This window comes from Kocuria sp. CPCC 205235 (assembly GCF_040980905.1).
In the GTDB taxonomy this organism is placed as follows: Bacteria; Actinomycetota; Actinomycetes; order Actinomycetales; family Micrococcaceae; genus Kocuria; species Kocuria carniphila.
The window spans coordinates 168,869-216,634 of sequence record NZ_JAVKPR010000004.1; the positions used below are offsets into that span (position 1 = coordinate 168,869).

The 47,766-nt window shown below is 65.1% G+C and carries 36 protein-coding genes and 1 tRNA gene (1 of these 37 running past the window's edge); 26 read left to right on the forward strand and 11 right to left on the reverse strand.

Annotated features, from left to right (window positions below; translation table 11 throughout):
• On the forward strand, nucleotides 1-1,121 hold the 3' portion of the coding sequence (locus RF638_RS04895; RefSeq protein ID WP_095797427.1) for an ATP-dependent helicase. The gene continues 676 nt to the left of window position 1, outside the view; 1,121 of the gene's 1,797 nt are visible here — the last part of the coding sequence; its start codon lies beyond the left edge, outside the window; it ends in the stop codon at nucleotides 1,119-1,121.
• Between the two features lie 9 nt (nucleotides 1,122-1,130).
• On the opposite strand, the gene RF638_RS04900 is transcribed toward RF638_RS04895, so the two are convergent.
• Nucleotides 1,131-1,940: a hypothetical protein gene (locus RF638_RS04900; protein ID WP_129699941.1), complete on the reverse strand. Its 810-nt coding sequence runs from the start codon at nucleotides 1,938-1,940 to the stop codon at nucleotides 1,131-1,133.
• A 304-nt stretch (nucleotides 1,941-2,244) separates the two neighbouring features.
• Between RF638_RS04900 and RF638_RS04905 the strand changes: the two genes are divergently transcribed.
• Nucleotides 2,245-2,784 carry a M48 family metallopeptidase gene (locus RF638_RS04905; RefSeq protein ID WP_259915998.1) on the forward strand — a complete coding sequence of 180 codons (540 nt, stop codon included), beginning with the start codon at nucleotides 2,245-2,247 and terminating at the stop codon, nucleotides 2,782-2,784.
• Here RF638_RS04905 and RF638_RS04910 read toward each other — a convergent pair.
• Complete coding sequence (locus RF638_RS04910; protein ID WP_129699938.1) at nucleotides 2,781-4,289, reverse strand: zinc-dependent metalloprotease; 1,509 nt, start codon at nucleotides 4,287-4,289, stop codon at nucleotides 2,781-2,783. The genes RF638_RS04905 and RF638_RS04910 overlap by 4 nt on opposite strands.
• 267 nt (nucleotides 4,290-4,556) lie before the next feature.
• Here RF638_RS04910 and RF638_RS04915 point away from each other — a divergent pair, with 267 nt between their 5' ends.
• The 3 genes from RF638_RS04915 to RF638_RS04925 all read left to right on the forward strand — a co-directional run bounded on the left by RF638_RS04915 (nucleotide 4,557) and on the right by RF638_RS04925 (nucleotide 9,041).
• Nucleotides 4,557-5,642 carry a PDZ domain-containing protein gene (locus RF638_RS04915; RefSeq protein WP_368841538.1) on the forward strand — a complete coding sequence of 362 codons (1,086 nt, stop codon included), beginning with the start codon at nucleotides 4,557-4,559 and terminating at the stop codon, nucleotides 5,640-5,642.
• 109 nt (nucleotides 5,643-5,751) lie between these two features.
• Entirely contained in the window at nucleotides 5,752-8,751 is a 3,000-nt protein-coding gene (locus tag RF638_RS04920) for a UPF0182 family protein (RefSeq protein WP_129699936.1), read from the forward strand.
• A 216-nt stretch (nucleotides 8,752-8,967) separates the two neighbouring features.
• A tRNA-Met gene (locus tag RF638_RS04925) sits at nucleotides 8,968-9,041 on the forward strand.
• 374 nt (nucleotides 9,042-9,415) lie between these two features.
• Here RF638_RS04925 and RF638_RS04930 read toward each other — a convergent pair.
• The 3 genes from RF638_RS04930 to RF638_RS04940 form a co-directional block, all read right to left on the reverse strand.
• The gene (locus RF638_RS04930) at nucleotides 9,416-11,041 is read right to left on the reverse strand and encodes a helicase HerA-like domain-containing protein (protein ID WP_368841539.1); all 1,626 of its coding nucleotides are present in this window, start codon (nucleotides 11,039-11,041) and stop codon (nucleotides 9,416-9,418) included.
• A complete protein-coding gene (locus tag RF638_RS04935; protein ID WP_095797420.1) occupies nucleotides 11,042-11,797 on the reverse strand; it encodes a PspA/IM30 family protein in 756 nt (251 codons plus the stop codon).
• A 120-nt stretch (nucleotides 11,798-11,917) separates the two neighbouring features.
• A complete protein-coding gene (locus RF638_RS04940; RefSeq protein WP_095797419.1) occupies nucleotides 11,918-13,936 on the reverse strand; it encodes a TPM domain-containing protein in 2,019 nt (672 codons plus the stop codon).
• A gap of 243 nt (nucleotides 13,937-14,179) precedes the next feature.
• Between RF638_RS04940 and RF638_RS04945 the strand changes: the two genes are divergently transcribed.
• Nucleotides 14,180-15,664 (forward strand): S1C family serine protease, encoded by a 1,485-nt coding sequence (locus tag RF638_RS04945; RefSeq protein ID WP_095797418.1) that lies wholly within the window; start codon nucleotides 14,180-14,182, stop codon nucleotides 15,662-15,664.
• Here RF638_RS04945 and RF638_RS04950 read toward each other — a convergent pair whose 3' ends face one another.
• A complete protein-coding gene (locus RF638_RS04950) occupies nucleotides 15,665-16,129 on the reverse strand; it encodes a tRNA (cytidine(34)-2'-O)-methyltransferase (protein ID WP_368841540.1) in 465 nt (154 codons plus the stop codon).
• Nucleotides 16,130-16,246: 117 nt separating this feature from the next.
• Between RF638_RS04950 and RF638_RS04955 the strand changes: the two genes are divergently transcribed.
• From RF638_RS04955 to secA, 10 genes are all read left to right on the forward strand, one after another.
• A complete protein-coding gene (locus RF638_RS04955) occupies nucleotides 16,247-17,476 on the forward strand; it encodes a cysteine desulfurase family protein (protein WP_095797567.1) in 1,230 nt (409 codons plus the stop codon).
• 149 nt (nucleotides 17,477-17,625) lie between these two features.
• The gene (gene mnmA, locus RF638_RS04960; protein WP_095797416.1) at nucleotides 17,626-18,783 is read left to right on the forward strand and encodes a tRNA 2-thiouridine(34) synthase MnmA; all 1,158 of its coding nucleotides are present in this window, start codon (nucleotides 17,626-17,628) and stop codon (nucleotides 18,781-18,783) included.
• Nucleotides 18,784-18,792: 9 nt separating this feature from the next.
• Complete coding sequence (locus tag RF638_RS04965; RefSeq protein ID WP_259916012.1) at nucleotides 18,793-19,188, forward strand: chorismate mutase; 396 nt, start codon at nucleotides 18,793-18,795, stop codon at nucleotides 19,186-19,188.
• Nucleotides 19,185-20,237, forward strand: coding sequence for a hypothetical protein (locus tag RF638_RS04970; protein ID WP_259916014.1), 1,053 nt, complete (start codon nucleotides 19,185-19,187; stop codon nucleotides 20,235-20,237). Before RF638_RS04965 ends, RF638_RS04970 begins: the two co-directional genes overlap by 4 nt.
• 88 nt (nucleotides 20,238-20,325) lie before the next feature.
• Nucleotides 20,326-21,012, forward strand: coding sequence for an MtrAB system response regulator MtrA (gene mtrA, locus RF638_RS04975; RefSeq protein ID WP_095797414.1), 687 nt, complete (start codon nucleotides 20,326-20,328; stop codon nucleotides 21,010-21,012).
• Nucleotides 21,009-22,853: an MtrAB system histidine kinase MtrB gene (gene mtrB, locus RF638_RS04980; protein ID WP_368841541.1), complete on the forward strand. Its 1,845-nt coding sequence runs from the start codon at nucleotides 21,009-21,011 to the stop codon at nucleotides 22,851-22,853. The genes mtrA and mtrB overlap by 4 nt, the downstream gene beginning before the upstream one ends.
• A gap of 8 nt (nucleotides 22,854-22,861) precedes the next feature.
• A complete protein-coding gene (locus tag RF638_RS04985) occupies nucleotides 22,862-24,565 on the forward strand; it encodes an LpqB family beta-propeller domain-containing protein (RefSeq protein ID WP_238663046.1) in 1,704 nt (567 codons plus the stop codon).
• Between the two features lie 244 nt (nucleotides 24,566-24,809).
• On the forward strand, nucleotides 24,810-25,601 hold the full coding sequence (locus tag RF638_RS04990) for a ComF family protein (RefSeq protein ID WP_095797412.1): 792 nt from the start codon (nucleotides 24,810-24,812) through the stop codon (nucleotides 25,599-25,601).
• Between the two features lie 82 nt (nucleotides 25,602-25,683).
• Entirely contained in the window at nucleotides 25,684-26,376 is a 693-nt protein-coding gene (raiA, locus tag RF638_RS04995; RefSeq protein WP_129699918.1) for a ribosome-associated translation inhibitor RaiA, read from the forward strand.
• A gap of 163 nt (nucleotides 26,377-26,539) precedes the next feature.
• Nucleotides 26,540-29,299 carry a preprotein translocase subunit SecA gene (gene secA / locus RF638_RS05000; protein ID WP_095797410.1) on the forward strand — a complete coding sequence of 920 codons (2,760 nt, stop codon included), beginning with the start codon at nucleotides 26,540-26,542 and terminating at the stop codon, nucleotides 29,297-29,299.
• 103 nt (nucleotides 29,300-29,402) lie between these two features.
• Here secA and RF638_RS05005 read toward each other — a convergent pair whose 3' ends face one another.
• Together RF638_RS05005 and RF638_RS05010 are read right to left on the reverse strand one after the other, a co-directional pair.
• Nucleotides 29,403-29,852: an Rv3235 family protein gene (locus RF638_RS05005; RefSeq protein WP_095797409.1), complete on the reverse strand. Its 450-nt coding sequence runs from the start codon at nucleotides 29,850-29,852 to the stop codon at nucleotides 29,403-29,405.
• On the reverse strand, nucleotides 29,849-30,733 hold the full coding sequence (locus RF638_RS05010; protein ID WP_368841542.1) for a LysM peptidoglycan-binding domain-containing protein: 885 nt from the start codon (nucleotides 30,731-30,733) through the stop codon (nucleotides 29,849-29,851). Before RF638_RS05010 ends, RF638_RS05005 begins: the two co-directional genes overlap by 4 nt.
• Nucleotides 30,734-30,872: 139 nt before the next feature.
• Between RF638_RS05010 and RF638_RS05015 the strand changes: the two genes are divergently transcribed.
• On the forward strand, nucleotides 30,873-31,541 hold the full coding sequence (locus tag RF638_RS05015) for a hypothetical protein (protein WP_368841543.1): 669 nt from the start codon (nucleotides 30,873-30,875) through the stop codon (nucleotides 31,539-31,541).
• A gap of 1 nt (nucleotide 31,542) precedes the next feature.
• On the opposite strand, the gene RF638_RS05020 is transcribed toward RF638_RS05015, so the two are convergent.
• On the reverse strand, nucleotides 31,543-31,758 hold the full coding sequence (locus tag RF638_RS05020) for a helix-turn-helix domain-containing protein (protein WP_129699915.1): 216 nt from the start codon (nucleotides 31,756-31,758) through the stop codon (nucleotides 31,543-31,545).
• Nucleotides 31,759-31,983: 225 nt separating this feature from the next.
• Between RF638_RS05020 and RF638_RS05025 the strand changes: the two genes are divergently transcribed.
• Genes RF638_RS05025 through RF638_RS05035 form a run of 3 tightly spaced genes read left to right on the forward strand, consistent with a single transcriptional unit; the run spans nucleotide 31,984 to nucleotide 35,614 of the window.
• Nucleotides 31,984-32,640 carry an SAF domain-containing protein gene (locus RF638_RS05025; protein WP_315277110.1) on the forward strand — a complete coding sequence of 219 codons (657 nt, stop codon included), beginning with the start codon at nucleotides 31,984-31,986 and terminating at the stop codon, nucleotides 32,638-32,640.
• A complete protein-coding gene (locus RF638_RS05030) occupies nucleotides 32,637-34,022 on the forward strand; it encodes a hypothetical protein (protein ID WP_315277112.1) in 1,386 nt (461 codons plus the stop codon). Before RF638_RS05025 ends, RF638_RS05030 begins: the two co-directional genes overlap by 4 nt.
• A gap of 26 nt (nucleotides 34,023-34,048) precedes the next feature.
• Nucleotides 34,049-35,614, forward strand: coding sequence for a sensor histidine kinase (locus RF638_RS05035; protein WP_129699911.1), 1,566 nt, complete (start codon nucleotides 34,049-34,051; stop codon nucleotides 35,612-35,614).
• A gap of 114 nt (nucleotides 35,615-35,728) precedes the next feature.
• Here RF638_RS05035 and RF638_RS05040 read toward each other — a convergent pair whose 3' ends face one another.
• Entirely contained in the window at nucleotides 35,729-35,977 is a 249-nt protein-coding gene (locus RF638_RS05040) for a WhiB family transcriptional regulator (RefSeq protein WP_019309413.1), read from the reverse strand.
• Nucleotides 35,978-36,276: 299 nt separating this feature from the next.
• Between RF638_RS05040 and RF638_RS05045 the strand changes: the two genes are divergently transcribed.
• Nucleotides 36,277-36,696, forward strand: a complete 420-nt coding sequence (locus tag RF638_RS05045) for a hypothetical protein (RefSeq protein ID WP_095797403.1) — start codon at nucleotides 36,277-36,279, stop codon at nucleotides 36,694-36,696.
• Here RF638_RS05045 and RF638_RS05050 read toward each other — a convergent pair.
• Nucleotides 36,641-40,990, reverse strand: a complete 4,350-nt coding sequence (locus tag RF638_RS05050; RefSeq protein WP_368841544.1) for an FtsK/SpoIIIE domain-containing protein — start codon at nucleotides 40,988-40,990, stop codon at nucleotides 36,641-36,643. The genes RF638_RS05045 and RF638_RS05050 overlap by 56 nt on opposite strands.
• Before the next feature lie 194 nt (nucleotides 40,991-41,184).
• Between RF638_RS05050 and RF638_RS05055 the strand changes: the two genes are divergently transcribed.
• From RF638_RS05055 to RF638_RS05075, 5 genes are all read left to right on the forward strand, one after another.
• Nucleotides 41,185-42,372 (forward strand): glycosyltransferase family 4 protein, encoded by a 1,188-nt coding sequence (locus RF638_RS05055; protein ID WP_368841545.1) that lies wholly within the window; start codon nucleotides 41,185-41,187, stop codon nucleotides 42,370-42,372.
• Nucleotides 42,373-42,476: 104 nt separating this feature from the next.
• A complete protein-coding gene (gene glf, locus RF638_RS05060; RefSeq protein ID WP_368841546.1) occupies nucleotides 42,477-43,664 on the forward strand; it encodes a UDP-galactopyranose mutase in 1,188 nt (395 codons plus the stop codon).
• Nucleotides 43,661-45,694: a glycosyltransferase gene (locus tag RF638_RS05065; RefSeq protein WP_315277122.1), complete on the forward strand. Its 2,034-nt coding sequence runs from the start codon at nucleotides 43,661-43,663 to the stop codon at nucleotides 45,692-45,694. The genes glf and RF638_RS05065 overlap by 4 nt, the downstream gene beginning before the upstream one ends.
• 105 nt (nucleotides 45,695-45,799) lie before the next feature.
• Nucleotides 45,800-46,666, forward strand: coding sequence for an ABC transporter permease (locus RF638_RS05070; protein WP_129699903.1), 867 nt, complete (start codon nucleotides 45,800-45,802; stop codon nucleotides 46,664-46,666).
• Between the two features lie 6 nt (nucleotides 46,667-46,672).
• The gene (locus RF638_RS05075) at nucleotides 46,673-47,617 is read left to right on the forward strand and encodes an ABC transporter ATP-binding protein (protein WP_368841547.1); all 945 of its coding nucleotides are present in this window, start codon (nucleotides 46,673-46,675) and stop codon (nucleotides 47,615-47,617) included.
• Nucleotides 47,618-47,766 lie beyond the last annotated feature (149 nt).

The window sequence follows — 47,766 nt, forward strand, 5'->3', positions numbered from 1 at the left end:
TGGATGAGTACCAGGACGTTTCGCCCTTGCAACAGCGATTGCTCGACGCGTGGCTCGGACAGCGCGACGACGTGTGCGTGGTGGGGGACGCCTCCCAGACGATCTATTCGTTCACCGGCGCCACCTCCCGGCACTTGCTGGAGTTCCCGTCCCGTCATCCGAATGCTCGCGTGGTCGAACTGATCCGCGACTACCGATCGACTCCGCAGGTGGTCAACACCGCCAACCAGTTGCTCGCCGCTCGCCGCCCCGCTGCCGGTTCAACCCCCGGAACCTGGGCGACGCCGCTGCAGCTCATCTCCCAGCGCCCGGCCGGCCCAGAACCGTCCTGGAACGAATACCCGGACGACGAGGCCGAGGCCGCCGGAGTGGCCACGCGCATCCAGGACCTTATCGACGACGGCGTTCCCGCCCGAGAGATCGCCGTCCTGTTCCGCACCAACGGACAATCCCAAGCCTTCGAGGCCGCTCTCGCAGACGCCAACATCGGTTTCCAACTGCGCGGCACCGAGCGGTTCTTCAACCGCCCCGAGATCCGGCAGGCACTCGTGCAGATCCGTTCTGCGGCCAAGACCTTGGGGGATGAGCCCGTGCGGGTTCCGCAGCAGGTCAGGGACATGCTCAGTTCCCTGGGATACTCGGCGCGGGCGCCCCGTTCAGACAGTGCCACCCGTGCCCGGTGGGAGTCGCTGTCCGCGTTGGTGTCCCTGGCTGATTCCATGGCTCACCGGGCCGCCGAGGAGGACGAGGAATTCACCCTCCAGGAGTTCTCGGACGAACTGGAACGGCGGGCCAAGGCCCAGGAGGCACCCGTGATGGACGGCGTGACGCTGGCCTCGATGCACTCGGCCAAGGGCCTGGAATGGGACGCCGTGTTCCTGGCAGGACTGTCCGAGGGGCTCATGCCCATCTCCTTCGCAGACACCGCGGACGGTGTGGACGAAGAACGGCGGCTGCTCTACGTGGGCATTACCCGCGCCCGTGAGCATCTGGTGTTGTCCTGGTCACTGTCGCGCACTCCGGGAGGACGACCCACCCGGTCGCGCTCGCGATTCCTGGACGCGATCCTGCCGGCGGCGGCATCGAACGTGGCTCAGCGGCACGTTCGCACGCGCCGCTGAGGCGGAGTTTCAGCCATCCAACGCACACAGGCAGTCCGCTCGCGGTGTCAACGTCGACCGATGCAGACCGTAGCGAAGCGTGATCGTTCCCGGAGATTCGGCATCCCAAGTGTTCTGCACATTAGTGTTCTGCGGATTGAGTGACTGTCCCAGCAAGTCGACGGCGATCCCGGACGCGGTGATGACGCGAGTCAACGTGGTCAGTGCGAGGGAATGCGCGGTGGCCACGGCGTCAGGATCCAGCGGCGGTTGATCCCGCAACACCTTTCGAGCATCTCGCACGGCATTGACTATGCACTCCCTGCACGGGCGCCGGTACCAGGGCACCAGTGGCCAGGTCAGTGACACGGATCCGTCCGTGACCACCGTGATCGTGGGGAGATGAGCGTCCGGGGAAGCGGCCAAGTCCACAACGGTGAGGTCCTGGGGAAGCGGTCCCGTCACAGAGGCGCTGCGCAGCATCGCGGCCGAGGGAATGACCGAGGAGCAGAACAGCTCCGGTGCGCTCAACGGAACGCAACGTGGCCACCGGTTACGCAGTAGCTTGCGCAGCGCATACTCCCGCGGGGACCCTTCCAGGGCGGGTGGATACGGTCCCGTGGCAGTGTCCTGCGAGGTCACTGGGCCCGGATCCGTGACGTTGATCAAGCACACCCCCGCATCCGCCAGGAGCAGGGCGGCGGTCGCGGTCACTGGATCCAGACCCGCGATCAGCACGTGCACCTCATCCGGGTGCATCTGAGGGCTGGCAGACCATTGATCGTTCGATTCGGGGGCTTCCCCCGAATTAGTTGATGAAGTGGCGGGTGTAGGCGTCATGAACTGCTCCGAGGTCGGGAACCGGGTGGGTCTCTCAGGCTGTCAACTTACGGTCCGCTACGCAGCAGAAATCCCGTCATCCACAGTTCGAGTGGATACTGCACGGGGTACGCAGTCTTGGCTGGGGCACACGTCGCCCGGGCATCCTGCCGCCAGGCCTGGTCAAGTGGGGAACGGTGCACCGAAACTTGTGCCCGCGATTGGTCACCGACCGCCCCGGAGTGGTGAACTACAGACCATGTCCCCGTTCCGCTCGCCCCGCAACACGCAGCCGCGCCACACCGAGCCGCAGTTACCGTCCGAGATGCCTGAAGTAATCGTGCAGCGCAGCGCGCGCCGGAAGAAGACGGTGAGCGCCCACTTCAGTGGTGAGTCGGTGATCTTGGCCGTTCCCCAGTCGGCCACTCGCCGGGAGGTGGAGCAGTGGAAAACCACGTTGGTTCCCAAGATCGTTGCCAAGCGGGAGCGGGCTCAGCGGAACGCACGGCGGCGCAGCACGGACGACGGGCTCTGGCGCATGGCCCAGGAATTGTCGGCCACCTACCTGGACGGCAAGGCGCGACCCACCGAGGTGAAGTGGTCCTCCCGACAGAACACCCGCTGGGGCTCGGCGACACCCAGCACCGGTGTCATCAGGATCTCCACGCGATTGGCCACCGTGCCGGATTGGGTGTTGGAGACCGTTGTGCTTCACGAACTGGTGCACCTGTTGGAGGCCCACCACAACGATCGCTTCTGGTCGCTGGCGCGCAGGCACCCCAAAGCAAACGACGCCGCCCAGTTCCTGGACGGCGTCGCATGGGCGGATGCCAACCCCCGAGGGGGACCGGCAGCCACGGTTTAGGCCTTGGGCGAGTCCCCGGGTCCCTCCCGCGAGTCATCGCCGGAGTCCGTGGAGTCACCGGAGCCGGTCGAATCTCCCGACTCGTTTGCTTCACCCGAGCCGTCCGACGCGCCGGAATCCGAAGAAGTGGAACCCGAGTCCTTGGAACCAGCAGTGTCGCCGCCCTCAGGGCCCTCGTACCCACCAGACAGCAGCTTGGCCAGTGCGGCGTCCATCTCGTCGTCGCTTGCGGTCAGCAGACCCCGGCGCTGTTCGAAGCCTTCGGGATCGTCAAGGTCTTCATTGGTTGGCAGAAGCTCGGCGGACTCCCAGAGCCCGTCGCGCTCATCGATGCCGCGCTTGCTCTCCACATACTCCCAGAATGCCGCGGCCTCGCGCATGCGGCGCGGGCGCAGTTCAAGACCCACGAGCGAACCGAAGGTGCGCTCGGCGGGACCGCCCTCGGCGCGGCGTCGGGACATCATTTCGGTGAGTGCAGCGGCGGACGGGATATTGCCCGTGGACGCAACCGTCACCCGGGTGACCCAACCCTCGATGAGAGCCAGTACCGTCTCGAGCCGAGCCAGCGTGGCCTCTTGTTCGGGGGTCATCTGCGGGCTGAACACACCGGAAGCCAGGGCGTCCTGAATGCCCGAGGGATCCATGGGATCAAGATCCTGCGCAATGGTCTCGATGCGGTCCATATCGATGTGAATGCCCGCGGCAAAACTGGTGATCAGACCCAGCACGTGATCTCGCAGCCACGGAGCGCCGTGGAAGAGGCGGATGTGCGCGGCCTCGCGGATGGCCAGGTATAGCATCACGTCCGATGCGGGCAGCTCGAGCCCCTCGCTGAACTCGGCAACGTTGGACGGAACAAGGGCCGAGTGGTCCTTGGACAGGGGGAGACCAACGTCCGTGGAGGACACGACCTCGCACGACAAAGCACCCACGGCCTGTCCCAGCTGCATGCCGAACAGCATGGAACCCGCGCCGGAGAGCATTCCGGACAAGTCCGCGCCGCCCATGGCCTGGGACAGCTCCGGTGGCAACTGCTTGGTCATGGCCTCGCTCATCGCTTTGGTCACGGAGGCTGCCACAGGGGTGGTCATTTCCTTCCACGTCTCCGCGGTCGCCTCGATCCATTCGGCACGCGACCACGCCGCGGGCAGGGTATTGGGCTCGGCGAACGCGGTGTTGGGCGTGAGCCACAGCTCCGCAAGCTTCATGGCGTCGTCCACGGCGCCCTTCTGCTTGCTGGTCACCGAGGGATCGCCCTTCTGCGAGGCGACCTGCCGCGCGTGATTGCGCGCCAGCTCCCAGTTGACGGGCTCGTCGGTTCCGCCGGAGCTCATCATCGACTGGATCTGCTGGAACATCATGGACATCGCCTGCGGATTCACGGGCATCCCGCCGGGCATGTTCTCACCCGACATTCCCTGGGATCCGAGCAGGCGTTCGAACATCTCCTGGAACGGATCCTTCGGGTTGTCGCCGTTCTCGTCACGAGGAGGGTTCGAACTCATGGGTACCGCCAATCTGGTGGGGAAAAATGGATTCGGTTAAGCCTATCGGCAGGCCCCCGGGAGTACCACCGGCAGGGCCCTACAGTTCGCTGCCAGCTCATGGACCCGCCCCGGTCCCCAACGATTGCCGACAACATCCGTTGCCGACGCCGCCCACCCGGCCGAGCGGCGTCGGCACCCTGCGTGGTGGTCGCGTCGCGGCGGCGGCGGTTCCCAGGGGAGGCAAGTAGGCTGGGACGGTCCTGACAATGGGTGAGAGGAGCGCGCGTGCCCGCTAGTGGTGGCACCTCGCGGTGGTCGCGATGGCGCAAGAAGCAATCCTTGGAATCGGTCGGTCTGCTGGGCACCGCGGCCCTGCTGATCGCCGGTGTGGTGTTGCCCGCGCCGTTCGTCATTGAATCCTCCGGCCCCACCTTCAACACCGTGGGTCAGTTCGAGGACCACCAACTCGTCAGTATCGAGGGTGCCCAGACCTATCCCAGCGACGGAAAACTGGACCTGACCACGGTGTACGTCAAGGGTGGTCCGGCCGGCCAGGTGAATGCCGTCAACGTGCTCTTGGGGTGGTTCAACCCGACGGACACCGTGCTGCCGCAGGATGCCGTGTACGACCCCACCTTGACCGGTCAGGAAGTCGACGACTCCAACGCCGCTGCGATGCAGACCTCGCAAGAGGACTCGGTTGCGGCCGCCCTGGACTACTTGGACGAGCCGTACAAGACCACGCTCCAGGTGCACGCGAGCATTCCGGACACTCCCGCTGACGGGGTCCTGGAGCCGGGGGACACTCTGCTCGCCATGGACTCGGAGCCCATCTCCGAGCTGGACCAGTTGCGGGACGGCTTGGACGAGGCGGGGGACAAAGGTATCGACTTGACCCTTCAACGCGGTGACGAGACGGTGACCCGCCACTTGGACCTCACCCGCAGTGAGGACACGGGGCGGTGGCAACTGGGTGTGTACCTCACCCCCGAGTACGACTTCCCATTCACCGTTGATTTCGAACTCGAGCAGGTGGGCGGCCCGAGTGCCGGCATGATGTTCGCACTCGGTGTGATCGAAGAACTGACCCCGGGATCCATGGTCGGCTCCGAGCACGTGGCCGGCACCGGAACCATTACACCGCAGGGGGAGGTGGGGCCGATCGGGGGAATCCGCCAAAAACTGGAAGGCTCCGCGGATGCCGGCGCCCGATACTTCCTGGCACCCAGCGGCAACTGCAACGAGGTCAAGGGGTATGTCCCGGACGGTCTGGACGTGATCGAGGTGGAAACCCTCGGCGAGGCCGTCAACGCGGTGGAACAAGCGGCCGTGGGCAACATTTCGAACCTCCCGAGTTGCGGCACTCGATGACACCCCCGGGGAGTGTAATTGCACGTCCCGAGACCACCCCGCAGAATAGTCTTGACCTTTAACAATTGACAGATCACTTTCATCAGCGCAGGAAGCTCAGAGGTAATCAGTGACCGCCGGATCTGCTGCCCCACGTCCATCCAGAACCTCCTCGGGAGGCCGCCAAAAACGCGGAGCACTGATCCCCACGGTGATTGCGGTGGTCGTTCTGATCGCCGCCTTCGTGGGTTTCACGCAGGTCTACACCAACATCCTCTGGTACGACCAGCTGGGATACCTGCGCGTGTTCGTCACGCAGAACATCACCGTGATCAGCTTGTTCATCATCTCCGCGCTGATCGTGGCCGGTCTCATGTTCCTGAGCCTGTGGCTGGCCTACCGGTCACGGCCCAAGACAGGCGCCGCCCAGACCACGGACACCATGCGCAAGTACCAGCAGGCGCTGGATCCCGTGCGCAAGATCGTCATGATCGCGGTCCCGCTGATCTTCGGTCTCTTCGCCGCCTCCACGATCGCCACCCAGTGGCAGACCGTGGCACTGTTCTTCAACCAGGAACCGTTCGGCCAGACCGATCCCCAGTTCAACCTGGACCTGAGTTTCTACGTGTTCACCCTGCCTTTCCTGCGGTTGGCACTGGGCTTCCTGGTGACCGCTTTGCTGCTGGCCGGTGTGGCCGGTCTGCTCATGCACTACGTGTACGGCGGTATCCGTCTCCACGAACGCGGTATCGATTCCACCCGTGCCGCTCGTGTTCAGCTGGGGTCCATTGCTGCAGCCTTCCTGGCGCTGCAGGCCGTGAACTTCTGGCTGGACCGTTACTCGACCCTGACCTCCAATTCGGGTAAGTGGACCGGTGCGCTCTACACGGACGTGGAAGCAGTCATCCCCACCAAGGGCATCTTGGCCATCGCAGCGTTGCTGGTGGCCATTCTCTTTGTGGTGGCCGGTTTCATCGGTCGCTGGAAGCTCCCGCTGATCGGTGCGGCCATGCTGGTGGTCGTGGCCGTTGTGGCCGGTGGCTTGTACCCCTGGGCCATCCAGCGCTTCCAGGTGACCCCGACCGAGCAGGCACTGGAGAACGAATACATCCAGCGCAACATCAACATGACCCGGCAGGCCTACGGCCTGGACGACACCGAGGTCATGCCCTACGACGCCACCACCCAGACCGAGCAGGGTGCGTTGCGCGAGGACACCGAGACAACCTCGAACATCCGTCTGCTGGACCCCAACGTGGTGTCCTCCGCGTTCGCGCAGTTGCAGCAGTTCCGCCCGTACTACCAGTTCCCGGACATGCTCAACGTGGACCGCTACGAGATCGACGGCGAGATTCAGGACACCGTGATCTCCACCCGCGAGCTCAACCCGGATCAGATCGACGGTTGGTACAACCAGGCCGTGGTCTACACCCACGGTTACGGTGTGGTCGCCGCGTACGGTTCCCAGGTTCAGGCGGACGGTAAACCCGAGTTCATGCAGGCCGGCATCCCGTCCACGGGTGAGCTCTCGGACAGCTACGAACCGCGCATCTACTTCGGTGAGAACTCTCCCCAGTACTCGATCGTGGGTGGTTCCGAGGACGACGCGCCACTCGAGCTCGACCGTCCCCAGACCAACGACGACGACGCCGGCGACGCCAAGACCACCTTCGCCGGTAACGGCGGCCCCGGCGTGGGTAACTGGTTCAACCGTTTGTCCTACTCGATCAAGTTCCAGTCCACGGACATGCTGCTTTCGGATGCAGTGCGACCCGAGTCCCAGATCCTCTACGATCGCAACCCGCGTGAGCGCGTGGAGAAGGTAGCCCCGTACCTCACGGTGGATGGCAACCCGTATCCCGCAATCGTGGACGACAAGGTCGTGTGGATCGTGGATGCCTACACCACTGCTACCTCGTACCCCTACTCCACGCCGTCCGTGCTGCAGGATGCCACGCAGGACACCCAGACGGCCCAGGGTGCGGCAGCCACGTTGCCCCCGGAGCGCGTGAACTACATCCGCAACTCGGTCAAGGCCACCGTGAATGCGTACGACGGTTCCGTGGAGCTGTACGCGTGGGACGATCAGGACCCCGTCCTGAAGTCCTGGCAGAAGGTGTTCCCGGAAACCATCAAGCCGTACTCGGAGATGTCTGCGGACCTCATGGCCCACGTGCGTTACCCGGAGGACATGTTCAAGGTTCAGCGTGAGCTGCTCAACCGCTACCACGTGACCGAGGCGAACAGCTTCTACGCGTCCGACGACGTGTGGTCGGTCCCCAACGACCCGACCCAGCAGAACCGCGACGTCGCTCAGCCGCCGTACTACCTGTCCATGCGCATGCCGGGCGAGGACAAGGCCAACTTCTCGTTGACCACCTCGTTCATTCCGCAGCAGAACGAATCGGGTAACACTCGAAACGTGATGTACGGCTACCTCTCGGCCAACGCGGATGCGGGTACCGGTGAAGCCGGTGTGAAGTCCGAGGACTACGGCAAGCTGCGTCTGCTCGAGCTGCCGCGTTCCTCCGTGGTGCCCGGACCGGGCCAGGCGCAGAACGTGTTCAACTCTGACACCGACGTGTCCACGGAGCTGAACCTGCTGCGTCAGGGTGCCTCGGAGGTCATCAACGGCAACTTGCTGACGCTGCCCGCCGGTGGCGGCATGCTCTACGTGCAGCCGGTCTACGTGCAGTCCTCCGGCGACGCCGCTTACCCGACGCTGCGTCGTGTACTGGTCGGTTTCGGTGAGAACGTGGGCTTCGCACCCACCCTGGACGAAGCTCTCGATGAGGTCTTCGGCGGCGACTCCGGTGCCACGACCGCCAACGGTGCGGGCGTGAGCGAAGCCGAGGCCCGCGAGGCCCAGGGCGATGGCGCCGAGGGTGGTGCAACGGGCAACGAGCAGGACGGCGCGTCCGCCAGCCCGTCGCCGTCGCCGTCGGGTTCCGCACCCGCCCCGGCACCTCGATCGACGTCTCTGCAGCAGGCCCTGGACAACGCGAACCAGGCCATGCAGGATGCCGATCAGGCTCGCCGCGATGGCAACTGGGCCGAATACGGTGAGGCTCAGGAACGCCTGCAGCAGTCGCTCAACGAGGCGATGGAGCAGGATGGCGCCACGGAGTAATCTCGCTCACGTGAGCACCTGACTCCGCAACGATCGAGGGCGGTTAACCACACGGTTGGCCGCCCTCGGTTATTGCCGGAACCCGGCTTCACCTGGGCCGATACTCGTGTCGGTGCGGGACTTCGATAGTCAGGCGAGGGCGGAACCCCGCGTTCACCCCGTGGACACCGTCGATTTGCACGGGGTGGACGAGGCACGTATAGTTTTATTCATCGCCGCGGGGTGGAGCAGTTCGGTAGCTCGCTGGGCTCATAACCCAGAGGTCGCAAGTTCAAATCTTGCCCCCGCAACTCGATAGAGATCCCCGGTCAGTACAGCTGGCCGGGGATTTTTCCATGCCCGGGATGGCGGTCCACGTTTCTCCTTGGAACTCTCACCTCATTCCTGCGCGCTTGGGGCGGTTGGAACCTTGGATCACACCTCAGGTGTCGCAGGCACCCTTTCGCCGCTGCAAAAAGGTTCTACCGGCACACCAGCCGTATCGGAGGGTTCTAGCAACCCATGGCGTGAGCACAACCGAGCAGCCACGGGGGGCGCATGCAACCACCAGGGTCATGACGCACCCTCGAGAGCGCGTCACCCGGGCACCTCCACTCGAGCGCCTTTACGGGAGCATGAGAACGGCCCCGCACCGAAGTGCGGGGCCGTTGCAGGTGACGGTGCGCTAGCGGCGGCGTCGTCGGCGGGAGGTGCCGAAGATGGAGCGGGTAATTTCCCGCCCCAGTGCCGTGCCGGCCGAGCGCATCATGGAGCGCACCGCGGGGTTGTCCATGACGGAACCCAGGAAGCCACCGTCGTTCTTGTCGGAGCCGCGGGACTCGCTCGGGGCCTCACGGGGAGCGTCCTGACGGGGGAGCGCATCGGGCAGGCCTTGTGGCCGGCCTTCGGAACCGGTCTGATCAGCCGGTGCCTGCTCCACCGCAGGTTCCATGCGGGCCCGCAACAGCTCATAGGCGGACTCGCGATCCACCGCCTCTGCGTACTTGGCGTTGAGCGGTGACGCCGAGATGACCCCGTCCACCGTGGCCGCGGAAGCCGGGGACATCAACGACTGCGGTGCCCGCATGCGGGTCCACGCAACCGGAGTGGGTGCACCGTTCTCGGACAGCACCGTGACCACGGCCTCGCCGGTGCCGAGCCGGGTCAGCAACTCTTCCAGGTCGTACGAGCTCTTGGGGTAGGTGCGGGCCGCGGCCTTGAGAGCCTTGGCATCGTCCGGGGTGAACGCGCGCAGAGCGTGCTGCACTCGGTTGCCCAGCTGAGCCAGCACACCGGCCGGAACGTCCTTGGGGGACTGGGTCACAAAGAAAATGCCCACACCCTTGGAACGAATCAACCGCACGGTCTGCTCGATCGAGTCCAAGAACTCCTTGGAGGCGTCGTTGAAGAGCAGGTGTGCCTCATCGAAGAAGAACACCAGCTTGGGCTTGTCCGCGTCACCGACCTCGGGCAAGTCCTGGAACAGATCCGCGAGCAACCACATGAGAAAAGTGGAGAACAGCTGCGGCCGGTCCTGGACGTCCGCCAGTTCCAGGCACGAGATGATGCCCCGACCGTCCTGGGCGGTGCGCAGCAGCTCGGACGTGTCGAACTCGGGTTCACCGAAGAAGACGTCCGCGCCCTGATTGGCGAACGTGGTCAGCTCACGCAGGATCACTCCCGCGGTTTGCTTGGACAGCCCGCCAATGGCCTTCAGCTCGTCCTTGCCCTCGTCGGAGGTCAGGAACATGATCACTTCGCGCAGGTCCTTGAGGTCCAGCAGGGCCAGACCGTGGGAGTCCGCGTAATGGAAGACCAGTCCCAATGAGGATTCCTGCGTGGCGTTGAGGCCGAGCACCTTGGACAGCAACGTGGGTCCGAAGGACGTGACCGTGGCCCGAATCGGAACGCCCTTACCCTGGCCGCCCAGGGACAAGAACTCCACCGGATTGGCCGCGGGAGTCCAGTCCTGACCAACGGACGCGGCGCGTTCTGCAACCTTGGGATTGTCCGCGCCCGGCTCGGCCAGACCGCTCAGGTCACCCTTGATGTCCGCGAGGAACACCGGGACGCTCTGGGCCGAGAGCTGCTCGGCCATGGCCTGCAGCGTCTTGGTCTTGCCGGTACCGGTGGCGCCGGCCACCAGACCGTGCCGGTTGAGGGTGGCCAGCGGCACCCGGACGGGAGCGTCGGCATGGGCCGACTCCCCGTCCAGGGCCGCGCCGAGCTCCAGGGCAGCGGCGTCGAACGTGTAACCGGAACGGATGACGTCGAGCTGTGCCACGGCTCCGGGGAGTGCCTGACCCGCCACTTAGATCTCCTCTGAGGAAACGATCTTCTCGCCGTCCTTGTTGCCCTGACCTGCCTTGAGTGCTGCCAAGCGAGCTTCGATCTCGGTCTGCTGGCCCATGTCCTCAAGGGCCTCGAACTGGCGATCCAGGGACGAATCGGCGAGTTCCTGCTGGCCGGCCACGCGGGCTTCTTCGCGGCGGATCTTGTCCTCGAAACGGGAGACCTCGCTCGTGGGATCCATGATGTCGAACGACTTCAAGGAGTCCTGAACCTGCGACTGGGCCTGCACGGTCTTCTGACGGGCGTTGAGTTCGTCACGCTTGGCAGAGAGCTCCTGCAGCTTGCCGCGCATGGTGTTCAGGCCGTTCTTGAGCTTGTCCACCACCTCGGTCTGCGAAGCGATCTGCGGCTCGGCGGCCTTGGCCTCGGTTTCCGACTGGATCTGGCGCTGCAGGGCGACCTTGGCCAGGTTGTCGAACTTCTCGGCCTCGCCGGCCCTACCGGACGAACGGAACTCTTCCGCCTTGTTGGACGCGGCCAGAGCCTTGGAGCCCCATTGCTGGGCTTCCTGGAGGTCCTCGGCGTGATCCTTCTCCAACAGTCGCAGGTTGCCGATGGTCTGGGCCACGGCTGCCTCGGCCTCGCGGATGTTCTCGGTGTAGTCGCGCACCATTTGATCCAGCATTTTCTGCGGATCCTCGGCGGAATCGATCAAGGAATTGATATTGGCCTTGGCCAACTGGGCAATGCGCCCGAAGATGGACTGCTTCATCATGGTGTTCTCCCTTGTTGTTGAGACATTCTCTGATCTGGCCGTTCTGCTTCAGCGTGCAGGACAGCGGGTGGTCTGCGGAACAGTTACCGGGCGGAATTCTCGGACAGCTAACACGCGGGGCTAGAAATTGCCGCCGATGTCGAAGCCGCCTCCGCCACCGCCGCCGAAGCCACCCCCGAAGCCGCCGCCCATGCTGCCGCCGCCAAAACCACCGCCGCCGAAGCCGCCCCCGCCGAGCATCCCGCCCAGCAGGATGCCGCCCAACATGGCACCGCCCATTCCGTTGCTGCGCCGTCCCATGCCGCCGTATCCGCCGTAGCCGGCGGGGTAATCGAATTGGTCGACGTCGCTTTGGGCCGCGCGCTGTGCCCCGTCCGCCAGGCGGATCGCCTGGTTCGCCTCATTGAGCGCGCGCACCGGGTCCGAGTTCTGCAGCTGCTGGGCCAGGTCCAGGTGTCGCTCGGCTTCCGAAAGCTGGGTACGGGCTTGCGACCCCACACCGCCGCGGCGCGCCCAGATGTACTCACCGGCAGTGGAGAGGCTCGCTTGAGCGCTCACCAGCGTGTGCGCGAGAGTTTCCCGGGCGGAGCGGGCGCGGTCGTTCTGGGTGCGCACTGCGGCAAGCCCCTTGTCGAGCTCGTCCTTCGCCTCGGCCAAACGGCGAGTGGATCCCAAGGGGTCGTAGCGGCCGGAGGCCATGTTCTGGGTGATGGTGCGCAACACGGATCGCACACCCGCGGCGGCACCGGCCAGTTCGGGACGGGAGCCCTGTTCCACGAGGCCCTCGGCCTCGGCCACGTCACGCTGGGCAATGCTGACCGCGTCCTTCAGTGTTTCCTCGGCGCGGTTGAGGTCCCGCTGAGCGTGTTCCACGGACGTCACGAGACCCTGTGCCTGACCGACCGCTTCTTCGGCGGCGCGGATGTCGAGAACGGCCTCGGAACGGTTGTTGGCGTTGAGCGCGGTGTGCGCTTCCTGGATTGCCGTTTCAGCGAATTCGAGGCGATCACGCGCCTGTTCGCCGTTGTCACGCACGGGGGCGAGAGCGGCGTCGTCGTAGTGGGCGGCCAGCGACACGAGAAGCTTCTCGGCCTCGGCGAGGCGAGGTTGGGTGTTGCGCAGCTCGGTTTCCACCGCCTGCAGCGCCTCCGGAGCGCGGGTTTCGAGCTGGCGCAGATTGGCGAAATTCCGCTCTTGCTCAACCAGGGGAGCGCGGGCCTTCTGCGTGCGGTCGATGATCTCGCCGAGCCACGCACGCTGATCGGCCTCGGTGTCAGGGATGTGATCCTCAAGTTTCTGCTGCAGCTCGAAGGAGGCACGCATGTGCTCCTTGGCTTGCGCCAGGGCAGCCTCGAACGGCTTGGTCTGGTCGTTGCCGTACTGCAACTGCGCGAACTGCAGTTCCTGCTCGGAATGCTGGATCGCGTTGTCCGCCTCGACCAAGCTCGCGCCGGCTCGTTTGCGCAGTTCGGGCAGCGGGACCAGTGGCCGCTGCGGGGGCGCATTGCGCGGCCCACCGGGAGCGTTGCCCTGGCGGGGTTGGTTCCGCCCACGACGTCGCTTGCTCATCAGCGCTGCCACGCCCACGCCGGCCGCGGCAATGCCACCCAGAACGACGACGCTGCCGACCACTCCGCCCGCGCCGTCGACACTGATTCCGCCGAGTTTGCTGTTGATGCCGTCAACGGCGCCCATCGCGGCAGCCTCCCAGTCACTACTGCGCAGGGCGGGGACCACGTTGTTGTTGTAGATGTCCTGCACCTGGGACTGACTCAGGGGGCCGCGGCTGTCTGCGTAGAGGCGGGCCTGTCGTGAGTCGGTGGCCACGGCCAGAACCGCGTCGTTGGTGCCGAAACCGTTCTCCTCCGCGAAATCCCGGACCCAACCGGATGGGTCGGAGGGCTCGGTGAAGCGGTCCACCATGACCACGTACAACGTGATGTTGTGCTCGTTGGCGACCTCGTTGACGCCATTCTGCAGCTGCGATTCGTTGTTGAGCACGTTGGCCGAATCCACGATGCGGGTCCCGGGGTCTACCGGGGCCGGTGGCTCGGCGAACGCGGGCTGGGCCGTGACCCCCAACGCGATGCACGCACCGGCGGTCGCAATGGTTCGACGAAGTGAGCTGTGACGGCTCATGATCCTCATTTCGTTGAGCAACTACCGGGGCGAGAACACAGCCTGCCGGGACAGGCGCGCGGTCTCTTCGCTGAAAGCCTACGCTGCAGCCCTGGGAGCGTCACGTGATCAGAGACCATAGGGATGACATTCAGGCAGTGTTCACAGAGAACCCAGTTCATTCAGCCACGACTCAGTGCCGGGCACCATACTGGGGCTCAGAAAATGCCGGACGTCCACCGGCACACGTTGTGAGGAGCACACATGAACGACCCGCACGAGCCGCGCCCAGGTAGCGACCCTCAGCGTTCCGTACCCCAGTACGGGGAGTACACCGGGGGAGCGGAGCGGACCCCCAATGGCTACCAGAGCCAGCGCGACGGTGCCTGGGAGAACCAGTACACGGAGCCGCTGCCGCGCACGGGCGACTCGCCCCAGGGCCATTACGGATCCGAAGGCCACCAGGGTGGCCAGGATCAGTACGGTGCCCAGCAGTATGAGCCCTACGGAGGGCACGGCGCGGCTAGCGCCCAGGCTCCCGCGCGCAAGAAGTTCTCCGGCGGGGCCATGATCGCAGGCATGCTGCTGGCCGGTCTCGTGGGCGCCGGAGCGGCCGTGGGGACGGACGCCCTCAACGACAACGGCTCGGGCGTCAGCAGCACCGGCAACACCTCACCGGTGATCGTCAACGACACCGAGTCCGTCAACTCGACCACCGCAGCCACCCAGAAGGCTTCTCCGTCCGTGGTGACCATTTCCGCGACCGGGAACAATGAGCAGGGCAGCGGTTCCGGCGTGGTGATCGACGATCAGGGCCACATTGTGACCAACACCCACGTGGTCACCCTGGACGGCACGGCCTCGAACGCGACCATTCAGGTGCAGACCTCGGACGGTTCGGTGCGTTCTGCGGAAATCGTCGGCACGGACCCGCAATCCGATCTGGCCGTGCTCAAGGTGGATCCGCAGGGTCTCACACCGGCCGAGTTCGCGGATTCGAGTCAGCTCAATGTGGGCGACACGGCCATTGCCATTGGCGCGCCGCTGGGCTTGTCCGGAACCGTCACGGACGGCATCGTCTCGACTCTCAACCGCACCATTTCGGTGGCCTCATCTGCGGCTCCCGATACCCCGAGCGAATCCCAGGAGAGCCCGGGCGGCCCGCAGGACTTCTTCTTCAACTTCCCGGACAACGGCCAGTCCGGCTCGCAGCAGGCCCAGTCCTCGGTGTACTTGAACGTGATCCAGACCGACGCCGCCATCAACCCGGGTAACTCGGGCGGACCGTTGATCGATTCGGACGGCAAAGTCATTGGCATCAACGTGGCCATTGCATCCGCCGCCGGGTCCTCGAACACCGCGGCGGGCAGCATTGGCGTGGGTTTCTCCATTCCGTCCAACACGGCCAAACGAGTGGCCCAGGAAATCATCGACAACGGCGAGGCAACCCACGGGTACCTGGGCGCGTCGGTTTCCGCGAATTCGGGATCTTCCAGCGGCGCCTCGGGCCAGTTCTCCAACGGGGCGCTCGTGCGCAGTGTCGAGTCCGGTTCGCCCGCCGACGACGCCGGGTTGCGCGCCGATGACGTGGTCACCGAATTCAACGGCAAGCGCATCGAAGACGCCGACGCGTTGACCGCCACGGTGCGCGAATTGGCCGCCGGCTCCGAAGCCGAGATGACCTACATCCGAAACGGCAACGAAGAAAAGGTCACCGTCACGGTGTCCGACGCCGCCGAGCAGCGCTGATCACACGCCGTCGGGAAAACCCAACTGCCGCCAGGCCTCGTACATCGCGATCGAGGCAGAGTTGGCCAGGTTGAGTGACCGCCTCCCGGGGAGCATCGGGATGCGCACGCGCTCGGTCACGTGCGAGTCGTGCAGCACCTCGTCCGGGAGCCCCGTGGATTCGCGACCGAAGAGCAGGACGTCCCCGTCCCGGTAGCTGACATCCGTGTGCCGCACGTCCGAATGGGATGTGAACGCGAATACCCGCGCCGTGCCGAGCTTCTCCCACGCGTCCTCGATGGAAGGGTGGACGTCCATGACCGCGAGGTCGTGGTAGTCCAACCCCGCTCGGCGAAGGTGTGCGTCACTGAAGTTGAATCCCAGCGGTTCGACCAGGTGCAACCGGGCTCCGGTGCAGGCGGCCAGGCGAATGGCGTTACCGGTGTTGCCCGGGATTTCCGGCGTGTGAAAGAAGATGTGCAGCATAGGGGCGATTCTAAAGGCGCCAACGGCGGCACATGGGATGGTGGTCACGCCGGGCTCCGTGGCCTTTGGAGGTGACCGTCACAGCCAGGATGGCGTAACGGATCTAGAATGACGCGTATGTCCGAACACGTCTACATGGATCACGCCGCCACCACCGACATGCTGCCCGAAGCCCTGGAGGCTTTCACCAAGCAGGTGCGTCGCGGTGGCAATCCGGCGTCCCTGCACTCGGGCGGCCGCTCCGCTCGCATGGCGTTGGAGATCGGGCGTGAACAGGTGGCCCTGGGCATGGGCGCGGAGCCCGTCGAGATCATTCTGACCTCGGGCGGGACCGAAGCGGACAACATGGGCATCCTGGGTCTGTACCGCGCTCGCCGTGCGGCCGATCCCGCGCGCACCGTGGTGGTGCTGAGCCCGGTGGAGCATCACGCGGTCACGGAGACGGCGCAGTGGCTCGAGAAACACGAGGGCGCCCAGCTCGAATGGCTTCCCGTGGACGAAACCGGGCGTGTTGCCCCGGAGTCCTTGCGCGAAACTCTGCAGCGCGTGGCCGATCACGTCGCCCTGGTGACGGTCATGTGGGCCAACAACGAAGTGGGCACCGTCCAGCCGATCGCGGAGATCGGTGAGATCTGTGCGACCTTCGGTGTTCCCCTGCACGTGGACGCGGTTCAGGCCTTCGGCTCCATTCCCGTGGACGCGCACCTGACCGGGATCAGCACACTGGCGGTGTCTGCGCACAAACTCGGCGGCCCGGTGGGCGTGGGTGCGCTCTACGCGCCGCGCACCGTGAAGCTCGAACCCTCCAGCTACGGCGGGGGACAGGAACGCGACGTACGGTCGGGCACCGTCAACGCCGCCGGCGCCGCCGCGTTCGGTGCCGCAGTCGACTCGGTGCTCGCCCATCAGTCCGCCGAGATCACCCGTCTTGCCGGCCTGCGTGACCGTCTCGTGGCGGGGATCCGCCAAGAAGTTCCCGACGCCGTGCTGCGCGGTGCCGCTCCCGCCTCACCCGAGCGCGAGGCCGAGCACCCCACCCGCTTGCCGGGCAACGCCCACTTCACGTTCCCCGGCTGCGAAGGCGATTCCATCCTATTCCTCTTCGACGCCGCAGGGGTGTCCACATCCACGGGATCCGCCTGCAACGCCGGAGTTCCCCGACCCTCGCATGTGCTGCTCGCCATGGGAGTGGACGAGCAGACCGCCCGCGGCGCGCAGCGATTCTCCCTGGGCCATGGCACCACCGAGCAAGACGTGGACACCGTGATTGCCGCGGTGGCCGAGGTCTACACGCGCGCCAGGGCAGCTGGGCTGTCCGGCCATGTACCCACCACGGGCGCGCGCTGACCGCCTGATCCGAACCGCGGTTGAGGCGGAACGGTGACAACCGCGAGAGCGGATCCGCTGACGGTCACGGGGAATAGATGCCCACCGTTGACCGTTGATTAAACGATTTCCACACCTAATTTTTCGAACAGATTTCTGGAGGCAGTTCCGTGCGGGTTTTGGCAGCGATGAGTGGTGGAGTGGACTCCGCCGTGGCCGCAGCACGCGCCGTGGAAGCGGGGCACCAGGTCACCGGCGTGCACCTCGCGCTATCACGGACCCCGGGCACCCTGCGCACCGGCGCTCGCGGTTGCTGCACGATCGAGGACTCCCGTGATGCCTGGCGCGCCGCGGAGAAACTCGGCATTCCGTACTACGTGTGGGATTTCTCCGAGCGCTTCCAAGAGGATGTCGTGGAGGATTTCATCTCCGAGTACGCCGCCGGGCGCACACCGAATCCCTGCATGCGTTGCAACGAGAAGATCAAGTTCGCGGCCCTCCTCGAGAAGGCACTCGCTCTCGGATTCGACGCCGTGTGCACCGGGCACTATGCCAAGGTCGTGCAGGACGAGAACGGCCACAAGGAACTGCACCGCGCGGCCGACTGGGCCAAGGATCAGTCCTACGTGTTGGGCGTTCTGACCGCCGAACAGCTGGATCACGCGATCTTCCCGCTCGCCGAGACACCGTCCAAGGCCGAAGTGCGTGCGGAGGCCGAGGCTCGCGGCCTGTCGGTCGCCAATAAGCCCGACTCCCATGACATCTGCTTCATCCCGGACGGTGACACTCGCGGTTGGCTCGAGGACCACATGGAACTTAATCCCGGTCGCATCGTGGATTCCGAGGGCGATGAACTCGGTGAACACCGCGGCGCGCAGGCCTACACCGTGGGACAGCGCAAGGGTCTGCGAATCGGCACTCCCGCCCCGGACGGTAAGCCCCGCTTCGTGCTCGAGATCCGACCCAAGACCAACGAGGTGGTTGTCGGGCCCGAGGCGTTGCTGTCGATCGACGTCATGGAAGGCATCCGCCCCTCGTGGGCCGGCCTGCCGCCGGTCGAGGTGCAGAACATGACCGATGATGACGAAACAAGTGAGCGATTCGACGTGCAGGTCCAGGTGCGAGCCCACGGCGATCCCGCGGATGCCGTCGCGTGGCTGACTCGTCCTGACGGCGAGGAACGACTCAATGTTCGACTGTGCGAGGCCCAGCGCGGTGTGGCCCCCGGCCAGACCATGGTCGTCTATCAGGGCACCCGCGTGCTCGGTCAGGCCACCATCGACGCCGCATACGCGGATCGCCAGACCGCGGTGGCCGGTGCCCACTAAAGTGGCAGCATGACCAGCGCCTCCGAGCATTCCACCCCGCCCGTGACCGACCACGCCATCGTGGACCCCACCGCTTCGAGTCTGAGCGGTCAGGCGTCGCAGGATGCCTTGACCGAGTTGCGGAGCATGCGTGGCACCATCGACAACATCGACGCCGCCCTGGTGCACTTGTTGGCCGAGCGGTTCAAGGCAACCCAGCGCGTGGGCGTGCTGAAGGCCAAAAATGATTTCCCGCCCGCGGACCCGGAGCGCGAGAAGGCCCAGATCCAACGACTACGCGCCCTGGCCGAGGCCGCCCACCTGGATCCGGAGTTCGCGGAGAAGTTCCTCAACTTCATCATCAGCGAGGTCATCCGCCATCACGAGGCGATCTCCGAAGACCACCAGCGCACCGACGCCTCGTGAGCGCCCGCGACACCACGTCCGCCACGGTGACGAGTCCCGCGGCAACGGCCCTGACCGCCACGTTCACCCAGCCCTTGCGCGGAACCGACATGGTGGAAACGTTCACCGTGATCCGCGGAGAACTCGGTGCACCTCACCTTTCAGTACTGCCCGTCCTGGGTGATCGCGGACCGCAGGCCGAGCCGTTGGCCCGCACTTCCGCCATGTTGGACTCCCTGTACGCGGATCGGCAGCCGCACGGCTGGCGTATCACCTCGGTCCCGGGCAAGGACTCACGAGCCGCTCGCCATGTCCTGCACAGCGACCTCAACATCATGGCGGACGTGATCGGTCACGAATCCAACGTCGACCGTGGTCCAGTGCTCACCTCGATCGTGGGTCCGATCACCCTGGCCGCAGGAGTGCACGTGCACAACGGGGAGAAGTTGCAGTCCGACCACGGTGCACGGCGCGAGCTGCTCCAGTCATGGTGTTCGGGAGTGGCCGAATTCATCGGCGACATGGCGCGCAATACGGAAGGCCGCGGCGTCGTCGTCCACCTGGATGAAAGCGAGCTGCAGCGAGTGCTGGACGGCACGATCCCCACCGCGAGCGGCTACCGCACCTTGCGCGCGATCGGTCGGCAAGAGGTCCGCAACGCACTCACCGACGCCGTCGCGGCGTGCCGTGACGCGGGCGCGGTCGAGGTCGCGATCAACACGGGCCGCGCCGAGCCACGGTGGGCGCGTGACATCGGCGCCGACGCCGCCGTGGTCGTCCCGCCGTCGAGTTCGGTTCACGAGTGGGAGCCCTTGGCGGCACTCGTGGAAACGGGACAGAAGCTGTGGTTCCCCGTGGTGCCCGTGACCGGGCGAGCCGCAATCCGGGACATCGTGGACGTCATTGCGCGACCGTGGCGTGACCTGGGGATGGCCCCGGATGCGCTGCTGGGGTCGCGCGTATTGCCCGTCGCGGAGCTGGAACGACTGACTCCGCCGGAGCTGCCGGGTGCGCTGCGCCGGTGCACGGACGTGGCGGGCGCGCTGACGGAGACCTGCAACAACGGCTGAGAGGCTTCTAGGCCGTAGACTGCTCCGCAGAGACGGTCAGCGGCCACCCAGCTCGGCCACGGTAGAAAGTTGAGGGCACACGCAGCACATGAAGGCACGTATTTTGGTAGTCGACGACGATGCCGCTTTGGCCGAGATGATCGGCATTGTGTTGTCCTCGGAGGGTTTTGAGCCCGTCTTCTGTTACGACGGCTCCGCAGCCGAAGAAACGTTCCGGTCCACCGACCCGGACCTGGTCCTGCTGGACCTCATGCTCCCCGGTATGGACGGCATCCAGGTGTGCCAGACCATCCGGCAGAGCTCGGACATTCCCATTGTGATGCTCACCGCCAAATCGGACACCGCGGATGTCGTCCGGGGCCTGGAGGCCGGCGCGGATGATTACGTCCCCAAGCCCTTCAAGCCCGCCGAGTTGGTGGCCCGCGTCAAGGCGCGGCTGCGTCCCATCGAACGCGGCGCCACCCAGGAGATCACGCTGGGTGACATCGTCATCGACGTGACCGGTCACTCCGTCACGCGCGAGGGCGAACAGATCTCCTTGACGCCGCTGGAATTCGACCTGTTGACCACTCTGGCCAAGTCACCCAACCAGGTGTTCAGCCGTGACGAGCTGTTGCGCGATGTGTGGGGTTACCCGCACGCCGCCGACAACCGCTTGGTCAACGTGCACGTGCAGCGGTTGCGTTCCAAGGTCGAGCGCGACCCCGAGAACCCTGAACTCGTGCTGACGGTACGCGGCATCGGCTACAAGGCCGGGGGCCATTCACATCGATGACGGCCGATAGCCGGGAGCAACGCTCCACGCGATTCAATCCCAGGTTGTTCCGACGGCTTCGCCTGGGACGTCGCATCCTGTCCCGGCGGTGGCACCAGTCCCTGCAGTTCCGCGCCATCCTGGTGGCCCTGACCCTGACTTTGCTCGCGTTTTTCGCCACGGGCAGTTTCATGTCACACCAGATCGCGGATCGGTTGTTCTCCGACCGACTCAACCAGGTGTTGGCGGAGGCCCGCACGGACATTTCCGATGTGCAGGCCAGTTTCGACGCCTCTGACGCTTCGGACCGCACCGAGGTGCAAGCACTGATCGACTCCACCATGGGCGCCATGAGCATGGATTCGGAGGAGGCCGGGCGGCATTGGATCCTGATTCCTTTTGACCGCGGAGCCGGGCAGTCCTTCGTGGGTGCGCAGACCCAGAGTCCCTGGATGACCTCCGCATCCGTTCCGCAGCAATTGCAACAGCGCGTGGCGGACGGGGACGGCACGTATTGGCAGCCGGCCTCGGTGCGCATGGAAGAGGGCGGCGCCGAACAGCCCGTCATCGTGATCGGTGACGTGGTTCAGCTGAACCAGAACGCTCGCTACGGGCTGTTCTTCGTTTACGACTTCGCGGCGCCCCAGGTCACCCTGAACTCCATCCACGCCGTATTGCTGCTGTCCATGCTGGCGTTGCTGCTGCTGGTGGGAACCATCGTCTGGTACGTGACCCGGGAAGTGGTGCGCCCGGTGTCCAGCACCGCGAAGGTCTCGGAGCAGCTCTCCGAGGGCGATCTGGACGTGCGCATGGAAGTGCGCGGCTCCAACGAGGTGGCCAGATTGAGCCGGTCCTTCAACCGCATGGCGGACAACTTGCAGGAACAGATCACCCAGCTCGAGCAGTTGTCCACCATGCAGCAGACCTTCGTCTCGGACGTGTCCCACGAGCTGCGCACCCCGTTGACCACCGTGAAGATGGCGGCGGAGGTGTTGTACAACGCCCGTGAGGAATTCGATCCCGTGAACCGCCGTTCCGCCGAGCTGCTGCACCACCAGGTGGACCGCTTCGACTCGATGCTCTCCGACCTCTTGGAAATCTCCCGGTTCGACGCCGGCGCGGCGCGACTGGACATCGCCTCCACTGACATCTTCTCGGTGATCTACGACGTGGTCGAGGCCGCGGGGCCGCTGGTGCTCAAGTGCGGCTCCACGCTCACAGTGCGATCCCAGCTGACCCGCTGCGTGGCGCAAATGGATCAGCGGCGCATTGATCGGATCATTCGAAACCTGGTCTCCAACGCGCTCGAGCACGGTGACGGCAAACCCGTGGAAATCTACGTGGCCGCCAACGAGAACGCGGTGGCCGTGGCCGTGCGTGACTATGGAATCGGCATGGAGGAATTACAGACGGCCAAGGTCTTCAACCGGTTCTGGCGGGCGGATCCGGCACGCGCCCGAACCGTGGGTGGCACCGGTCTGGGGCTGTCCATTGCCCAGGAAGACACCCGGTTGCACCGCGGTCAACTGGATGTCTGGGCCCGCCCGGGGGAGGGTGCGTGCTTCCGTTTGACGCTGCCCCTGATCCGTACCCAGCCGTTGGATCCGGAACTACCCAATCCGTTGCCGATGCCACCGGCACCCGTGCTGGCCGATTCCACCGCACACGTGACCGACACCGGTTCCTTGGCTCTCACCACCCAACTGGACCCGTCCGCTGCTGCCACCGGATCGCACCCCGTGTTGTCCGTCGACCCACAGGCCACGGCCGCCATCGAAACATTCGACGGCGCGGACGGTTCCTTACCCGCCGACGGATCCACCGCGGTCTCCGCCGATCAGGCAGGAACGGGGAAATCATGAGACGTGACGTGAGAGAACAACGACCGCGGCGGCGTCGGCAATGGGCCGTGGCCTGCGCCCTGGCCGCGGGGCTGGCCCTGACCAGCTGCGGTGCAATGCCGCGTTCCGGGCCGGTGCACAAGGTGGTCGAGCCCACGACCGAGGCCGAGGAACAGCCCACGCAGTACTCACCGGCCATGCCCCAGGTGGGCGCGAGCGCGCAGGAGATCGTGGAGGGATTCCTCGCCGCGGGGGTCGGCGCGCAGGATGACTACGCCGTGGCCCGGCAGTATCTGACACCCCAACTGGCCAACACCTGGAAACCGGATGCGCGTGTGCTGGTGCACACGGGCGAACCCAGTACGGTGCCCCGGCTCAACGACGGTGAGTACCGAACCAGTCTGGAAGTCAGCGCCGAACGCGCGGCCAACGGCGTGCTGGAACAACAGCCCGAGGGCACCACTCGAGTCCTGGATTTCACACTCACCTCCGTGGACGGGCAGTGGCGGATTTCCAACGCCCCGGACGGCGTGATCGTGCCCTTCGGAGACTTCGCCGAGATCTTCAAGGCCTACACGCTCTACTTCTTCGACGACGAGTTCGGGCGGCTGGTCCCCGATCCCCGGTGGTTCGCCGAACGCTCCACGGTTCCCACGGCCATGGTCCGTGAACTCCTTGCCGGCCCGGCAGCCCACCTGGACGGCGCGGTGACCTCCGCGATTCCCCCGGGTGCCGGCCTCGCACGGTCCGCGGTCCCCGTGTCCGACACGACGGCGTCGGTGGACCTGAATCTCGGGCAGTTCGACCCGGCGGACGTGGAGTTGGGCAAGCAGATCGAGCAGCAGCTCGAGGCCTCGTTGCAATCCGTTCCCAGCGTGGACGGCGTGGAACTGACCGTCAACGGTGCGCCCGTGGAGACCTCCGGTAGTGACATGGACGATCCGGTGCGTGAGGTCACCGTGCCCAACCGTCAGATCGGGGTGTCCCACAACGAATTGGCTTTCTACCAGGGCGGGCAGACCGAACTCATCCCGGACGTCCCGCTGCCACAGAACGCGCGCATCGTGCGGCCAGGAATGGACCATGCGATGGAGCATTTCGGGTGGGTCGACGACGCCAGCGGCACCGTGTACACCGCGGTGCAGGGGGAGTCGCCCGTGCAGCGATGGACGGGCCAGGACCTCACTCGGCCGAGCTTCGACATCCAAGGATGGGTGTGGGGTTCCGGTACGGACGGGGTGGTGCACGCGGCCCGCACGGACTCGGATGACGATTCGATCACCGTGGCTGCGTCATGGCTGGACGACCAAAGCATTGCGGGGCTCCGGATCTCACGTGAAGGTAATCGCGCGCTCATCGTCACCACGGATGAGCAGGGCGAAACCTCCAACGTGTGGGTCGCAGGCATCGTGCGGGACGATTCCGGCCGCCCCACGGAACTGAACCAAGGCAATCTGGTGGCGGCGGACGTGGACGTGGACACGGTGCAGTGGATCAGTGGCACCGAGTTCATCACCACGGCACTCGGGAAGAACGACAACTCACAGCCACACGAGTACAGCGTGTCCGGCACCAACGACGCTCTGCCGTCCCTCGTGGGAGTCACGTCCCTGGCCGGTGGCAACGGTCCGTCCGCGATTTACGGAGCGGCCGACGGGAACCTCTACATGCTCACCGGTAGTTCGTGGGCCCAGCAGAGCGACAGCGTGACGGACACGGCTTTCGCGGGCTGACCTGTCCGGCGACGGCGCTCGGCCGGGTTCGCAACGAATCCTGGTGCCCGGCGACGACGCTGGACGGGGTTCGTCCGGTCTGTGGCATGCCACGACGGCGCTGGGCCGGGTTGAGCTCCGCTCCCGGTCCGCTGCGCCGGCGTCCCGTAGGTCGTAGGGCCCGGGTGTGCGGGTCCGCGGCGAGCGCGCTCCACAATGGTCACCGGCCCTGGCACTTCGGCCCCGATGTCGGTTGGCTGGGGCCATGACCAAGATTCCCAGCCGCGCGCTGGACCGTGCCGGTGCGACCCTCTGGAACTGGGCCGCGGCGTCGTCGGAGGTCCTCCTGCCCGTGAGCTGCGCAGTGTGCGAAGCGCCGGGAGCCACACTGTGCCGAGGGTGCCGAATCATGTTGCGCCGTTCCACGGTGCGCCCCGCAGAAGTCCCCGCGCCGCGAGGGCTACTGGCCTCCAATGCGAGGGTGTGGGCCGCCGGTCCTTATGAACACGAGCTGGCTTCGTGCCTGCTGTCCTTCAAGAACGGCGGGCGGGCGGACCTTGCTCCCGTGTTGGGAACGGTGTTGACCGGGGTGCTGCTGCGGGCCGCGGAGGATCTGGCCGTGAGCCCCGCGGCCGTGTTGTGGGTGCCCGTTCCTACTTCTGCCCGAGCTCGGTGGAAACGCTGGTTCGACCCGGTACAGGAGATTTTGTCCCGCACCTCACTACCGCACGGCACCCGGGTCCACGCCGGCCTGGAACACCGTCACCGCTCGGCACTCGGGGCGAGTTCACAGAAAAGCCTGGATGTAGCCCATCGGGCGCGGGCCATCAAGGGAAGCATGCGCGCGGTGGGTGTTCGTGGCGCCATGTGTGTCGTGGTGGATGACGTCATGACTTCTGGTGCTACGGCCGCGGAGGCCGTTTCCGTCCTGCGGGACGCGGGCGCACACGTGCCCGGAATCGTGGTTCTCGCCACCGTGCGGGCCGGGTGTTCACCCGGGGCTGATTCCACCACGACCGGGTCACATGTCAGTGAATTTCCCCACAGTTTGAACTAACGTTGGGTTACGGGAACGGAACAAATGTATCCCGTGTGGGAGCAGCACTATCCCGCGTCATCCTCAAGATTTGGAGGGTCTCATGGAACTGAACGTCCAAGGACGAAACGTTGCGGTGCCGGAGCGATTCAAAGAATACGCGGAGAAGAAGAGCGAGCGTTTTGCGCAGCTCGGTGACAAGGTGCAGACCATCGAGGTCAAGGTCACCAAAGACAACGGAGTATCGGGACACCAAGGCATTCGCGTGGAGATCACGGTGATTGGCCGCGGTCCCGTCGTGCGTGCGGAGGCGCGCAGCGACGACAAGTTCGCCGCTTTCGACGAGGCCTACGCCAAGCTGATCGAACAGCTGCGCAGGGCCCGTGATCGTCGCAAAATTCACCGCGGGGGCCACCAACGCCCCATTGCGGTGCACGAAGCCACCGGTTCTCTGCCGGTACTTCCCAGTGAGGGACTCCCGGCCCCGGCCAACGAGGAAGAACTCTCCGCCGCCGAGGACGAGGCCTTCAGCGATGAATACGCGCTGAGTGACACCCCCACCCCGGTGGAAATCCGCCGCAAGCGTTTCCCCGCTGACGAGCTCAGCGTGGACGAGGCCGTGGACCAGATGGAACTGGTCGGACACGACTTCTTCCTGTTCGTGGACAAAGAAACCCAGGAACCCTCGGCGGTGTACCGCCGCAAGGGCTGGGAGTATGGCGTGATCAGCCTCAGCAAGGACGGCACGGCTGCGGAAGAGCAAACCCGCGCCTACCAGCCTCAGGCCAGCGTCTGAGAAGTTCAGTAACAGTTGACGGTTCAACCGTCGCCACCGGGCCCCGCGGCTTCCAACCAGCGCGGGGCCCGGTGGTGTTCCACACCATCCCGAGATCACCCAGCCGGACTCACGTACACTGATCGGCGGTGCACCACCGTCCACAACTGAGGAGCGAACACACGTGGCGTCATTCCTGGAAAAAGTCCTTCGGACCGGGGATAAGCAGGTCCTGAAGCGACTGAGGTCCTACACGGACGCCGTGAACAGCCTGGAAGAGAGCTTCAAAGCGCTCAGCGATGCCGAATTGCGCGCAGAAACTGACGCTTTCAAGGCGCGCATCGAAGACGGCGAATCCTTGGACCGACTGCTTCCGGAGGCCTTCGCCGCGGTGCGTGAGGCGGCGTCGCGAACCCTGGGGCAGCGACACTACGACGTCCAGCTCATGGGCGGCGCGGCACTGCACCTGGGCAACATTGCCGAAATGAAGACCGGTGAGGGCAAAACCCTCGTGGCCACCGCACCCGCCTACCTCAACGCTCTGAGCGGCAAGGGTGTACACGTGGTCACGGTCAACGACTACCTCGCCGAGTACCAGGCCAACCTCATGGGCCGCGTGTTCCGCTTCCTCGGTCTGGAGACCGGCGTGATTCTCTCCGGACAGGATCCGGCCACCCGTCGCGAGCAGTACGCCGCGGACATCACCTACGGCACCAATAACGAATTCGGCTTCGACTACCTGCGCGACAACATGGCTTGGAGTGCGGATGAACTGGTCCAACGCGGCCACCACTTCACCATCGTGGATGAGGTGGACTCCATCCTCATCGACGAGGCGCGTACCCCTCTCATCATTTCCGGTCCCGCCTCCGGCGAGGCCAACCGGTGGTACAAGGAATTCGCCAAAATGGTCACGAACCTCAAGGCGGACACCGACTATGAAGTCGACGAGAAGAAGCGCACCGTGGGTGTTCTCGAACCCGGTATTGAAAAGGTTGAGGACTACCTGGGTATCGACAACCTGTACGAGTCCCAGAACACCCCGCTGATCGGTTTCCTCAACAACGCGATCAAGGCCAAGGAGCTGTTCCACGCGAACAAGGACTACATCGTGGCCCAGGGCGAGGTGCGCATCGTCGATGAGCACACCGGTCGTGTGCTCGCCGGACGTCGCTACAACGAAGGCATCCACCAGGCTATCGAGGCCAAGGAGGGTGTCGAGATCAAGGCCGAGAACCAGACCATGGCCACGATCACCCTGCAGAACTACTTCCGCCTCTACGACAAGCTCTCCGGCATGACCGGTACGGCCCAGACTGAGGCCGCGGAGTTCATGAACACCTACGAGATCGGCGTGGTGCCGATCCCGCCCAATAAGGGCATGGCACGTATCGACCAGCGCGATCTGGTCTACAAGAACGAGGCCACCAAGTACGCCGCCGTGGTCCGCGACATCGAAGAGCGCCACGCCACGGGTCAGCCCGTGCTCGTCGGTACCGCCTCCGTGGAGAAGTCCGAGTACCTCTCCAAGCTGCTGGCCAAACGCGGTGTACGGCACGAGGTGCTCAACGCCAAGAACCACGCGCGTGAGGCCGCGATCGTCGCGCAGGCCGGTCGTAAGGGCTCCGTCACCGTGGCCACCAATATGGCCGGCCGCGGTACTGACATCATGCTCGGCGGTAACGCGGAGTTCGACGCCGTGGAAGCCATGGAACAAAAGGGCCTGGATCCGGAGCGAGACGCCGAGAAGTACGAGGCCGAATGGCCCTCCGTTCTCGAGCACTACGAGAAGTCCACCAAAGCCGAGCACGAAGAGGTCATCGAGCTGGGTGGCCTGTACGTCCTGGGTACCGAGCGCCACGAGTCCCGTCGTATCGACGATCAGCTCCGCGGCCGTTCGGGCCGCCAGGGCGACCCGGGTGAATCTCGCTTCTACCTCTCGCTCGCGGACGACCTCATGCGCCTGTTCAATCCGGCCGTCGCCCAGCGCCTCATGGCGGTCGCCCCCGACGACGTTCCGGTGACCGGCCGCATGATCACCTCCGGTATCGCCAACGCGCAGAACCAGGTGGAGGGCCGTAACGCCGAGCAGCGCAAGAATGTGCTCAAGTACGACGACGTGCTCAACCGCCAGCGCGAAGTGGTCTACCGTGACCGCCGTCGAATCCTCATGGGCGATGACATTGCCGAACAGATTCAGCAGTTCGTGGAAGAGGTCATCACCACCGCCATCGAAGACCGCACTCGCGTGGGTCATTCCGAGGACTGGGATCTGGACGGTCTGTGGGAGGCATTGCGTGAGCTGTACCCCATCACGTTGACCCAGCAGGAAATCATTGACGAGGCCGGCGGACGCCCGCGGTTGACCGCGGACTTCCTCACGGAACAGATCCTCTCGGACGCCAAGCTCGTCTACCAGGAACGCGAGGACGAACTCGGTTCCGAGGCCATGCGCAACCTGGAACGACGCGTACTCCTCTCGGTGATCGGCCGCCGCTGGCCGGAGCACCTCTACGAAATGGATTACCTCAAGGAGGGCATCGGCCTGCGTGCCATGGCCCAGCGTGACCCGCTGGTCGAGTACCAGCGCGAAGGCCACCAGATGTTCAAGGGCCTGATGGACACGATCCGCGAGGAAACTGTGGTCACCATGTATCACCTGGAAGTCCGGCGCCAGCGCACCGGTCAGGACGGTGGCGAGGTGGAGATGGCCCGTCCTCAGCGTCCGGCGTTCCTGCAGTACTCCGCGCCCAACGAGGACGGCGAGCCGATGGCCCGACTCGAGGCCAAGGACAATCACCAGACTCCGGTCGGTGAAGGTGCGCAAGCCGCCAAGACAGCCGAGGGCGCCGCTGCCGGCGAAGAGAACTCGGAGCCGACCGAGAACCGCGCCCGACGTCGCGCTCGCAAGGGCGGCAGCTCCAAGAAGGGCACGCGCAAGTAGCGTCCGTTCGCAGATCCGAACGAGGACGGGTGGCACACACAATGTGTGCCACCCGTCCTCGTTTCTCATCGGTTCACTGACTGTTGTCGTGTGAGGCTGTGGCTCACCCGACTTCGAGGTGCACCACGCGCCACTGTCGGTTGATTCGCTCGATTCTGAGCGCCACGGCTCTGACCCGAGCGGATTCCTCGATGACCACCGATGCCTCGTAGCACTCGGGCGCGGGGGAGCAGACCCTGACCCTGCGTACTCTCGGGGCCTTGTGGACCTCGAAGAGTGAGGCCCGGTCCCGGTACTGTTCCTGCACCAACCGGAGCATCGCTGCACGCTGTTCGAACCGTTCCACGACATCCTGGGTGGTCCACCGGGCCAGCTGCGTTGCGGGGCGTGTGCCGCCCAGGATTTCCACGGCGGCTTGGGCGAAGCTCCGGGACATGGCCGTGACACGTTCCAGGTCGTTCTTGTGGGTGAGGCCCGCACGGGACCTGTCGGCTCGCCAGGTGTATCCGCCCGAAGGAGGCTGGGGAGCTGAAACTGCTGTGGCAACACTCATGACGAGGCTCCTTCGGTGGGCAGTGGGATGGAGACTTTTTCAAGTAGCTGGGGTGGAACGTGCAGCTGGTCTCCGGGACGGATCAAGTCGCCGCCGTTCTGGAGGTCGTTGTGTTCCAGCCACGTGGCAGTCTGTGCAGCGATCTGTGCGGGAGTGGCCTGCGGGCCCAGGAATTCCGCCGTGATGTCCCACAGGGTGTCACCCCGGACAACGGTCAGGATCGAGTCGGTGACTCGGTGCTGCGCGGGAACGGCTCCGGACTCACTCTGAGATGCCGTGAGGTCGCGGGCGTCTGAGGCATCAGGGCCGGTGGAAGCGGCCGGGAGACCGGGGAGACCGGGGAGACCAGGGAGCCCAGGGGTTTGGGCAGGTGTCTGCGGTCCAGGATGAGCTGCGTTGGGTTGCGCAGGCTCGTCGCCCACCTCCGGAGCGGCACCGGGCGCCTGCGCGGACGGTTGGCAGGGAGGCGTGTCCGTGGAAGCCGCGGGATCCCGTTCCTCAACCTGATTGACTCCGGATTCGGAATCGGACCAGAAGGGGTTGACGGGTTCGGTCGCGTGCGCAGCGGACACGGTCACCAAATGAATCCCCACTACCGCTCCCACGGTGCGGGCCATGAGCCTAGGAGTGAGCCGAGTGGCGAAACGCTCCACGCGATGCCACTGAAATCTGCGCGCCCCGGCGGCGCACACGAGCATGAGCATGCCGCCGAACCACCACGCCGCCAACAACACTCCGGCCACGGCTGCCACGAGAGCAACGGCCAGATCCGCGTTCATGGCTGTCAGGTCCTGGCGGTACCGCTCCAGGAGGCTCCACCCCATGGCCATCAGCACGCCGGATAGGAGCGGGATGATCCAGATGGTAAGGGCGAACTCCACGCGAGGCGCGTCGCCTCCGCTCTCGGCACCTTGAGTTCGTTCCATCACTTTGGACCCCCAATGATGTTGTTTGATGTCGTTTAGTAATGTTTAGATCATTCAGGGCGGAAACATGTACGTCAAGCATGAATGATTGTGCATGCACATCCGGCGTCACATTTCGTGGTGGCCCAGCGTGATGTACTGGATCGATGCGGCCCCGCTACGAGAGGTGGCCGGACGGAATCACCAGGGGGATACCGTGCGTTGGGATGAACTCTTCGCGGACATGGAAACGCAGCTGGCTCAGGCGGAGCAGCGCAGCGTGGAACTCGAGGCCGCGGAAACGGCGAGGGCGGAGTTGTCGCGCCTCACTTTGGCGGAACGACTCTCTGCTCATCGGAACCGGATGGTGCGGCTTCTGCCGGTTCACGGGGACGTTCTGGAAGGCGAGCTCACCGACATCGGTGCAGGCTGGGCAGTCATCCGGGAACGGCATTTCCAACACCTGGTGCCTTTGCATTCCGTGGTGTGGTGGGAGGGGTTGCACCGTAAGTTCGAGATCATCAATGAGCGTGCGGTACTGCGGAAATTAGGAATGGGGCACGTGCTCCGTGCGTTGGCGGCGTCGAGAGCGCACGTGCGGGTTCTACTCCTGGATCCGTCCGCTCGGGGGGATCTGGAAGGCACCTTGGATGCGGTGGGGCACGATTTTTTCGATCTTGCCTTGCATCCCGACGACCAATTCCGACGGCGCGCGGCGGTCAAGGCAGTGCGCACCGTTCCCTTCGGGTCCGTGGCGCTGATTTCGTCGCCGGACACCGCCTGAATTAGCCGATGGACCCTTCGCGCACGGCCTGCTCCGTGCGCTCGTAGCCCTTCTGGATGTATTCCTCGAGCTTCTGCGTTTCCACGCGCCACTGGCCTCGCCCGCCCACCTGAATGGCGGGCAGTTCACCGGAGCGGACCATGGCGCGGGCCTGGGCCACCGAGATCGACAGGATTTCGGAAACATCCGACAGCGTGAGAAAACGTGGCTGTGCCATGGAGTAGTTCGCCTCATCTCAGGTGGTTTGATGCAGTTTGATCACGTCCAGTGTCCCACGGATCTCGGAGGAGGGCGCGATATGCACAGAAACTCTTCCCGAGCGCCGCCCCGTACCGAAGATGTCCACATGTTTCGCAACCTGATTTCCTCCGGTGCGATTCACGGTGCACACTCATGAAAGATTCGGTGGGGGCCGGATCCACTCCGGGGGAAGGGAACACTCATGTCCAGCGATTCACAGCACGGTACGGCCGCGGCGCAACGCTTCAAGAAACCCACGTGGCGCGACCCTCGACTGGTGGTGGGATTATTGCTCGTGCTCACGTCCATTGTGGCCGTGGTTCTTCTCATCTCGACATTGAACCGAACCGAGCCCTATTACGTGGCCGCCCACGATCTGTCGGTCGGACAGAGTGTCTCGAACGATGATCTGGTGCCGGTTGACGTCAGACTGCAGGACGCATCGCAACAGTATGTGTCGGCGGAGACAGATCTCAAGGACAACGATGTCCTGGTGCAGCGCGTTCCCAAGGGGCAACTGGTTCCGACCAATGCGGTGGGTACCGCTGACGAACTGGATCGCAGCCCGGTGGGGATTGCGCTGGAGACGCCCCTGCCCGCGGAGGCCAGAGCCGGTTCGCGCGTGGACGTGTGGGTTGCGGAGCAGAAGGCGTCCGGACGGGGTTACGAGAAGCCCCGCAAGCTCGTGCCCGGCGCGGAGATCTCCAAGATCGAGACCACCAATTCGGCCCTCGGGAGTTCAACCGGTACCACGGTGCACGTACTGGCCACGCCCGCACAGGTGGAGCCACTGGTCGACGCCCTGGGTAACAGTGCCAAGGTCACCCTGGTGCTCAACCCCTCGGGTGACGACTCATGAGTATCTCGGTCGTGACCCTGGGCACGGGAACGTGGCCGCTGGTTGACCAGATCGAAAGACAGCACGGGTCCGTGACCGTGGTGCGGCGGTGTTTGGACCTCTCAGAACTCCTGGCGTGCGCCCACACGGGTATGGCGAGGGTTGCGTTGCTCGCCGAAGGGGCCGAGGAACTGACCGCGAGCTTGCTGGAGCAACTGAGCCTCAGCTCGGTCCGGGTTCTTGTGCTTGCCGGTCATGACGAGAATCGCCTGGCCGCGCTCGGTGTCACGATCGTTCCCGGTGGAGCCACGGGGCAGGACGTCACCACCCTCATTGAAGAGGTCGTGGACTCACCCGACCCGGTGCCTTCCCATCGAGGCCATTCCCACCCTGACGATCACCCGCGTGCTGTGGAGGACACCGAGCGGATCCATGAATCCACAGATGCTCCTGCCACACGTGAGAGGGAGTCGGATTCCCCGGATCAGAACCCGCCCCAGACCAGTGAGTCGGGCCGTGTCATCACGGTATGGGGGCCGATGGGAGCGCCGGGGCGCACCCTCACGGCGCTGAACGTGGCGGCCGAACTCGCACTGGGCGGTTCAAGGGTTCTGCTGGTCGATGCCGACACGTACGCGGCCTCGATCGCCGCGAGCCTGGGCATGCTCGAGGAGGCTGCCGGGTTGGCCCAGGCATGTCGCCTGGCGGATCAGGGCCGGCTCGATGCCGAAGGATTGCAGCGCTGCGCCACCCGGGTCTCTGTGGCCGGCGGCTCAGTGGATGTCCTCACGGGTCTCACACGCCACGATCGGTGGCCGGAAGTTCGTGCTGCAGCGCTGGAAACCGTCCTGTTGCACGCCCGAACCGCTTATCAGGCAGTCGTGGTCGACACGTCGTTCAGTCTTGAATCGGATGAGGAGATCAGCCTGGACATGGTCGCCCCGCGGCGCAATGCCGCCACATTGTGTGCGTGCGCCATGGCCGACTCGATCATTGTGCTGGGCACCGCCGATGCCCTGGGGATTCCGCGGCTGGTCAAGACCCTTCCCGACCTGACCGATGTGGCGCCCACCGCGCGGCTGCTCGTGGTGATCAACAAACTTCGCAAGGCCTCCGTGGGACGCGCAAGCGCGGATGCCGTGGCCGAGGCGTGGGATCGGTTCTCACCCGGCCACGGAATCGATGCCACGCTCGACTGGGACCCCGCCGCGTGTGACGAGGCGCTACTGGCGGGCGCCGTATTGGCGGAGTCGGCGGCCAAGAGCCCGCTGCGGCAACAACTCGCGGATCTGGCCGTCCGCGCGCTGAGTCCCGAGAGCGACGTCGTTGGCGAATCCTCGGCGGCAGGGTCCGCGCCGGGGACTAGGCTGGGACAACGAGTGGGCGCGTGGTTGCGCCGTTGAAGTCCCCTGAAAGTGAGTGACCCGCCGTGGCGTTTACGGATCCCCTGCGTTCCATCAAGGATTTTGACGCCGGCGATGCCGAGTGGTTGCACCTGCTGGTGGGGGACTGGCAGCTCGTGGCGGATCTTGGGTTCGCAGATCTGCTACTGAGCTTTCCCAACCGGGTGATCTCGGCCGAGGACAGCCCCACGGGTTCGGCGATTCCCGCCCCGGACAGCGACTTCACGGTCTTGGCACACGCGCGTCCCACGACCGGGCCCACGGTCTTCCACAAGGACATGGTGGGAGAGATGATTCCCGCCGCGGACGCCGCTCCCTTGCGTTCCGCGTGGGTCGACCAGCGCATCGAGCGGTTCAAGCTCACGGCCACCGAAGCCCAGCCCGCGGAGTCGATTCTGGTGGTGCCGCTGGTGCGTAATCAGCGCACCATTGCCGTGGTCAGTATGACGCTGGACCAGCATTTCGGGCGTCCGATGTCCCAGATGAAAACCGTGTACCGCGAAACGGCAGAGGACTTGTTGCGCATGGCCAACGAGGGTACATGGCCGGATTTTGCCGTCCGCAGCGATTCCCGCCGGGGTGCGCCCCGTGTGGGAGACGGCATGATGCGCCTGGACGCTCACGGCAGGGTGGCTTTCTGCTCGCCCAACGGGCTGTCCACTTTCCGCAGGTTGGGACACGAGGGCGACATGGCCGGCGCGAATCTCGTATCGATTGCGCGGAGTCTCGATGTCCGCGGCAACGGAGTGGACGAGACGATTGCCCCCGTGCTTGCCGGGACCATGCCGTGGCGCGGTGAATTGGAGGCCGGGAACGTGTCCGTGACCCTGCGGGCCATCCCGCTGCGGCGGGGAACCTCCCGAACCGGCGCGCTCCTGCTGTGCCGGGACGTGACGGAACTGCGCCGCAGGGACCTCCAGCTGGTCTCCAAGGACGCCACCATTCGCGAGATCCACCACCGGGTGAAGAACAATTTGCAGACGGTGTCGGCGCTCTTGCGGTTGCAGTCGCGCCGCATGACGTCCGAGGAGGCCAAACACGGTCTGCAGCAGGCCATGAGGCGGGTGAGTTCCATCGCTCGCGTGCACGAATCGCTGTCCCACGACATTTCGGAGGACGTCGATTTCGACGAGTTGATCAGGCACCAGGTGAAGCTCGCGGTCGAGACGGCCTCATCCACTCAAACGGTTCGCACCGAGGTGCACGGCGAATTCGGCCGGCTACCGTCCAAATGTGCCACGTCCATGGCGCTGGTCATCAACGAGATCGCGGCCAACGCCGTGCAGCACGGGCTCAAGGACCGGAACGGAACCGTGTCTCTGGAGGTGGAGCGCCTGCCGGACATCTTCAACGAGGACGGTGACGTTCGTCGTGTTATCGAGGTGACCGTCAGCGACGACGGCTGGGGCATGGGCGACACCGTGATTGAAGAATCGGGTGCGAGTGCGTTCCGGCAGGCCGGTGATGGTGAAGGCCTGGGGATGCAGATCGTGCGCACCCTGGTGGCCAGTGAGCTCGAAGGCAAGATTCGCTGGCAACCGCGTGAGGGCGGCGGCACATGCGTGGTGATTCAGGCGCAGTTCTCCGTCTGAGCGACTGACTTACCGGTGAGTGTCCGGGTGGCGGTGAAGAGCTCAGGGAATGACGAAGCCCCCGCGACATCTATCGTCGCGAGGGCTTGGTCGATGAAATTAGGGCCATGAGGCTCAAGAGGCGCGACGTGCGCGAGCGGCACGGCGCTTGAGGGCGCGGCGCTCATCTTCACTCATACCGCCCCATACTCCAGCGTCCTGACCGGATTCGAGGGCCCACTGCAGGCAGGTGTCCATGACCTCGCACGTGCGGCACACGGCTTTGGCCTCTTCGATCTGCAACAGAGCGGGGCCGGTATTACCCACGGGGAAAAATAGTTCTGGGTCCTTCTCAAGGCATGCTGCGCGACTACGCCAATCCATGATCTGCGGCGACGCTCCTTTCACTTCAGTTGGGTGTGCACAGAAACACCGCATCACCATCGAGCGCGGGCTGAGCGCGACGGGAGAATGCTCGGGGGAGTACACACAGAAAAGGCCCGCGTTGGCCGGGCCTCAAAAGATGATCTGCCCAATACTTTCTCACGTGAACAACTCGTGAACAAGAGTCTGAGCGGTATATCACACGGAAAGTTTTGCCTGACTAACTGACCGATCATGTCGGTGGGAGATCGAGATTAGAGTTGGGGGTGCCCTGCTCACCCTCATGAAAGGCCCATTCCATGGTCCCCGCCTCCCAGCAGCAGTCACCGGACCGTCCCTGGACGGTGTGGGTGATCGGTGTGATCGTCGGGCTGGAAGCCGCGGCCCTGGCCTATGTGGGAGTTCGCTTCGTGATTTCGTTGTTCTCGGATCATGTGATCCCCACGGCGGGCATCATTTTCGGTGCGGTGGTCATGTTGGGCGCCGCGGCCTGGCTCGGTTCGGCGGCCTGGGGAACGGTGAGGGGTCTGCGATGGCCGCGCGCCGCGATTCTCGTGTCTCAGGCATTCCTGGTGATCGTGGGGATCTCCCTGACTCAGGTGGGTGCCCGGGCGATTGGTGTGGCGTGCGTTGCGGCGGCGATCGTAGCCCTCATGGCTTTGTTCAACCGAGGGACCGTGGCATGGATGGGGGAGTCCACGCGTCACCCGTCCCGCTGAGTTCGGTGCCCAGGTACGGGGTTTGAACCAGAACCGGTACGCCGCGGTGGATCCAGTACCCGCGACCGGGCGGCCCGCCCACCGGCAAACCGGACAATGATGCTCCGAACAGATCGCCGTCGAAGGCCTTTCTGGGCCGGAGCAACAGGGTGTCCGCCACATGACGCCACTGCATCAGTGGTGGAAAGAGCGCTGGCAGCCCGTCGCTCAGCCGCAGGGCCACGATCAGTCCTAGATCGTTCCGGCCGCCGACGCCGCTCGTTCCGGCGCCTGGGTGCCACAGGGCACCCAGGCGTTGAATCACCTGGGTGGCCAAGGAATCCGCGTCGTCGATCAGCACGGTTGTTCCGGCACGGATCTCGGAGAACACTGCCTCCAACTCCTCCACCGAGTGCGGATGACAGCGAACCGCAGCGCGGGAAGGCAACGTCTTCTCGACCGAGTCCAGGTAGGAGCTGCGGCCCGAACGCGTCGGCCCCACGACCAATAACGTGTCACCGGGACCCCAGCCGCGTGTCACGGGGGCGTGGTCCGTTCCCAAACCCATGAGGAGCCCTGAGACGGGGCCGCCCGGCCCGGACCAGTGATCGGGCAGCGGCCGGTACCGCGGCCAGACACTCGAGTCCGGGGCGGGAATCGTGACTTGAGAGAGTTTCGAATGTTCTGTGAGTTCCTCCTCGTGCGTTGCCGACCCATGGAGAACTCGTTCATTGGTGGCGGCATCTTGACCGGTGACTAAACCTCCACTGGGAATCGGAACCTGCACCACCGTGAGAGCGCCCCGAGACTGCTGCCCGCGGGATGTGGAGCACCTGTACGCGGCGGCGCCTTGCACGACCCCTCGTAGTGGCAGGGGATTGACCGCCGGAAGCTTGGGCCACTGCAAGAGTGCTTCGGGAGTCTGATCGGCCGGAAAGTACACGCGGGTCCGTCCCGCAGAGGATGCCCGCCCCACCGACAAGGAACGATCCCCGGACATGACCACGGCCACCCCGTTGTGCGAACCAGCCCCGGCCAGAGCCAGCAGTTCATCCTCCAGAAACGCCCACGACCCCGCCCGGAGGAGGGCGCAGCAGCGATCCCAGTCCTCGATCATCAGCACCGCAGCTTCGGATGCACCGTGGCGCGCCTCCTCAGAGAGGGACGAGAACCGCTGTGCCCCTTCGGAGAGACGATTGAGAAGGCCACTGATGGTCGAGACGTCCTGTGCGGAGGCGGCCCCGTGGATGAGACCGGTGTCCGACCAGCGTCGAGCGGGTCCTTCGATCATGGACGTGGCCGATATGACGTAGAGAGCCGGACCTGAACGGGCACGGACCAACTGCTCGAGGGCAGATAACAGCGTGCGTGATGTGTGCAGCGGTTGGCCGATGAGAAACAACGTGCCGTCTTCGAGGGGGCGCCAGGAGGCTCGGCCGGTCCAGTGTTCCACGGAGTTTTCCGCGGGTCCCAGATCCACGTGACCCAGTTCGTTCGGATGCGCCCGTGCAGCTTGAGGTAGGGGAGCGGGTACGGGTCGTACCGACGACACGTCCGGAGCGGGGGCGTCAGCCGGAGTCAGATGCTCACCGGTCGCGGCAACCCAACCCCGGTGGGTTTCGGCAATCTCGGTGACCACTCGCTGCACCCCGGGGTCCAGGCGGGTGCCAACCGTACCGACGGTCATGTCCGGCCCACCGTCGGCCAAACCCGTCCCGCCGAGCGGATCGTCCGAAGGCTGCCGTCCAGCGAGCCTGATGCGCACCTCATCCACCGGGGTCGCCGCGCACGTCGTGAGGATGGCCGTTTGAACTTCCACGGGTGCGCCGTGCCCAGAATCGATGAACGCTCGGCCCGGTGTCGTCGACGAAATACCCGCGGCCACAACCGCCCCGATGATATCCGCGGAATCCTGCTCGGTACGCACTCTGAGACACATGGCCTGAGTGATGTTGGCGCGCACGTCCGCGGGGACCGCTCCCTGGGGGCGCTGAGTCGCCAGGACCAGATGAATCCCCAGGGAGCGTCCCACGGTGGCGATTTTGGCGAGTTCGTCGCCGGCGGTCGAGAACGCGTCCGCGAGCATTTTGACCTCGTCGACCACGACCACCAGTTCCCGAAACTCCAGCTCCCGTGACGCGGGCGTGGTGGTCAGGAGGCTTTGGAAGTCGGAGAGGCCCAGGCCCGCCAGGAGGCGCTCGCGGCGTCGTAATTCGGAACGCAGGAACTCCAAGGCCCGCCGCACGTCCTCCGGCGCGAGGTCGGTCAGAAGCGTGGACCGGTGCGGCAAACCGGTGAGAGGAGACAGCGCGGCGCCACCCTTGAAATCCACGAACAGGAATTCGAGTCGCTCGGGCGAATAGCGGCAGGCCAGTGCGGCCACCAGCGTGCGGAGCACCTCGGATTTCCCACACCCCGTGGTCCCGGCGATCAACATGTGCGGGTGTTCATCACCGAGGGACAGACCCTCGGCACCGTGGCGAGACACGCCGATCGGGGCCTCCAACGATGGCACCCGGGCGCTCGCAGTCCACAGGTCAGGTATTTGCTCGGTCTCGGGAAAAATCACCTGGGAACCCACCGACGCGGGCAGCCCGGACACGTTCCGTAGGGCTGGAATCACGGACTGCACCCGTGACCACTGCTGCATTGCCCGGCAGAACTCCCGGGTCGTCACACTGTCCACGCGCAATGTGAGACGGCCTCGACCCGCGCTCGCATCCAGGCCGGGAACCGCGCCCGCAGCGTCGCAGAACAGGACCGCCGTGGACCTCCAGGACAGGACGGCACTCGATCCACTGCCCTCCGTCGAGTCTCCCGCCACCGAGACCACGATGCGCACGCGCTCCTTCGCGACCGGCAGAGCAGCGGCCGTCCGCGCCGAACACACTTCCAAGGCCGGGCCAGTCACCGACCGATGGCGCTGCGAGTCCACCACGCGAAGACTGGGCAGCAGCGGCGCTCGCCAGCCCGCTTCCGGATCCACGATGAGCTGGTGGAGCGCCCCGGGACCGGTCAGCAACTGCACCGCGAGGGCGTTGATCACGCCTTCTCGATGACGCGACGGCACGGCGAGCTCCAGGTGCTGCACTCGCGACAGGTCGATCAGCACCGGCGCCCTTCGGTGCTCAACGGGAACAGCACCCGGCCCATCGCCCAGGTGCACCGCCGCCGTGCGTTCGGCCTCGCCCAGGCGCACCCATCGCTCGACTCTCTCGACTGCGGAGGTCGACGGTCTGTGGGCGGGAATCGCGATGGACGCACCGGAATCCAACGTTTGCAAGCGACCCACCACCTCCGCCGCCGACGGCGCTGCCTCCCCGCAACGTCTCAGGTCCCGTTCCAGCGCGGCCGCCACGCGCGCGCGTTCCCGGGCTCTCGCGGCACGTCCCACGCTCCAACTGACCACGGCGATGATCGCGCCCAGGGCGCTGAAGAGCATGAAGAACCACATACCCGTGACCACGGTGATCACCACGCCCAGGACCAGGGGTAGGAGTCCCAGGAGCAAGCCCATGCGTGCGCCCTGTCCCGAAGCACGGGGGACCGTGATGATCTGAGAAGGGCTGTCGTCGCCGGTTGGTGGGGCTGCCCATGACACCCGGTGTCGAGCGGACGTGGCATCGGAGGGCATGGTCAACCGCAGCCATGAATCTCCGCACCTCAACCGGTCACCCTCCCGGAGCGGAACAGGCCCGGGCATGATCCGCACGTCAGCGTGATCCATCACGATCTCTGTCGCGTCACTCGTGGCGGCCCGGGTGGCCAGCGTGGGGATTCCCGCCACGGGTTCCAACCACTGAGAGCCCCTCGCAATGACCAGCTCCGTACCGCAGGCGACCCCGGACACGACCGTCAGCCTGGGACTGCTCAGGTGGCGGTCAGCATCCAGTCCGAGATCAGCACGACACTGATCGTCACGGCCCCGACCGTCAGCCCCCGATCCATCACGGTCCGCAAGGTCATGGCGCGGCCCGTCACGGCCCGCGAGGTCACGATGCGGAACGTCCTGATCCGGAGAGTTCGCGCGTCGCCCCTCGGTGACGCGCAACGGCAGAAGAGGGAGCCGTGAGCCACTCGGAGGCGGCGTACCCGGACGAAGCGTGATCGTCGCGCCGTCCACCAGGGGTGGCTCGGCGAAACGAACCGAGCTCACATCGAGGCCCTCGACCGTCAGGTCCGCGCGGGTTCCGATGAACGTGCAGATTTCCCGACATATGCTGCTCCCAGCGGTGCCCGGTTCGGCGGTGATGGCAACCTCGTGGCTCTGAACCTCCGCCGCACCTGCCCAGCGCAGGCCGACCATAATTTCCATGGCCTCAGCACAGCACGCCACCTGATCACCACCCGCGCCGAACAGTCAACGTGTGGAGCGGTACGAAAGGCCCCGTGCGGCGTCGTCGTTGTGGAGCGTGCACCCCGTGCGGCGGGGAAAATTTCGGGAAATTACCGGATGACAGCGGTGGACAGGCAGGTCACCGGCCCGGGGTACGTGAGACAGTGGTGCCTATGAGACCCCGGAAGGTTATCATTGTCAGTCGGATTTTTACGCCGGAGCCGGCGGCGGCGTCGTTCAGGTTGCGCGCCCTGGCCAGGGGATTCGCCGCTGAAGGCGCGGACGTCACCGTGCTCACCACGCGCCCGCCGCGCGGCATGGTCGAATCAACCGCGGGCGAGCCGTACTCGGTCATCCGCGTCCCGGTACTGCGCGATGAATACGACTACGTGCGCGGCATTCCCCAGTACTTGAGTTTCGATATCCAAGCGTTCGCGCGGCTGCTCGTCATGGACGCCGACATCGTGGTCAGCGAGCCCCCGCCCACCACGGGACTGGCCGTGTGGGCATCGAGCGTGCTGCGGCGTCGTCCGTATATCTGGTACAACCCGGACGTGTGGACCGCGGCGACCATCACCATGGACGTGCCGCGAATCGTCACCGAACTCATGCGCGTGGCCGAGACCGTGTCGGCGCGCTGCGCGGGCGGCGTGATCACCGTGTCCGAGGCCATGGGCGCGGAGCTCGCCAAGGTCACGGGCGTGAAGCGCGACAAGATGTTCGTGGCGGAGAACGGGATCGACACCGAGATCTTCACCCCGGACGGCCCTTCCGAGGACCTCGCCGACCCCTATTTCGTCTATGCGGGGTCAATGTCCGAGTGGCAGGGTGCGGACGTGTTCATCCACGCGCTCGCCCAGCTTCTCGACGAGCACCCCGACGTCAAGATCCACTTCCTGGGTCGCGGCTCGGACGTGGAACGCATGGAACGAGTGGCGCGAGAGGCGGCCCCGAACAACGTGGTCTTCGACGGCGTCCAGCCGCCCGAGCGCACGGCAGCCTTCACGCGCGGCGCGGTCGCCGCGCTCGCATCGATCGTGCCCGGTCAGGGCTACGACTTCTCCAAGCCCACCAAGGTTTATGCCGCCGCCGCGTGCGGAACGCCCGTGATCTACGCGGGTGCCAAGGGCGTGGCTGCCGACCTGGTTACCGAGAACGGTCTGGGCCAGGCGGTCGGTCACGACGCGAGCGAAGTGGCCGCGGCCATGCGCGCCGCACTGGAGCCCTCCGGTCTGCACGATCGCGATACGGGCGTACGACGCCGCTCGGACTGGGCCCGCGCGCACGCCTCCTTGGGTGCCTCGGGCCGCGCCGCAGCGAAATGGGTGCTCAGTGGATTCGTTCGGGACCGAGCGCGGTGACGGTCCACACAGCGTCAAGAAGGTACTGAACCGGCGGAGTCCGGTAGCTTAGGGCAAGATGTCTTGACCCTCACGGGGTCGTGAAGATGGTAGGGAGTAAACACGTGAACACTGATTTGGTGGTCGTGGGTTCGGGTCTGTTCGGTTTGACCGTGGCAGAACGAGCCGCCAGGGAATTGGGATTGAAGGTCACCATGATTGACCGCCGATCCCACCTGGGTGGAAACGCGTACAGCGAGAACGAGGAACGCACCGGGATCGAGGTGCACCGTTACGGCGCGCACCTGTTCCACACATCCAACGAGCGGGTGTGGGAGTACGTGAACCGGTTCACCGCGTTCACCAACTACGTGCACCGGGTGTACACCCGCCACAACGGCGAAGTGTTCCCCATGCCCATCAACCTGGGCACCATCAACCAGTTCTTCCGCTCGGCGTACTCGCCGGGTGAGGCACGAGACCTGATTCGTGAACAGGCCGGCGAGCTCGCGGGAACCGACCCGCAGAACCTCAACGACAAGGGCATCCAGTTGATCGGCCGCCCGTTGTACGAGGCGTTCATCAAGCACTACACCGGTAAGCAGTGGCAGACGGATCCTAAGGACCTGCCCGCGTCCATCATTTCGCGCCTTCCGGTTCGCTACACCTACGACAACCGCTACTTCAACGACACCCACGAGGGTCTGCCGGTGGACGGTTACACCGCGTGGCTCGAGCGGATGGCGGATCACCCGAACATCGACGTTCGCCTGGAGACCGACTTCTTCGACGACTCGCAGGAGTTCTCCAAGTCCAACGTGGTGGGCCAGGTTCCGGTCATCTACACCGGCCCGGTGGACCGCTACTTCGACTACACCGAGGGCGACCTCTCCTGGCGCACCATCGACCTGGAGGAAGAAGTCCTGGACATCGAGGACTTCCAGGGCACATCGGTCATGAACTACCCGGACGAGGACGTTCCCTACACCCGCATCCACGAGTTCCGTCACTTCCACCCGGAGCGTGACTACACCAAGGACGCCACCGTGATCATGCGCGAGTTCTCGCGCTTCGCGGAAAAGGGCGACGAGCCCTACTACCCGGTGAACACCTCCGCGGACCGCGAGAAGCTGCTGGCCTACCGCGACCTGGCCAAGGGCGAGCAGTCCGTGCTGTTCGGCGGACGACTGGGCACCTACAAGTACCTGGACATGCACATGGCCATTGGCGCCGCACTGTCCATGGTGGACAACAAGATTGCACCGCACTTCACGTCCGGTGCACAGCTGAACAGCGGAGGCGTTGACGAATGAGCACTGTGAAGAACGAAGCGACCGCGACGACCAAGAACCAGACCGCGGATTCGCGCACCTGGCAGACCGTTGCGCACATCATCTTCCCGACCGATGCTGACACGGACACGCTGCCCCTGTTCGTGGACTTCAACGCCCAGCGCCACACAGCTGTGAAGTCCCTGCGTCCGTCCGAGGCGGGCGAGGAGCAGACGGTCGCTGCGGAGCAGGCAGACGCCGCGGCGTCCGCTCAAGCGACCCAGATCCATTCGGAGTACCTCTCCAGTGATCGCAGTATCCACATCCCGGCGCACACCCGTATTTCGCTGGGCACGTACTTCAACGCGTTCCCGGCCTCCTACTGGCGCGCGAACACCGCCGTGGACACGGTCCGCCTGACCGCTCGCACCACCGGTCCGGCCAAGATCCTGGTTTACCGTTCCACCGCGCGTGGCACCTCCAACCGCGTGATCACGTTGGATATGGATGGCACCGAGCAGCACACCGACCTGCCCCTGGCCAGCTTTGGCGATGGCGGTTGGTACTGGATCGACGTGGTCACCTCCACGGCTGCCGTTGAGCTCGCCTACGCCGAGTGGTCCGTTCCCGAGCCCGAGGGTTTCACCCCCGGCACCGTGAGCGTGGCCATCACCACGTTCAACCGCCCCGATTTCTGCGTGCGCAACCTCAAGACCCTCGGCGAAGCCGACGCGCTGGCAGACGTGGTGGACCGCTTCATCATGACCGACCAGGGCACCGAGAAGGTCCGCGATGAGCCCGGTTACGACGAGGTCGTGGAGATCCTCGGCGACAAGCTGGTGCACATCGAACAGGGCAACCTGGGCGGTTCCGGCGGCTTTGCCCGCGGCATGTACGAGGCCACCACTGACGGCACCAGCCGCTACGTGATGCTCCTCGACGACGACGTGGACGTCCACCCCGAGAGCATCCGCCGCGCCGCTCGCTTCGCGGACTTCACCCGCCACAAGACCATTGTGGGCGGACACATGTTCAACCTGTACGAGAAGTCCGTGATCCACAGCTTCGGTGAGCGCGTCAACGAGTACCGCTTCATGTGGGGTTCGGCGGAAGGCGTGCGCGAGGCCCATGACTTCGCCGCGTCCAACCTGCGTGTGACCCCGTGGATGCACCGCCGCATCGACGTGGACTACAACGGCTGGTGGATGTGCCTGATCCCCACGGACATCATCCGTGAGATCGGCCTGGCACTCCCCGTGTTCATCAAATGGGACGACGCCGAATTCGGCCTGCGCGCCAAGAAGGCCGGTTACGACACCGTCTCCCTGCCCGGTGTGGCCGTGTGGCATATGCCGTGGACCGAGAAGGACGACACCATCGACTGGCAGGCGTACTACCACGCCCGCAACCGCTGGTTGGCAGCACTCCTGTACAGCCCGTACTCCAAGGGCGGTCGCCTGCCCAAGGAATCGCTGCTGACCGACGTGCGCCACCTGGTGTCCATGCAGTACTCGGCCGCGGAACTGCGCGCCATGGCGCTCGAAGACCTGCTCGAGGGTCCCGAGCACCTGCACCGCACCATCGGCTCCAAGCTGCCCGAGGTTCGCTCCACTCGCGGGTCGTTCTCCGACGCGCAGGTCAAGAAGGACCTCTCGGCCTTCCCGACCGTGCGCCGCAGCAAGCCGCTCCCGCACGGTGAAGAACCGCACCCGCCCAAGAGCCGCATCGGCCGCGCCGCCAAGCTGCTGTCCGGTGCCGTGCACCAGGTGCTGCCCGTCAAGGCGGACGAGTCGGATCACCCCGAGTCCCGCGTTCCCGCCATGAACCTGCAGTGGTGGCGCATGGCCACCCTGGATTCCGCACTGGTCTCCAGCGCTGACGGTTCGGGTGCCTCCTGGTACAAGCGCGACGACGCCACGTTCAAGCGCATGATGCAGCGCAGCCTGGCGCTGCACCAGCGTCTGTACCGCGACTGGGACAAGCTGGCCGAACAGTACCGCGCGGCACTGCCGGAGTTCACCTCACCCGAGGCGTGGGCTCAGACTTTTGCCGAGAACGGTCCTAAGAAGTAACTTTGCTCCATGCGCGACGCCGCACGTGTACGTTCGCGTGCGGCGTCGTCTTGTATCCGGTGACGCCGTCAAAGGTGCGTCACGAGGAAAGGATGGCACCCCCGTATGAATGCTCCCGTTTCGCATCTGAGGCCCCCGGGACAGGATCGCGGGCTGCGAGACGTCTTGGCGAACAGGTTCCTGTTGAAGCTGATCGTCGACAAGGAAATTCAGATCCGGTACCGCGGTACGGTGCTCGGACTGTTGTGGTCCTATCTGAAGCCCGGCGTTCAGTTCCTGGTGTTCTACATCGCCATGGGCGTGTTCCTGGAACTCAATCGCGGCATCGAGAACTTTGCCGTGTATCTGTTCTCCGGCATCGTGGTCATGAACCTATTCGGCGAGGTGTTCGGTAACGCCTCGCGCTCGGTCGTGGCCAATGGCGGGCTGCTCAAGAAGATCTATCTCCCCAGACAGTTGTTCCCGGTGTCCAACCTGCTGGTCGCGTTCGTGCACTTCGTGCCGCAGTTGGCCATCCTGTTGATCGCGTGTTTCATCACGGGCTGGCGGCCCGATCTCAAACAGCTGCTCGCGGTGATCGTGGGCACCCTGATCGTGGCGGTGTTCTCGCTGGGGCTGGGCATGCTGTTCGCCACGTTCAACGTGTTCTTCCGCGACGCGGAGAACATCGTGGATCTGATCGTCATGGTGGCCACGTGGGCCTCGCCCGTGCTCTACATGTGGATCATGGTGCGCGACAAGCTTTGGGAATGGGTGTACTTCGTGTACATGCTCAACCCATTGACCGTGGCGGTGGAACTGTTCCACTACGGTTTCTGGTTCCCCACCACTGACATGCCGCAGATCTGGCACGTGCCACCGCACCTGCTGACCTGGTGGACGCCGCTGACCATCGTGGTGAGTGCGCTCATCTTCTTCATTGGTGACCGTTTGTTCCGTGCCCAAGAGGGCAACTTCGCGCAGGAGCTGTAAATCATCGTGTCCAGTACTGCTAGCAAAAACGTCAAGGAACGCACGGATCAGGATCTTGCGATCCGCGTGCAGAACATGAGCAAAGAGTTCGTGTTGCGCCACACCCGCTCCATGAAGGAAGCCTTCGTGTGGCTGGTCAAGGGCCGCAAGGGCGATCTCACGGCCAAGTTCAAGGCCCTCAACGATGTCTCCTTCGACATCTACGACGGCGAGACCGTGGCCCTGCTGGGCTTCAACGGTTCCGGCAAGTCGACCTCGCTCAAGATGATCTCCGGCGTGATGAACCCGGATTCCGGCACCGTGCTCACGCGCGAAAAGGTCGCCGGCCTGATCGAGGTGGGCGCCGGCTTCCACCCGGACCTCACCGGCCGCGACAACGTGTACCTCAACGGCGCGATCCTCGGTATGACCAAAGCGGAGATCGACGAGAAGTTCGACGACATCGTGGCCTTCTCCGAGATCGCGGAGTTCATCGACACCGAGGTGAAGTTCTACAGCTCGGGTATGTACCTGCGTCTGGCCTTCTCCGTGGCCGTCCACACGGATCCCGAGGTGTTCCTCGTGGACGAGATCCTCTCGGTGGGTGACGAGCCGTTCCAGAAGAAGTGCATCGGTCGCATCAAGGACCTGGTGCGCCGCGGCAAGACCCTGGTGGTCGTCAGCCACGACCTGGGCCTGGTCATGGACATCTGCGAACGCGGCATCGTGATGGACCACGGCAACAATGTCTACGACGGTTCCGTGTTCGGCGCGGTGGCCCACATGCGCCACCAGGACCCTGAGGAAGTGGAGCGCGAGCACCGGGAGAACCTGGCGCGCGCCATCGAGGACAAGAAGCGTCACCGTGAGCGCGAGAAGGCCGAGGCCCTCGAACGTGGTGAAGAGTTCAAGCCCCAGTACGATCCCGATCTGGACGGGCCGTTGTCGGAAGAGGACGCCACCTCCGCCTGACAGCCCTGCTAATAACGACGGCGCCGCGAGACCTGGTCTCGCGGCGCCGTTGTTCTTTGCGGTCTTGTTGGGATCAGTGGCCCTTCACAAATGAGCATGGGTAGCGGGGTGCGCGGGGACGTTCCGGAGCGCGTGTTGTGAGGCCTGGG

Coding starts and splice junctions, on each gene's coding strand:
- RF638_RS04900 (WP_129699941.1), bottom strand. CDS start 1,940: ATGACGCCTACACCCGCCACTTCATCAACTAATTCGGGGGAAGCCCCC.
- RF638_RS04905 (WP_259915998.1), top strand. CDS start 2,245: ATGCCTGAAGTAATCGTGCAGCGCAGCGCGCGCCGGAAGAAGACGGTG.
- RF638_RS04910 (WP_129699938.1), bottom strand. CDS start 4,289: ATGAGTTCGAACCCTCCTCGTGACGAGAACGGCGACAACCCGAAGGAT.
- RF638_RS04935 (WP_095797420.1), bottom strand. CDS start 11,797: ATGATGAAGCAGTCCATCTTCGGGCGCATTGCCCAGTTGGCCAAGGCC.
- RF638_RS04940 (WP_095797419.1), bottom strand. CDS start 13,936: ATGAGCCGTCACAGCTCACTTCGTCGAACCATTGCGACCGCCGGTGCG.
- RF638_RS04945 (WP_095797418.1), top strand. CDS start 14,180: ATGAACGACCCGCACGAGCCGCGCCCAGGTAGCGACCCTCAGCGTTCC.
- RF638_RS04950 (WP_368841540.1), bottom strand. CDS start 16,129: ATGCTGCACATCTTCTTTCACACGCCGGAAATCCCGGGCAACACCGGT.
- RF638_RS04955 (WP_095797567.1), top strand. CDS start 16,247: ATGTCCGAACACGTCTACATGGATCACGCCGCCACCACCGACATGCTG.
- RF638_RS04965 (WP_259916012.1), top strand. CDS start 18,793: ATGACCAGCGCCTCCGAGCATTCCACCCCGCCCGTGACCGACCACGCC.
- mtrA (WP_095797414.1), top strand. CDS start 20,326: ATGAAGGCACGTATTTTGGTAGTCGACGACGATGCCGCTTTGGCCGAG.
- mtrB (WP_368841541.1), top strand. CDS start 21,009: ATGACGGCCGATAGCCGGGAGCAACGCTCCACGCGATTCAATCCCAGG.
- RF638_RS04990 (WP_095797412.1), top strand. CDS start 24,810: ATGACCAAGATTCCCAGCCGCGCGCTGGACCGTGCCGGTGCGACCCTC.
- raiA (WP_129699918.1), top strand. CDS start 25,684: ATGGAACTGAACGTCCAAGGACGAAACGTTGCGGTGCCGGAGCGATTC.
- RF638_RS05005 (WP_095797409.1), bottom strand. CDS start 29,852: ATGAGTGTTGCCACAGCAGTTTCAGCTCCCCAGCCTCCTTCGGGCGGA.
- RF638_RS05015 (WP_368841543.1), top strand. CDS start 30,873: ATGCACATCCGGCGTCACATTTCGTGGTGGCCCAGCGTGATGTACTGG.
- RF638_RS05020 (WP_129699915.1), bottom strand. CDS start 31,758: ATGGCACAGCCACGTTTTCTCACGCTGTCGGATGTTTCCGAAATCCTG.
- RF638_RS05025 (WP_315277110.1), top strand. CDS start 31,984: ATGTCCAGCGATTCACAGCACGGTACGGCCGCGGCGCAACGCTTCAAG.
- RF638_RS05030 (WP_315277112.1), top strand. CDS start 32,637: ATGAGTATCTCGGTCGTGACCCTGGGCACGGGAACGTGGCCGCTGGTT.
- RF638_RS05040 (WP_019309413.1), bottom strand. CDS start 35,977: ATGGATTGGCGTAGTCGCGCAGCATGCCTTGAGAAGGACCCAGAACTA.
- RF638_RS05045 (WP_095797403.1), top strand. CDS start 36,277: ATGGTCCCCGCCTCCCAGCAGCAGTCACCGGACCGTCCCTGGACGGTG.
- RF638_RS05050 (WP_368841544.1), bottom strand. CDS start 40,990: ATGGAAATTATGGTCGGCCTGCGCTGGGCAGGTGCGGCGGAGGTTCAG.
- RF638_RS05055 (WP_368841545.1), top strand. CDS start 41,185: ATGAGACCCCGGAAGGTTATCATTGTCAGTCGGATTTTTACGCCGGAG.
- RF638_RS05065 (WP_315277122.1), top strand. CDS start 43,661: ATGAGCACTGTGAAGAACGAAGCGACCGCGACGACCAAGAACCAGACC.
- RF638_RS05070 (WP_129699903.1), top strand. CDS start 45,800: ATGAATGCTCCCGTTTCGCATCTGAGGCCCCCGGGACAGGATCGCGGG.